Genomic DNA, 57,671 nt, shown 5'->3' with positions numbered 1-57,671 from the left:
GCCTGCCCCATGATCGTGAATAGAAACTATAGGATTATGTTCTGCCTCTACCAAGCCACGGATGGCATTGGCGGCTCTTTTTTGCATTTCTGGATTGGAACGTTGTATGGCATTGAGCTCTATAGTGGAACCAAACTCCCCGGTATCTGCACTGGAAACTGCAGCGCCACCCATTCCAATTCGGTAATTATCACCACCAAGGATTACTATTTTGTCCCCTGTTTTTGGTACATCTTTTATTGCTTGCTCAGCCTTACCGTATCCAATACCTCCGGCTTGCATAATTACTTTATCATATCCTAATTTACGATCATTTTCCTCATGCTCAAAGGTGAGTACTGAACCTGCGATTAACGGTTGACCAAATTTATTTCCAAAATCAGAAGCTCCGTTGGAGGCCTTAATTAGAATGTCCATAGGGGTTTGGTACAGCCAATCTCTTTCCTTCATAGATTTTTCCCATGGTCTATTTTCTTCCAAACGGGAATACGAGGTCATATAAACGGCAGTACCTGCCAATGGAAGTGAACCTTTACCACCTGCCAAACGGTCCCGGATTTCTCCACCAGCACCGGTTGCTGCCCCATTAAAGGGTTCTACCGTAGTTGGGAAGTTGTGGGTTTCCGCTTTTATGGAAATAACAGATTCAAAATCGCTTTCTTGATAAAAATCGGGTTTATCCGCAGTTTTAGGTGCAAACTGTACCACATTTGGTCCTTTAATAAAGGCAACATTATCCTTATAGGCAGAAACAATATCCCCAGGATTCTCATGAGAGGTCTTTTTGATCAATTTGAAAAGGGATGATGGCTTTTCCTCCCCATCAATGATAAAGGTACCGTTGAATATCTTATGGCGGCAATGTTCGGAATTGACTTGACTAAATCCAAAAACTTCCGAATCCGTCAGCTTACGCCCAATTTTCTTGGCCATCCCCTCCAAGTATTCCACTTCTTCCTCATTTAAGGCCAGGCCTTCCTTATCGTTATAAGCGGCAATGTTATCGATATTTTGGATAGGTGCAGGCTGCACATCAACCTTAAAAATATCTTGGTGTAGGGAACTGTATTTTTGGGATAGCATGGGATCATACTGATCAGAATCCTTGGTTGAGGCTATAAATTCCTCAATCCTTATTATCCCAGATATACCCATGTTTTGGGTGATTTCTGTAGCGTTGGTACTCCAAGGAGTAATCATAGCTGCCCTAGGGCCAACAAAAAAGGCGTCTAAGGACGCCGCTATAATCTTAGGTTGATTGCCAAACAACCAGCTAAGTTTTACAATGTCTTCCTGTAACAAATCTTGTTTGGTTTGTACCGCAAATACTTTGGTGTCGAGGGCTCCGAAGAAATGAATCATCTAGTTTGTAAATTGTATGATTAAGAAAGGCACAAATTTACGGTTTTAAAGTGTAATTTTTAAAGAGAATAGTTAACAGTTTTAAGGTGTAATTGTTAATTTTTAATCAACGCCCTTTGGTCTCATGGTTTTTGTTGATTTTACAGGTCTGTATTTCCTATATATAAAACCCATAATTCATAATAAAATTGGAAATATCATCTTTGTTTTAAGACAAAGTTGCATGTTTTGGTGACAGTATGTATTTAAATTATCTTGGTTCAATATGAATCAATACGTGTTCCAAATTAGGTATTTCCATGATCAAGGTATCCTTTAACTGGTGAGATATAGCGTGCCCTTCAAATACTGATATTTCCCCCTTTACTATAGCATGAAGATCCACATGATACTTGGTCCCTGCCTTCCTGACAAAGCATTTTTCGGTGCCTAATACTCCGTCAACCGTCAGCGAAACCTCCCTTATCTCTTCAATAAGATCATCGTAAAGATGTTCGTCCATAATTTCACCAAAGGCTGGGCGAAAAATCAAATAGCTATTGTAGATAATAAATCCAGCTGCAAATAACGCTGCCCAATCGTCCGCAGTTTCAAATCCCTCCCCAAATAATAGGGCGATGGAAATACCTATAAATGCCATCACAGAGGTAATAGCATCACTTCTATGGTGCCAAGCATCTGCTTTTAAAGAGGAGCTATTGGTTTCTATACTTTTTTTCAATACTAAACGAAAGGAAATTTCCTTCCATATGATGATGCCCCCAAGGACAAATAATGTCCATGGTTTAGGTGGTAAATGTGTGGTCTGTATGTTGCGGATACTCTCATAGGCGATAAGAACAGCGGATAACAATAAAAAACCTACTACTAAAAAAGTGATGAGGGGTTCTATTCTTCCATGTCCGTATGGGTGGTTGTCATCGGCTGGTCTTTTGGCATACTTCAAGCCGAAGAGCACTAGTAGGGAAGAGAAAATATCAGTAGTAGATTCTATGGCGTCGGCAATTAAAGCGTAAGAATTCCCAAAGACACCTGCCAAACCCTTTATTATTGCCAAAAGTGTACTTCCTACAATACTATAATATATGGTCCGAATGGCGGTTTTGGCGTTTGTCAATTTTAGGAAGGCTTTTTTTTGCTGGACAAAGATAGCGGACTTGCTGTTAAATCCATATTTAATTAATACCAATTCGAAGTGATGAATAGGAGAAATCCTTGATTTAGACGGATTATGTTTTTATCTTAGGAATAATTTAAACAACACAAATTGTAGCTATGGCACAAAAGTATATCGACTTAACTACCCTCAAATATTTATTAAACAATGTTCATGGACTATCCCAATTGGTTCAGTTAGAGCGCTATAAGGAACACGATCCCGAATCCATGGGCATGTTCCTAGATTCGGTAAAGGAGTTTGCTGATCGCGAATTGTTTCCTTTTTTTAAGGAAATGGACGATTCCCCAGCGGCGTTTAAGAATGGAGAGGTTATTGTTCATGAGCAGGTAGGAGTAATAATGAAGAAAGGAGGGGAAATGGGCCTTATTTGTGGTCCGTTCGATTATGAAATTGGCGGCCTACAACTCCCTTTCATTGTTCATACTGCAGCCACCTATATTTTGGATACAGCCAATAATCATTTACCCGGATATCTAACCTTAACTCTGGGAGCAGCCGAGCTTATTACCCATTTTGGCAATAGCGCATTAAAGGATGCTTATATTCCGAAAATGCTGTCGGGAGAATGGGGTGGGACCATGTGTCTTACCGAACCCGATGCCGGTAGTTCACTTTCCGATATCACCACCAAGGCCACCCCCACGAAGGATGGTCATTATCATATAAAAGGTCAAAAAATATTTATTTCTGGGGGCGATTATCCATATGTCGAAAACATTGTTCATTTGGTATTGGCCCGTATAGAGGGGGCACCAGCAGGAACCAAGGGAATTTCATTGTTTGTGGTGCCTAAACTTAGGACTGAAAATGGGAATTCGATAAAAAACGACGTGACAACCCTGTCAGATTTTCAAAAGATGGGCCAACGTGGCTTTGCGACTACCCATTTGGGGTTTGGGGATCAAAATGATTGCAGAGGATGGTTGTTAGGTGAGGCTCATCAAGGATTAAAATACATGTTTCAGATGATGAACGATGCCCGAATAGGTGTAGGTAGGGGAGCGGCGGCAATATCCATGGCAGCATACCAGGCCTCCTTGCAATATGCTAAAGAACGTACCCAGGGTAGAAAACTAAGAAGCTCGGGGAAAAAAGATCCAAATGAAAGCCCCTGTCCCATTATAGAGCATCCAGATGTAAGGCGAATGCTGTTTCTTCAGAAAGCCATTGCCGAAGGTTCCTTAAGTTTAATATTACTTGCAGCAAAATATCACGATCTACAACTTGCCGAGAAAGACCAAGCTACAAAAGAAAAATACGGAATGTTGTTGGAAATTATAACTCCCATCGTAAAAACATATCCTGCAGAGGCCGGAGCAGTGGCTGTAAATAATGGCCTGCAAGTTTTAGGCGGTTATGGATTTTGTACCGATTTTATCTTGCAGCAATATTATCGCGATATACGGATTTTTAGTATTTATGAAGGAACAACTGGGATTCAGTCCCAAGATCTTCTGGGACGGAAGGTGCTCATGGACAATGGAAGGGCGCTAGAGCTACTGCTTAATGAAATATTGGAGACCATTACAGAGGCCCTTACCATGGAAAATTTAAAACCCTATGCTACTATTTTGGGGGATAAGATAAAATTGACCCAAGAAGTAACGGCTCATTTGATGCCAATTGCCACAGAGGGCGATTTCGAACGTTATCTCTCCGATGCTAATTTGTTTATGGAATTCCTAAGTCATTTAGTGTTAGGTTGGATATGGTTAGATATCGCAGCTACAGCAGAAAAGGATATTTTAAAAAAGGATAATACGTACCCCTTAGATTTTTATCAAGGCAAAATCCATACTATGAAGTTTTACTTTAAGTACGAATTGATAAAAACTAGTGGATTAGCAAAATCCATAATGCATGAGGATGTTCTAACCTTAAATAGTGAGAAGGATTATTTTTAAAAAACCGAAATTTATTCCAAGTTAAAAGTAGGGTAAAACTAAAGTAAGTTGTTTTATAACCGAACCATATCATCGGGTCAGAATGATCAAATAAAACAACGAAATTATGAAGAGAATACATTTTTCAACATTGGTAAGCCTATTATTTATATCTGTTGGAGCAATTGCCCAAGCGGAAAAAGCCAATAAAATCGAAAACCGATCCTATTACGAACAGCGCGCTATTGAGGATGCGAAATATGAACAAACCCAACAGCTGGATAAAGATGCTGAGGAGGATTTTTGGGAAGATCAAAAGGAATATGACCGGAAGCTGAAAAAACGAGATAAAAAAGCGTACAAAGCCTATTTAAAGGGCAAGAGGGATGCCTACTCCGAACATAGACAACATTGTGATTCCCACTGTCACCACAGTCAGCATTATCACAGTTACGCTTCTTTTTACTATTACAATAACGCTCATTACGGTAATCACAGACCACATAACAGAACTACTATCCGTACTGGAGTTGGAGTAAGAATGCCCAGTGTGAGAATTGGACTTTAGGAATAGCAAAACTTCTTTTTCCTTCCACCAAAGTGAAAATTTAGGCATAAAAAAATCCCCGATGCGTACATCGGGGATTTTTTAGTTGTAATTGTAATAATTGACTAAGCCGGATTTTTCTCCAATTGAGCCATATAAAATCCATCAAAACCTGTTTTTGAAGCATAGATCTTGGATTCTTTAACCAAATTAAAATCCTTTCCAGCTTCCGAACTTAAAAATTTCTTTACCTGTAAGTTGTTTTCTTGGGGCAAGATAGAGCAGGTAGCATATACCATTTTACCTCCTGGCTTAAGAATTCGACTATAATCTTGTAGAATCTCTTGTTGGGTAACCATAATTTTATCAAGAAATTCAGGTTGCAATTTCCATTTTGCATCCGGATTCCTTTTTAGTACTCCCAATCCGGTACAAGGTGCATCTATAAGTACGCGATCTGCTGTGCCGTATAATTTCTTGATAACCTTGGTAGTTTCAATATGTCTTGTTTCAACATTATGCGCACCATCTCTTTTGGCCCTTCTTTTTAGTTCCTTTAGTTTGTTGCCATAAATATCCAAGGCAATCAATTGCCCTTTGTTTTCCATTAACGAAGCCAAATGCAATGACTTACCTCCTGCACCCGCACAGGTGTCTACTACACGCTGACCGGGTTTAACATCTAAAAATGGGGCTACCAATTGTGAAGAGGCATCCTGTACTTCAAACCAACCATTTTGGAAGGCTTCTGTGATAAACACATTACTGCGTTCCACCAGCTTTAAGGCGTCTGGATATCCCCTAATATACTCCGTTTCTATCCCCGCCTCACTAAGTGCACTCCTTAAACTATCCTTGGTGGTTTTTAAGGTATTCACTCTAAGAATAACATCTGCCTGCTGATTTAATGCAGCGATTTCTTTGGTCCATAAGGCTTCGCCTAAAGCTTTTACGGCTAATTCATCAATCCAATCCGGAACAGATTCCCTGTATTTTCTTATTTGGGAAAGTTCGTCAAACCTACCTTTGATCCTTCTTTCTGGAGTAGGTTCAATTTGTTTCCAATCTGGAAGTTTAATTCCTTTTAAAACTGCCCATACGGCAAACATCCTAAAAAGATTTTGTCTACTATAAGGAGCCTTCACCTCTGCAATCTCTGCATACAGTCTTTTCCAACGTACCATATCATAGGTGGTTTCCGCAATAAATCCTCTATCCCTTGCACCCCAACGCTTATCGTACTTTAATACTTTTTGTACTACTTTATCGGCATATTCACCTTCATTAAATATATAATTTAATGCATCAACAACCCCAAACACTAGATTTCTATGTAATCGCATTTTTAAAAATTAAGATTGCAAAGGTATTGTATTAGAACCTATTCCTATTATTTTTGTTGAAAATTATGAACATGACCAGATTTATCCCTGTTTTACTACTAATATTGATCGTTTCTTGTTCCAATAAGGAGACTTCAAAAGTTTTTACTGCCGTAGATATAAAAACAGTTCTTTCCGATTCTTTAAGCATAAGAGCCATAGAAATTATGGATGGGGGAAGCTTGGCTTTTGCCGCCAATAAGGGAGCTTTTGGATTATTGGATTTAAACACTGAAATAGCAAGGGTAAATACCCAACAACACGACTCTCTAGTACCCGAATTTAGGGCGGTAGCACATACCAATACCGATTTTTTTATGCTTTCTGCAGGTAATCCTGCCCTGCTGTATAAAACAGGAGATTCCGGTTCTATGGAATTGGTATATAAGGAAGAAAACGAAAAGGTATTTTATGATGCCTTGACTTTTTGGAACAATATGGAGGGAATTGCTGTAGGGGACAGTATGGAAGGCTGTTTGTCTATTATTATTACTAGGGACGGCGGCGAGAGTTGGGAAAAATTGCCTTGTTCCTCTCTACCGAAATCTGAGGAAGGAGAGGGCGCATTTGCTGCAAGTAACACCAACATCAAGACGGTAGGGGATAAGGCCTGGATTGCTACCACAAAAGGAAATGTTTATTACACAGAAGACAAGGGTGCCTCTTGGGAAATTATAACGACACCTATTAGGAGTGAAAAGTCGACCCAAGGAATTTATTCCATCGACTTTTACGACGAAAATGTTGGATTTGTTTTTGGAGGAGACTATACCGATCCAGAAGGTAATCTTGACAACAAGGCGATCACCACTGATGGGGGAAAAACCTGGAATTTAGTTGCCAGCGGGAAACTGCCAGATTATAGGAGCTGCGTGCAATTTGTTCCCAATTCGGATGGCAATTCGTTGATTGCCTTGGGGTTTAAGGGAATAGCCTACTCCTATGATAGTGGGCAAAGCTGGCAACAGCTCTCCAACGAATCTTTCTTTACATTACGATTTCTAAATGATTCTGTGGCCTATGCGGCCGGAACAAATAGGATAGCAAAACTTACTTTTAAATAGGCGGGGGGTGTCAATTATCTAAGGTTAATTGCAAGGTTGGTGGGACTGTTCATTAGAACTGACTATCGGAATATTCATTACTGATTTTAATAGTGCTCCTTCGGCTTAGTTACCAGCTATCGGGTTAGCTAAAGTTCATGTTCTCGGGCATGTCCGAGTAACTCAATACTCATATCTCAACACTAGTTACTTTTCCCCTCTTTTTTGTCGGTATTGCTTAATTAACTGTCGTTTAAAATCTTCCTCTGAACGAAGCAAAACAATTGCTTTTTTAGCAGAAATAGTGTTGGATACCTTTTCTATATACGCCTTTTCCGCCCGGTATTTATCCTCTTCCAATTTCCCCATTTGTTTTAATAGGTCGCTTGCCTCAGCAGCGGAAAGCGCATCTAGATTTTTAATTTTCTCCTTAATTTTACTGTGTTCCCTACGGTGTAATGCTATCTTTTGGGCCTCATACTCATTATACAGAGGCCAAAAATCTTGTGCTTCTTTTGGAGTTAGGTTCAAACGTTCAGTGATAAAGGCAATTTTATAGGATTTAATTTTGTCCCAATCGGGTTTGCCTTGAGCGCTGACAGACAAGGTGGCCATCAACCAAAAAACAGCTAGGATAATATAATTTTTTCTAATCATCATTGTTCAAATTTAATTCTTCAAAATCTTCTATATTGGTATTCAAATAGTCAATAAAATTTTCATTATCAAGCTGGAAATCCAATATCTCATTGATATCCATATCGCTTACGGGTAACATTTCTGCCAATTCATAGGAGGAGACTCCCAAGCCATTAAATTCGAAATAATCCTCTATGTCAGAATTAGCCAAAACAGTATCACTGTTGCTAATGTCCTTCCATTGTAGGCCGACAATTATCAGCAATACAGCAGCAACTGAGGCGGCTATATAATAATACCTTTTTAGCGATCTAACAGGGACAGTTTTATTCTCTTCCGTTTCCAGTTTGGCAAGAACCCTATCCGTGAACGAATCAAAATACCCTTCCGGCACCCTAAAATCATCATGTTCCGTAGATTCCATTTTTTCCGATTCCATTTTGGTGAAAACATTGTCGGAAAGGGAGTCAAAATACCCCTCGGGGACTCGGAAACTGTTGTCTTTATTTATTTTTTTCATTTTTGCAATTTGACCATTGTCTTGGAGAAAATTTAATTGTCCCTTAAAAATGCTTCAACCTTTTTGGTTGCTAAATGGTAGGAGGCCTTTAATCCCCCAACAGATGTTTCTAATATCTCGGATATCTCCGAATATTTCATTTCCTGGAAATATTTCATATTAAAAATCAATTTTTGTTTTTCGGGCAATACAGCTATCGCCTGTTGTAACTTCAACTGTATATCATCGCCTTCAAAATAAACATCTGCTTTTAAGTTGGCCAGCTTGTCGCTCATTAATTGTTCATCGTTGATCTTTAATTTTTGAGATTTCAATTTTAGAAAACTCAAAGCCTCGTTGGTAGCGATTCTGTACATCCATGAGTACAGTTTGCTTTCACCCTTAAATCCATCAATGTTCCTAAATACTTTGATAAAGGTATTCTGCAGAACATCGTCCGTGTCATCATGGTCCAGCACAATCCGTCTAATATGCCAATACAAACGCACTTTATAGGCGTCAACAAGAATTTCAAAGGCCTTTGCCTGACTATTCTTTTGTTTTAATTGCAATACCAAAACTTCTTCCGCAATCACCATGAATTAACTTAAGTTCTCTAATAGGACTCCAAATATTGGAAAAGGTTTATTCCTAGGCCATTATTTATAAATCCACCTGTATCCACCAAGATAAGGAAGTTTCACTAAGTTTTCTCATCTAATAGAGCAAACCAAATAAACATTGTAGCAATTTTAGTTAGTTTTGAATCCATTAAATAGGAAGGGAAGTTAACTTCTGAAAAATTTATTAAATTTTACCACAACTTGTTTTATGAATAGCAAAATACATCAAAGCTGGCAGCAAATATTGGATAGTGAGTTTAGCGCTGCTTATTTTAAGGCCCTACAATCATTTGTTGATCAAGAATATGAGGAGCATCAGTGCTTTCCGCCAGAAGCGCAAATTTTTTCTGCGTTTGATCATTGCCATTGGGAAGACACTAAGGTAGTGGTGATAGGGCAAGATCCATACCACGGTGCAGGGCAAGCCAATGGACTTTGTTTTTCCGTAAATGACGGAGTGACACACCCGCCATCTTTAGTGAATATTTTCAAGGAATTACAATTGGATCTGCACAAGCAATATCCCATAAGTGGTGATTTGGAGAAATGGGCAGACCAAGGCGTTTTGTTGCTAAATGCCACGCTTACTGTAAGGGCGCACCATGCAGGGAGTCATCAAGGTAAGGGATGGGAGACCTTTACCAATGCAGTCATAACCAAACTATCTCAGGAAAAAAACGGCTTGGTATTTATGCTGTGGGGCGGGTATGCCAAGAAAAAAGTAAAATTGATCGATACCGAAAAGCACCATATCTTAACTTCGGGACACCCTTCCCCATTAAGCGCCAATAGAGGATATTGGTTTGGGAATAGACACTTTGGAAAAACGAATGAAATTTTACTGAGACAAAGTTTAACACCAATAGACTGGTAATTGTATGGTAGAAACTACTAAAGTTCCAAATATTTAGGACAATAAACCAACTTAAATTACCGTTAGATTTAATTTTTAATCTTAATCCATTTTGCTCACCGCCTAAATATGAATTATACCAAACTAAAATCGGTTTTACTAGTAGATGATGACGGGATCACCAACATGTTGAATCAACTTTTTTTGAAAAAGCTAATCCCTAACCTTGACATAAATACTGTGATTGATGGGCATAGGGCATTGGATTTTATTGAGGCCCAGATAAATGAAATAGAAAGTGGTTCTTTTTTATTGATATTAGATGTTGAAATGCCCATGATGAATGGATGGCAGTTTTTACAGGCATTTGATATACTTTTTAGGCAAGAGGAAAAGGAAAAAATTATAATTGCCATACTTACGGCAAATGGCACTGAAGAGCTTACCTATAAGGCATTGTCGTATCCCCAAGTTAAGGGGTGCCTCCACAAACCGTCATCGGATATCAACTTTAGAAAAGTGATCAAAACTTTTTTTAACCAATAATCAAAATACCAAAAACAGTTTGTAGCAGCCTATTTCTTAGCGTAAAGTATTTGGTCGGAAGGCAATCTCTTATCTATCAGCTTAAGATCCAATAAGGTATTTTGCACCGAGTTTAATGTAGTTTCCTTAAGATTTTTGTCGCTCCACCTAGTCAGGGAAAGCCAATGCTGTATATCTTCTAATTGTTGTCCATAAGTGTTTGCAATTGTTTTGTCGATACTCGGGATTCCTTTAAAATCTTCGGTGTATACATTAATGACCTCTAGTATGTGGGCCAAGGTGCCTGGATGCTCGGCAATAAATTTGTCCGTTGCTGCCACTACAAAACAGGGCCATGGAGTAGGGCAGTCGGTTAACCTTCTAAACACCTGCTGATCTACCAAGGGTTTTGTGGTAAAACGTTCCCACATAAAGTAATCAGCTGTGCCATTGCTAAGAGCATCAACTGCACCTTCCAAATTATCTACTACCTGAAATTTTAATTCCTCGGTATTCCAATTGTTGTTTTTTCCGTTTACATAGGCCATTAAATGACTGCCACTGCCAAACCTACTAATCGCTGCGGTTTTACCTTCTAGGTCTTCTAAACGGACGTAATCGCTGGTATGTGCAACATGAATTCCCCATAGTAATGGACTGGCTATAAATTCTTGAACAATTTTAACAGGATTGCCCTCGGAAATACTCTTTACAACACCTTCGGTTAAAATAATGGCCAAATCTGCCTCACCATCTTTTAACATCTGTGCCATTTTCCCTGTTCCTTCAGGAATATCCGTCCATTCCAACTTAATTCCTCTAGACTTAAAGGCGCCTTCCTCAATAGCTAATTGCCATGGGAAATTAAAATGTTCAGGGACACCTATTATACTTACTTTTTTCAATTCAAAAATCTATTTAATCGTTAATATTTAAATTATAGTTTGGCGTAATGTCTAAACCTATGCTATAATTAGAATGCAGTAATGTGTTTACAATCAGATTTAAACATATATTAATTATCAGTGATTCGTTCTAATGCATAGGCTATCAATCCTTGGGTAGCCTTTTCTGGATTGGTTGAAAATTCCCCGTTACACCTATTGGCTAATATACAATTTAGGGACAATGCTCGGTGCCCTAATAGTTTGGCGAGGCCGTAAATGCCTGCGGTCTCCATCTCCAAATTAGTTATTTGCATTCCCTGATAATTAAAGCTAGCCAATTTATCGTTGATAGCTTTATCTTGAAGTGGCAATCTAAGGACTCTGCCTTGCGGGCCGTAAAACCCAACATTGGTAGCTGTAAAACCAGGTAACAATTGTTTTGAAGCAAATTTTTGAGCCAATTCCCTGTCACATTCCACAACATAGGGAGTAGATTTGTCTTTTAGCCAATTGGTATGGGATAAAAATGCCTGTTGAATTTCAGGATGCTGAACATGTTGACTATCATAAAAATGAAGCAAGCTATCCAATCCGATAGCATATTCGCTCATCAGATAGGAGTGTATGGGGATATGTGGTTGAATAGCGCCTGAAGTACCTATGCGTATGATATCTAATACTATTTTAGTTGTCTTGACGGACCTACTGTCAAAGTCGATATTCACCAGTGCATCAAGTTCATTTAGTACAATATCGATATTATCGGTCCCAATCCCCGTAGATAAAACCGTAATTCGTTTTTGACCAATTCGCCCGGTGTGGGAGTGGAATTCCCGTTTGTTTTTTTTTACTTCTATGGAGTCAAAATACTGAGAAACTAGGGGGACCCTATCGGGATCACCCACCGTAATAACGGTTTCGGCTAGTTCTTCGGGCAATAAATTTAGGTGATATACACTTTTGTCAGGATTAAGGACAAGTTCAGACGCACTTAGGTTCATTTTATAATTTAAGTATTCGGTCGGTATCCGTATTGTATAAGAAGCTATATTTTAAAGCGCCTCCCAAGAAAACATCATTTTCTTGAATACAGGAATAATAACTCGTTTTACCTACCAAAATATCATTCCCTGTTTTGGAAAGTTTAACTGGTTTAAATGATTTAAACATGGGCTTCAATTTAACAAAAAGTCGGTCATACTGCGTGTCCCCAAATCCATAACGCCCTTGGTTCTTTAAGACCGTGGCCATTAATTCCGATTTAGACTTGGGATTGGCGCTATTTGCCAATCGCAATATATTGTTCTCCACTTCGTTCAATCCATTTTTTATGCTCGGGAAACGCATCAAATGTGCTCTAATTGCCGATTCTAAGTAGGTGAATTGAAAACTACTGAAATCCTTTAAATTTTCTAGACGTATAGGATTGTCGCTACAGTATAACTGCCATACATAATCTGCATATTCCACATCGTCTTGGTTTAAATAGGTGCGGTGGTTATATAAGTTTAGGATTTGCTCATCACTAAGGTCGTTCAGGCCATATAGCGTATCCGAATCATCTTCCTCGCCACAGCAAACCATTGAGATCTCGGCAAAGGGTCTGTTGCTTTTTAGCCAAGAGATTACTGCCAACATATTAATTTGACAAAACAGATCGTATTCAAACCAAAGCACTATATGATCTTCTTGCTTGTGGTTACATAACGATCGGTATTCCTTGAGGGTTTTTTCTATAAACCAAGATTTGGTAACCTTGTAATTCTTGTTGAGAAATTCGAATCTAGTTTTCCAAAAGGATTCGCTTCCCACATTCGTTTCGGTTTTACCTTCGCATAACATTTCGCGCCAAGTAATAATTTCCCCTCCTAAATTTAGGTTACGTAATTTCGTGGTGAAACTGTCGCCATTGGTGATGTGTAACTGAGAACTCATTTTTTTTTGGTGGTTTAGGTTGTGACCAATAAATGTAGCATTTTATCTTAAGTTCAAGAAATAATTAACAAAAATCTAACCTCCTACACGTTTCACTTTAAATCCTTTATCCTTTAGAATTTCCATTATCCTATCACGGTAATCCCCCTGTAAAATTATAGTCTCACCTTTAATAGACCCACCTACGCTCAGTTTGGTCTTTAATTCCTTTGCTAGTTTTTTAAAATCACTTTCCGCTCCATTATACCCTTCCAAGATAGTAATCGGTTTTCCCTTTCTCTTTTCATACTTACAGATAATAGGGTCATCTTGTAGCCAAATTCCCTCTTCCTTTATAGCGCCATCCTCATTATCAATGTTTTGATGATCGGGGAATAAATTTTTAAGCTGCTCTTTTAAGTCCATCTTTATAGGGTAAAATTAAGTGATGAATAATAGTTGGTTAGAAACCTTCAATAGCGATAATCTACCTTGTATTTTGGGAGGTTCTAAAAACAACTAATTTAAAATAAATACTTGTAATTAATGGATGATCTATCCTTTAATAAGCCCTAGTTCCACTAAGCGTTCATGTAAAAATTCGCCCGCTGAAATATCGTTATACAATTTAGGGTTAGAGGCATCTATGCAATTTTCAAGACAATTTAAGGGCATTTCACTGATCGGGTGCATAAAGAACGGAACAGAATATCTGGAAGTTCCCCATAATTCTCTGGGTGGATTTACAACTTGGTGTATGGTAGATTTTAGTTTATTATTACTGAGTCGCGAAAGCATATCACCAACGTTGATCATTAATTGATCAGGGCTTGCAATGGCATCTATCCATTCTCCCTTCTTATTTTTCACCTGTAGCCCCTTCCCATGCGCCCCCATTAAAAGCGTAATTAAATTAATATCACCATGTGCTGCTGCCCTTACGGCATTCTTAGGTTCTTGTTCTATAGGGGGGTAATGGATGGGCCTTAAAATAGAATTTCCATTTTTAATATAATTATCAAAGTAAGTTTCCTCCAAATCTAAATGAAGTGCCAAAGCCCTTAAAACATATTTCGCCGTTTTTTCGAGCATTTTATAGGTCTCCTTTCCCACTTCATTAAACCTATCCAATTCCTTAACCACAACGTTCTTTGGGTAATCTTTTTCCAATATTGGATCGTTTTCTACGTATTGTCCAAAATGCCAAAATTCTTTAAGATCCCCTTCCTTTCTGCCTTTTGCATGTTCCTTTCCAAAGGAGGTATACCCCCTTTGACCTCCAATGCCTTCAATTTCATATTTATCCTTAACTTCTTGTGGCAGGTTGAAAAACTCCTTGATTTCGGTATAGAGGTCTTCAACTAATTTGTCGGATAAAAAATGCCCGCTTAGAGCTACAAAGCCTATATCTTCAAAGGCATTTCCAATTTCCTTTATAAATTTCTCTTTTCGTGCCTGATCGCCTGAAATAAAATCCGCTAAGTTTACACTTGGTATTGCACTCATTTCTTTTTCTTTTAGATAACCCAAAGTTAATAAATTATAAGGCAATCTTCTTTAAATAATTATCGCCTTTGTTTTTGGGTTTCGTTACATTTATAAAATATTAGTAAATAAAAAGAAGTACTATACAGGATGAACTTTAATGGGAATGGTTTGGATAAGGCTACGCAACTAAAACTGTATCAACGCATGTTAAAGCCGCGATTGATCGAAGAAAGAATGTTGCTTTTATTACGCCAAGGTAAAATTTCAAAATGGTTTAGTGGTATTGGCCAGGAAGCCATTTCTATAGGCGTGACCAGTGCGTTGACCGAGGATGAATATATTCTGCCTATGCACCGCAACTTAGGGGTCTTTACTACTAGGAATATTCCCTTACACCGACTTTTTTCGCAATGGCAGGGAAAGGCGGACGGTTTTACAAAAGGGAGGGACAGAAGTTTTCATTTTGGATCCCAAGAGTTTAAGATTGTAGGGATGATCTCGCATTTGGGCCCCCAATTGGGTGTAGCTACTGGAATAGCCTTGGCGGATTTAATACAGAAAAAAAACAAAGTAACCGCAGTTTTTACCGGAGAAGGAGGAACCAGCGAAGGGGATTTCCATGAGGCTTTAAACTTAGCATCGGTATGGAATTTACCTGTTTTGTTCTGTATAGAAAATAATGGATATGGCCTATCTACCCCAACCCTTGAACAATACAGGTGTAAGGATTTGGCCGATAAGGGAATAGGCTACGGAATGGAGTCGCATATTTTGGATGGCAATAATGTTATAGAGGTTTTTTGTAAAATAGATGCGCTATGCAAGAGTATTAGAAAAAACCCAAGACCTGTCCTTATAGAATTTAAAACTTTTAGGATGCGAGGTCATGAAGAAGCCAGTGGCACCAAATATGTACCCCAGGAAGTATTGGATGCTTGGGAAAAGAAAGACCCCCTTATAAATTTTGAAAATCATCTTTTGGATGAAAAAATATTGAACCCCGATGTTATTGAAACCTTAAAAAACAACATTTATAGTGAAATAGACCAACATCTAAAAAAAGCATTTAATGGAAAGGCAATACAATCTGACGCAGTTACGGAACTGAATGATGTGTTTAGGGACTTTGATTATAAGGAAATCAAATCGAATTCCGAAAAAGCAAATATAAGGCTTGTAGATGCTGTTTCTGAAGGACTAAAACAATCCATGCAAAAACATGAAAATTTGGTAATCATGGGGCAGGATATTGCAGCATATGGGGGCGTATTTAAGGTTACCGAAGGATTTTTGGAGGAATTTGGCAGTGATAGGGTGAGAAATACACCGATCTGTGAATCAGTAATAATTTCTGCAGCAATGGGATTGTCTATAAGGGGATTTAAATCAGTGGTAGAAATGCAATTTGCCGATTTTGTAAGTTCTGGCTTCAATCCGATCGTAAATTACCTGGCAAAGTCGCACTACCGTTGGGGCGCAAATGCCGATGTTGTGATTAGAATGCCTTGCGGGGCAGGAGTAGGGGCTGGTCCTTTTCACTCCCAAACAAACGAAGCCTGGTTTACCAAAACTCCAGGATTAAAAGTCGTTTATCCCGCCTTCCCATATGATGCCAAAGGGTTATTGGCCACAGCGATAAATGACCCCAATCCGGTACTATTTTTCGAGCATAAGGCCTTATATAGAAGCATGTACCAAGATGTCCCTACAGCATATTACACCCTTCCATTGGGCCAAGCGGCACTTCTAAGGCAGGGAACTGACGTTACTGTAGTCACCTATGGGATGGGCGTGCATTGGGCCTTGGAAACCTTGGACAATAATCCCGATATAAAGGCGGATCTAATCGATTTGCGTAGCTTGCAACCAATGGACACGGAAGCTATTTACCGCTCAGTAAAAAAAACGGGGAAATTAATTATCCTACAGGAAGACAGCCTCTTTGGGGGTGTGGCAAGCGATATCTCTGCCCTCGTGATGGAGCATTGTTTTCAGTACTTGGACGCCCCCGTTAAAAGAGTCGCCAGTTTGGAGACACCAATTCCGTTTGCTAAAAATTTGGAGAATACTTACCTCCCCAAAACACGATTTGAAGCAGAACTGCTAACTTTGCTGGAATATTAATTCTATTGGAAAATGCCCCATAAAATATATGATACCTACAGAAGAAAGACTTAAGGAACGCATTAAGGAGCTTACCTGTTTATACGAGGTTACCTCTATCATCGTTAATTGTGATTACGATCAAATAGAAGATGCATTAAAGGGGATTATGCATTGCCTGCAAAAGGCATGGCGCTTTAGCGCAGAAACACACGTAGCCTTGGTTACTGATCAATATTCCATAAAAACCTTAAATTTTCCAGATCAATCGGTCTCCTTAAAATCCAGTATTTCAGTATTTAACAAAAAAACAGGATATATCCAAGTCGTATATCCCTTACCTAATTACGGATCTTCCGACTTTTTACTGGAAGAAAAAAAACTTTTAAAGAACATCTGCCTAGAGGTAGGTAACCTTTTGGAAAGAAAGCAAATCAAGGATAATGAGGACCTGATTAGGCGAAAAATGGAGCATGCAGACCGACTTAGTATTCTGGGAGAGATTACTGCTGGAATGGCACATGAACTTAATACACCACTCGCCAATATACTAGGTTTTTCAGAGTTGCTAAAAACAAGAATAAAGAATGATCCCCAGGCAAATAGAGATCTGGATAAGATTATTAACAGCGCCATCTTTTCAAGAGAGGTCGTTAAGAAATTGATGTTCTTTGCCTGCGAAATGCCACAACAAATGGACTTGGTAGATATTGTACCGATCGTATCCGATGCGTTGAACCTTATGCAACCTAGCCTGAAAAGTAAAAAAATTGTAGACGAACTTAAATTTAGCACCCAGTCTATTTTCTTAAGAGTCGATGCCATACAATTGACCCAAGTTATTTTCAACCTTATGCTCAATGCAATTTACTTTGCCCCGCCAAAGAGTATTATCAATTTTTTAATCACGGATAAGGAAAAGAGTGTAGAGATCATCATAAAGGATGAAGGTCCTGGAATAGACCCCAAGATTAGAAATAAGATTTTTGAGCCTTTTTATAGCACCAAACCCATAGGAGAGGGCTCAGGCCTTGGATTAAGTGTTGTTCATGGTATCGTGAAAAGCCATAAAGGGACCATAAAATACCTTCCCAACAAACCTAAAGGAACTATATTTGTTATCGAATTTCCAAAAAAATAGGCTATGGGTTTCAAAAATGAAAATGTATTGATCGTTGATGATGATATAAACATCTTGGAACTTATACATAGGCACTTACAATCTTTCAATTACCATACCTATAAGGCCGTTTCCGTTAAGGAGGCCCTAGCCATTTTAAAGGACTCTAAAATAGATTTACTAATAACAGACCTTAGAATGCCGGAGGTGGATGGCATGCAGTTAATAAAATATGTTTCCGAACATTACCCTAAGCTACCAAAATTGGTTGTTACCGGATATCCTTCCGTTGACGATGCGCTAAACGTTTTAAAATCAGGATCCATAGATTATTTAGTAAAACCATTTACCAAAGAAGAATTAAAACTGGCTGTATTAAAGTGCTTCACGGAAAATAAACGAGTATTAGATACACCCATGCCAAATACTGATACAGGCAAGGGAGATCATCAAAATTACGGGGAACTAATTGGTCGATCCAAAGCAATTAGAACCGTAACAGCTATTATAGATCGGGTAAAGGACAATAAGGCAACAGTGCTGATCAAAGGGGAAAGCGGAACAGGCAAAGAGCTGGTGGCGCGTTCCGTTCACTATATGGGGAAATTCTCAAGAGCCCCATTTATTGCCGTAAACTGCGGGGCAATTCCAGAAAGCTTGCTAGAAGCGGAATTGTTTGGTTATGCCAAAGGAGCCTTTACAGGCGCTCAGGAGCAACGGAACGGATTTTTTCAGGCTGCTGATAAAGGAACCTTATTCCTAGATGAGATTGGGAATGCTTCCCAAGCTGTTCAATCCAAATTGTTACGGGTACTTCAAGAAAAAGAAGTAATAAAGGTGGGCTCGCAAAAAACAGAAAAGATAGATTTGCGAGTTATTGCTGCTACCAATAGCAATCTACAATCCATGGTCCAGAAAGGACTGTTCAGGGAAGACCTGTATTATAGATTGACGGTGGTAGAAATAGATGTTCCGCCCTTACGGGATCGCAAGGAAGATATAGCATTACTGGTTGATAAATTCTTATTTAAATACGGGGTAGAATATAAGGAGCGAATAATTACCATATCTCCCGATGCGTTAAACCTCCTAATACGATACAACTGGCCCGGAAATATTAGGGAATTGGAAAACGTAATTCAAAGAGCAGTAATTATGTGCAATAAAAGAATTGAATTGGAGGATCTGCCTGATAACTTGAAGTTTAAGATCCATTTTCCGGATGACCGATTAGTGCCTTTAAGAGAAATGGAAAAAAAATACATCTTAAAAGTTTTGGAGGCAACAGGAAACAATAAGTCGCAGGCAGCTGAAATATTACAGATAGACCGTAAAACCTTGCGTCAAAAAATACAATAATACCACACTTCATAACTGGGTAATTATTCCTCACTGGGGAAATACTCCTATATAGTTCTCTTTCCGTAGCTACTTAATTAACACTACAATAATCTAAACATCAGCATGTTAGGTGTTTAATTTTGTTTCCATGCTTATAATGGCATCAAACTTGCCAGTAACATTATTCTAAATAAAGGATATATGGAAACCAGTAATGGTTTATGCCTAAGTTGTAGGTATTGAGCAACTAGCATACTTAGTAAAATATAGGAACCACAGTTGGAATTGGCATGAATTTTAATTTTTAGATTCATGGTTTCACCCATTACAGCCGCTTTATTTTCAGAAAAGATATAAGTACTTACTAAAAATATTTTATGATAACAAAACCAAAAAAACAACCAAAGCATGGTATGTTGGAAAACGTAATGCGTCAATTTAACCATGCCGCGGATATTATTAATCTGAATAGTAATATTAGGAAGATTTTAACTATAACGAACAATGAGCTAATAATTCATTTTCCCGTCAAAATGGACAATGGGGAAATTGAAGTATTTACTGGCTATAGGGTGCAACATAATAATGCCTTAGGGCCGTATAAGGGCGGATTGAGATATCATCCTACCGTGGATATAGATGCCGCCAAGGCACTTGCCATGTGGATGACATGGAAAACCTCTCTCGCTGGCTTGCCCTACGGTGGTGCCAAAGGAGGGATACAAATAGATCCCTTCAAGTATTCAATAACCGAATTGGAGAGAATTACCAGACGGTTTACGTATGCTTTGGGAGATAATATAGGTCCTGAACACGATATTCCTGCTCCTGACGTCAACACCAACGCACAGACCATGGCTTGGATATTGGATACTTATATGTCAACCAAACCACCTACGGAAAGATCTAAGAATCAACATGTAGTCACTGGAAAACCAATAGGATCTGGAGGTTCCGAAGGTAGGGATAGGGCTACCGGTTACGGGGTATTCCTCAATATTAAATTTTGGTCAGAACGGAAAAAGGTAAGCCTTAAAAGAAAGAAATTCATCGTTCAAGGTTTTGGAAATGTTGGTTATTGGGCTGCTCATTTCTTGGAAAATGAAGGCGCCCTATTAGTAGGAGTACAGGATGCTTATGGTAGTATTGCCAATAGCGATGGCATTATGGTTGCTGAATTGTTCAACTATTCACAACAAAATAAAGGCAGTATCTTGAATTTCCCTAACGCATCAGCATTTGAAAACAGTGACTTTTTTGGACTCGAATGCGACATTTGTATTCCAGCAGCCTTGGGAAATCAGATTACCACCAACAATGCTGATAGAATAAAAGCTTTTCTAATTGCAGAAGGAGCCAATGGACCAACGGATGTGGAAGGTGAAGAAATCCTATTAAAAAAAGGAATCGGCGTTATTCCGGATATATTATGCAACTCGGGTGGCGTAATAGGTAGTTATTTTGAATGGCTTCAGAATAGAAATGGAGAGATATGGCAGATGGATGAGGTGATGGCCAAGTTGGATAAGAAGATGAAGGAGGTTTTTGACAAGGTATACGATAAGGCTGAAAAGACAAATGGCGATATGCGTACAGCGGCCTTTGTAATTGCAATTGAAAGAATAGAAAAAGCATACGTGCAAAGAGGGATATTTCCATAAATAATTAAAAATAAATGTGTTATGAAGTACGGAAATCTAGTTTTGGAAAAAAAAGAATTTGTTTTATTGAAGCGTTTGGTAAATGTATCAGGGTTTTATACCGATAATACTTATAAAAATTCCATTCAAAAACTGACCGATGAATTAAAATCTGCCATCGTTTACAGTGAAGAGGAAATGCCAGATGATGTTATTCGCTTTAATTCCTTGGTAACAATCGAGGGGAAAAACGGATTTACCAATAAATTTCAGTTGGTGATTCCTTCGGAAGGCGATTTTAAAAATAGTAAGATTTCGATCCTTACCCCTATGGGTGCAGCAGTTATCGGATACGCCAAAGGCGATGATATTGAATGGGAATTCAGGAATGGGTTGCAAACCCTTAAGGTTACGGAAGTTAAGCAGCATCCTAGCGCTATAAATTCCGATATCCTACTCTAGAACTCCACAGTATTTTTATGATGGTGATTCCAATCAGAACCTAATTGTCAAAAAGACACAAAAGTTCCATCATCAATATTCACGAAGGTGAAGTTAGGGAAGGTGATAAATAGCACCTCAACTATCATGAGAAATACCGCACATTGTACCGAAAATGTGTAAGGAAATTCAATACTGTTTAAAAAAGAGGAGTATCTGCCGTATTAATGGCACAAACGTAAAATAAATATAACAGTCTGTTTGTTTTAATAGTAGAATTTTTAACTGTTATCATCTTAGGGGGAGCATTGCTCCCCCTAAGATTTATTACATTTTATCCCACCGGTATTCACCGACCAGATTTTATGCTTCAGGGTCAATAATATTCCTATTGCAGCATGCCATTCTTTCCCATATAAATTAATTTTGAAAAAAAATGATTTTGTAATGTTTTCCAATAGAAGTGGTTGGCAAATAACGATCATAATTTTACATATTAGGCATACTTTTTGTCTAGCAATTACGTATATAAGTTAAAATAATAAACACTAAAAATTATGCATGTAAAAAAGTCTTTCTTTTTGCTATTAATGGCTGTAGGTATGTTGTCTTCCTGTTCCGTCTCCAAATCTGCTAAGCAGGATAGGAACACCATTGATGGTTATTGGATGTTGAACTCTGTTTCCTATACTGGTAGCGAGGGCAAATTTAAATCGGAACTGTTCAATGATGCGACGGCCGCTTGTTTTGAGGGCAGTAATTGGTTCTTTAGGAAGAACAACAGTACTGGAAGTTATGTTTTGGCCAACAGCAGCGACTGTAGTCAACAGGAACGTTTTATCCGATGGTCCGTTGTAAATCGTGAAGGGATGACCGACCAGCTCCAATTTAAATTTATCGATGATAAATACAAGGATATTTCCGGAGGGGTAGGCTATAGGTTAGACATTTCTTCCTTAACAGAAACTCAAATGAGACTTCAGTCAAAAGTAACGGTCGATGGTTCTCCAGTAACCGTAGTTTATGAATTTATAAAAAATGAATAAGATGAAAAAAATAATTGTAAGTAGTTTGTCCGTATTAATGTTAATGGCAACCATTAGTAGTTGTAAAGCAATTAAGAACACCAATCACAAACAAAGAGGTGCTGCTACCGGTGCTGCTGGTGGAGCTGTAATTGGAGGCGTCTTAGGCAATAATGTAGGCAAGGGTAACAATACCGCCTTGGGTGCCATTATAGGTGCAGTCGTTGGAGGCGTAGCCGGTGGATACATTGGTGACAAAATGGACCGTCAAGCAGAACGTATTGAGGAAGAAATTCCAGGTGCAGAAGTTACCCGGGTCGGTGAAGGTATAAACGTAACTTTTAACGAGGATGCTGGGGTATATTTTGATACCAACAAATCGGGAGTTAAAGGTACTTCGGCAACCACCCTAGATAGGTTAGTTGGTATATTAAAGGAATATCCAGATAGTAACATTCTAGTTGAGGGTCATACAGATAGCGCTGGTGCAGCTGATTATAACTTAAACTTGTCTAGACAGCGCGCAGAGTCAGTTACCAATTATTTGGTTACTAAAGGTATTTCTAGAGGTAGACTTACCACCCAATGGTACGGAGAATCTCAGCCAAAAGCAGATAATACAACATCTGCTGGGAAAGCCAAAAATCGAAGGGTAGAGTTGGCAATCATAGCCAATGAGGCTTTAAAAGAAGAAGCACGTAGAAATGCAAACTAGCAATAATTAGATTTGTTATTATGGACCCGATGATTTTCGTCGGGTTTTTTGTTTTTATTCTGTATCTTTTTAGGATGGATAGATTTGACGTTATTATCGTTGGTGGTGGTCTGGCCGGATTAACCGCTGCCCTTCATTTAAAAAAAAAACATTACAACATCGCTGTTTTTGAAAAGATCCAATATCCACATCACAAAGTTTGTGGGGAATATGTTTCCAATGAAATTGTACCATATCTTGATAGTTTGGGTGTATTTCTACCCAAAAACACCCAAATTAGCCAAATCCTTTTAAGCACGGAAAACGGCAAATCCATAAAAGCTAAACTGCCCTTGGGCGGACTAGGCATCAGTAGATATGCCTTGGATTATGCCCTTTATAAACAGGCAATTGCCATGGGGGTTACCATAATTCAAAAAAATGTAAACTCCATTTGTTTTAAAGACGACATTTTTTACATCGAGGATATGGATGGAAAACAGTACAGCTCTAAGTTTGTTGTTGGTGCTTATGGAAAACGGGACGCTCTGGACAAGCAACTGGGTCGCAAGTTTATCCAAAGAAAGTCGCCTTGGCTTGGAGTGAAAGCGCATTATAAACTAGATTCCTTTCCCAATGATCTAGTAGCACTCCACAATTTTAGGGGAGGCTATGGCGGACTATCCAAAACTGAGAATGGGACGGTCAATTTTTGTTATTTGGTTTCTTATGAAAGTTTCAAAAAGGAGAAAAATGTGGAATGTTTTAATCAAAACGTAGTGGCCAAAAACCCATTTCTAAAGACATTTTTGAAATCTTCGGAAATGCTCTTTAATAAACCTCTGACCATAGGACAGATTTCTTTTAGCAATAAGAATGCAGTAGAGCAACATGTACTGATGTGCGGAGACACTGCCGGTCTCATTCATCCATTTTGCGGTAACGGGATGGCAATGGCTGTACATAGTGCTAAAATGGCAGCGGAACTAATTCATCATTATTTTTCGAAGGCAGAATATGATCGGCATCAACTTGAAAAAGAGTATGAACTCCAATGGTATTCCACATTTGGTAAACGTATATGGATCGGGAGTCAATTGCAAACAGTATTATTAAATCCATCATTATCCAATATAGGAATGCAGCTTATTAACTATTCTCCTTATCTTGTTCGTAAGTTGATCAAGACCACCCATGGAAAACCACTCAATAGGGTATGAATTTTATACATCGCTGTACGGAACGGGAAATAATGGACGATCCAAATTTGGAGGTAACATTATTAAAGAAGGTATTTATAGACATCAATAAGGTCAACGCAATGTTAAATGGATTTTCCATCACCATTAAAGCGATTAAAAAATTAATACAGGATACTCCCAAAAGCAGCTATACCATAATGGATCTGGGTTGCGGGGACGGACATATGTTGAGATTGGTAGCAAACCACTTTAAAAAAAGCGGGGTACAGCTTCATTTAGTGGGTTTGGACCTCAGCAGTAAAGCTTTAGGAATAGCAAGAGAAAAATCTGCCAACTACCCAAACATTTCGTATTTGGAACAAAACATATTAACTATGGATGCCAAAGAGACACAATGTGATATTTTGTTATGCTCTCTAACTATGCATCATTTTAAAACGGCGGACATACCTGAATTTCTGAGGCAGATCTTTCCTATTGCGCGCATGGGAATCGTAATTAATGACCTGCAAAGGAGTAGGGTTTCCTACTATCTCTTTAAGATGTATAGTATTTTTTTTATAAAGACCTGCATTGCAAAACACGACGGCCTTGTTTCTATAAAAAGCGCTTTTACAAAGTCGGACCTTAGGGCGTTTTCCCAAGAATTCCCACAACTAAGTCACGATCTTAGTTGGAAATGGGCCTTTAGATATCTTTGGGTAATACGATTAAAATAAGAACAACCAACCTATGAATGAAACCAGGATAGTAGCAGTTACCAAAGAATTACCCCATTATAGTCGGGATACCAAGGATATTTTGCCATTAGTTGAAAGGTGGTTAGAGGGTAAGGACTTACGTTTTAAGCGAAAAATAATCAAAATATTCGAAGGTGCAGCCGTAGACCGGCGGTATAGTATAATGAGCCCGGAAGAGGTGTTTACAGCGACCACTTTTGAAGACAAGAACAAAATATATGTTCGGGAAGTAAAAAGCTTAGGAAGTAAGGTGTTGCAAAAAGCCTTGGAAAAGAGTAATTGGGCGGCCAATAGTATAGATTTTATTATTACGGTAAGTTGTACCGGTATTATGATTCCTTCTTTGGATGCCTACCTTATAAATGCTCTTTCTCTTAGGAAAGATGTGGTTCGGCTACCGGTGACGGAAATGGGTTGCGCTGCCGGAATATCCGGTTTGATCTACGCTCGTAATTTTCTAAAATCAAACCCTGGAAAAAGAGCCGCCATAGTAGCAGTAGAAAGTCCAACCGCTACATTTCAGCTTACTGATTATTCCATGGCAAATATGGTAAGTGCCGCAATTTTTGGGGATGGTGCCGCCTGCGTACTGCTATCTTCCGAGGAAAATGCGGTAGGGCCACGCATCATAGGCGAGGAGATGTACCATTTTACCGATGCCACCCATTTGATGGGATTTGACCTAACCAACTCTGGTTTAAAAATGATATTGGACCCTGCAGTCCCAGAAACCATTGCAGCCCATTTTCCAGATATTATCCATCCTTTCCTAAAAGGACTAGGAAGCAGTATAGAAAGGGTAGACCATTTAATTTTTCATCCGGGAGGTAGAAAAATTGTGGAGACCGTGGAGCAGTTATTTGGTAAAATGGGGAAAAATATTGATGATACCCGAGAAACACTGCGCCTTTACGGAAATATGAGCAGCGCCACGGTCCTTTATGTTTTAGAACGATTTATGGATAAGGATATTCCCGCTGGCAATCAGGGGCTAATGTTGAGTTTTGGGCCTGGGTTTTCGGCACAGCGGATACTTTTGGAATGGTAATGCCCATAGAACCCATTCTCTAATTAGGAGGTTTAAAACATCTTTTTTTTTAGTTTAATGGCTAGAGCAACATATAAATATGTTATAGAAAATGGAATTAAAAAGAATTTTGGCTAGGCTCCCTTATAGCGCCCCATTTTTGTTTGTGGATTCGCTTCTAGCGGTCGATGAAAAAATGGCGGAAGGAACCTATAGGTTTAAGGAAACCGAATTTTTTTATCAAGGCCATTTTACGGACCATCCGGTTACTCCAGGGGTAATACTAACGGAGTGTTGCGCACAGATTGGATTGGTAGCCATGGGCATCTTTTTGTTGGAGAAAGGGGGAGCAAGTTTAGAAAATGTACAAATAGCGATGAGTAGTTCCCAAATGGATTTTTATTTACCGGTATATCCGTTGGAAACGGTGACAGTAAAATCGGACAAAATCTATTTCCGGTTTCAAAAATTAAAATGTGAAGTGAAAATGTATAATTCCCAAGGAAAACTGGTTTGCAAGGGAACCTTGTCCGGAATGCTAAAAATGGAGATAAATGAGTGATAGGGTTGTTGTAACTGGACTAGGTGTTTGTGCCCCCAATGGGGTTGGACTATCCAATTTCACGCATAGCCTACAGCAAGGTGAATGCGGTATTCGTTTTCATCAAGAACTATCTGATCTTGGCTTCGGGTGTCAAGTTGCTGGAAAACCGGAAGTCACGAACCTTCATATGTCCCGTTATTTTACTCCCTTGCAGCGCAAGGGTCTAAATAGCAGCGGTTTGGTATATGGTGTACTGGCAGGGACTGATGCTTGGGCAGATGCCGGATTAAAACCTATGGGTACCGAACATCCGGATTGGGAAAGTGGGATTGTCTTTGGCACGGGTATTTTAGGAGTCGATAAATTTAGGGAGTCCATTTACTTAATAGATAATAAAAATACCCGTAGACTGGGGAGTAATTCCGTTATGCAGACGATGGCAAGTGGGATAAGTGCCTATCTAAGTGGGATATTGGGATTGGGAAACCAAATCACCACAAATTCATCGGCCTGTGCTACGGGAACGGAGGCCATAATTATGGGAATGGAGCGCATCCGGTCCGGAAAGGCAAAACGAATGTTGGTAGGCAGTTGTAATGATAGTGGTCCTTATATCTGGGGTGGTTTTGACGCTATGCGAATACTTCCCAGTCAATACAATAAAAATCCTGAACATGCCAGTAGGCCAATGAGCGCCACCGCAGCGGGTTTTGTGCCTGGGAGCGGGGCAGGAGCTGTAGTGCTGGAATCTATGGACAGTGCTTTGGCTAGAGGCGCCAGTATTTATGCCGAAGTAATGGGCGGGGCCGTAAACAGTGGCGGACAACGAGGCACAGGAAGTATGACCGCACCCAATGGCGAAGCAGTACAACGCTGTATCGTTGACGCCCTTGCCGATGCGGGGATAGCTAAAAAGGAGGTGGATGTGATAAACGGCCATCTTACGGCAACCTCCAAAGACGCGGAAGAAATTAAAAACTGGAGTCGCGCTCTTGAACGATCAGGTAAAGATTTTCCCTATATAAATACCACAAAGAGTTTAACTGGTCATTGTTTGGCTGCTGCGGGAAGTGTGGAGGCAGTGGCGAGCATTTTGCAATTTAGGTGTAAGGAAGTTTTTGGCAACATAAATTGCAAGGACCTCCATCCAGATATATTGGAAATAGTTGATGAAACCAAAATTCCGTTAAAAACTTTTTCCTATTCCCCAAATATTATTGCAAAAGCCAGCTTTGGTTTTGGTGATGTAAATGCCTGTGTTATATTTAAGGCTTATAAAGCAAATTGAAAATGATTAATAAATCACATTTTGACACCTTAAGGGACATCGTTAAATTATACTTACCCGAGGATGTATCTATATCGGATATTACCGAGGAAAGTAATTTCATATCAGAGCTCAACATTAATTCTGCCAATTTGGTGGATATTATTTTGGATGTTGAGGATGCCTATGATATTAAATTGGAAAACGAGGATATGGACCAGATGCAAACAGTAAGGGATGCTTTAAGAATCGTAGCCCAAAAACTAGCGGAAAAACAATAATTAAAGTTTCTCCTCCTCTTTGGCCTCTGGAATTAAAAGAGAAGCAGCTATTCCCCCTCCCAAAGATACGGATATCACTGTAAGTGAAACCCATTCAGCAATTTCTATATGATGGGAGAATAACATCTTTAAACCTACAAATGCCAAGATTACCACTAAACTATAATTGATAAACCTAAATTTCTGTAACATTCTAGAAATAAGGAAATACATAGATCGCAGTCCTAAAATGGCCAAGATATTTGAACTGAAGACAATAAATGGATCTGCAGTAATAGCCAATATAGCTGGAATACTATCCAAAGCAAAAAGGATATCGGTTAATTCAATAATGACCAAGGCAACAAATAAGGGTGTGGCCGCGGTAACTCCCATACGCTTAATAAAAAAATCGTGCCCATTAATTTTGGAGGTAATAGGATAGATTTTTTTTATCTGCTTAAAAATAAAGGACGATTTTGGGTCAAATTCACTATCGTGGGACCGAAGCATTTTAAATGCGGTATATAAAAGGAAAACCCCAAATACATAGATTATCCAATCAAATTTTGTGATTAGGGCCACACCAAAAATAATCATCAGTGCCCGGAAAACAATTGCACCCAATATACCCCAAAACAATACCCGATGCTGGTAGATAGCCGGAATTTTAAAGGCAGAAAATATTACGGCGATTACAAAAACATTGTCTATGCTAAGGGATAGCTCAATTAAGTAACCTGTAATATATTTTAATACGGCATTATTGGGCGTTAAACCTGTAGGGTTTGCTATAATTTCAGCATCGAACAGCCAGTATATTACCCCACTAAAACTAAGTGCCACCGTTATCCATATGGCGGTCCAAATTCCTGCTTCCTTAGATTTTATAACATGATCGTTTTTATGGAACACCCCTAAATCTAGGGCTAAAAAAATAATAATAATTCCAATAAATGAACCCCAAACCAACATAGCTTTTCTTTTTATCAAACACAAATGTAAGTATCATTTTCAAATACAAATTAAAGATTTAGGTATATTATTTTAACCGTTTATAGTTTCCGTAAATTGAAATTTCATATTGGAGAAATCCGTAGACTATAAGGCAACCAACCGTTTTTTAGAAATATGTAACATTTTGATAACGAATGATAAAAATGGCAAATATTTATTATAACTTAGAGGAAGAACGTTCCAAGTAAAATGAAAAAAAGGGTTTACTGCACTCTTTGTGTGCTTTGTATTGTTTCATTTTTCCATGAATGCTACGCTCAGACTAGTGCAAAGGATTCTATAGGGGAGAAACCGCTTATGCCCAAAGCCACATTGTTGGAAATTTATGAACCCAATATGGTGATATCTGAAAGGGAAAGAAATCGATTGAAAAATGAACGGATAACAGAAGAAAAAAGGAGAAGAAGTATTTTGGATACTTTGGATATTGGTGAGGGTAAGAGAAAAAGGTTGATCAGGGACATTTATAAGGACCCATTTTCAGAACGTCTATTGAAAGCGCTTGCTACCGCGAAATTGAAAGCTATAAAGGATTAGATCGAATATGGTCCGAGAACAAATACCAATTGTTGGGTCAATTTAGCTTGGGGTTGAGGATAAATTTATTCTTATCAGTAATAAGGCGGCGAAATTTATGAGGCAAAAAATACCCCGAAAGATCAACTTGTTCTTTCGGGGTATTTAATCAATTTAAATTCGTTTCCCAGTTAGTGGGTTTTCATTTTACCTTTTCGTTTTTCCAATTGCCTTTCCAAGTCTTCGATGGATGCCGCGATCGACATCTCAAACTTAGCGTTGTTAGATTCAGAAAATAAACGCGGTCCAGGGGCGCTTAATCTAATACTACAGATTAATCCCGAATTAGTACTGGAGGTATTTTCCTTTTTAAAGAAAACATCTGCACGAACTATAAAATCATATTTATCTTCTAATTTCTCTAATTTTTTTGTCACCATTTCCTCCAAACGGGCACTGGCTTTTACGTCGTCATATTCAAAATGAATGTTCATATATACCTGGTTTTATAATTAAACTATTCTAATCTACGATACTTCAATTTTCAGAAATTAAGGTAGGCTTTATTTTCATCAAACCAAAGAAAAAAGATTGGTAAATTCTTACATTCCGCCCTTTCTATTGGGAGCTCGCTGTACTGGCCAGGACTTCTGTATTCCTGTTTTTACATCTGTTGGTAATACTATTTTCTCTTTGGAACTGGGAGTAGTATCTTCGCTTGCCATATAGGCCAATACGGCAGTTAATATTACGTTGTTCCTAACATCGTCGAACACAATTTTATCATAGGTATCCACATTGGTATGCCAGGTATAATTCCAATAGGACCAATTTAAGGCGCTCAGATTAAAGGCCGGAGCTCCTGCAGCAACAAAAGAGGCATTGTCCGATCCACCACTAGCTGGGGATCCTGGAAAATTGGTCTCTATATGGTCGGTAATATCTTTGGGTACAGCTGCCAACCATTTGGATAAATAATCGTAGGAATGTAGAAATCCAGCCCCCGACATATTCACTACCCGGCCAGTGCCGTTGTCCTGATTAAAAACCGCTTGGATGTTGTTCACAATTTCTGGATGATCTTGCACAAAGGCCCTAGATCCATTAAGTCCTTGCTCTTCGCTTCCCCAATGCCCTACTAGAATGGTCCGCTTTGGGTTGGGATATAGTTTCTTAAGAATTCTCATCGCTTCCATCATCACTATAGTTCCGGTTCCGTTATCCGTTGCTCCGGTACCACCATCCCAAGAATCGAAATGCGCCGATAGGATTACATATTCCTCTGGTTTTTCGGTTCCTTTAAGGCTTGCTATGGTATTAAATGTAGGGACGGCACCCAATTCCTTGGACTCTGCAACAATTTTTATTTTTGGCTTATTGCCATATTCTACCAGCCTGTATAACATGGTATAATCTTCCAAAGCCAAGTCTACTGTAGGTATTTTTTTTGTTGAAGCACTAAAAATTTTATTAGCCCCAAAACCTTTGGACCAATAGGAGGTTACAATCCCAAGGGCACCTGCCTCTTCCAAAGCTTCGGGTAGTGTTCTTCTATTGTGGCCAATCCGCTTCAAATTCTCAGACCATGTTTCCTCCTGCAGATCGCGCTCATTTTTCATTTTTTCGAAAGAGGCTTCGGTTGCAAATTCCTCCCAGTTATAATCAGGTCTGCCAGTAAGTTCCTTCATATCTATCATAACTAACTTTCCCTTTACATTGGAAAGCCATTGTATAAACTCAGCCGAATCTTGGACCATTGGCAAGACCACTAATTCACCAGTTACTCCTTTCTTTCCTGTACTAGGGCTCCAAGCGAGCTGCATGCCCTTAAGGCTTTGTACTCGTGGATATACCATATCTATGTGGGTTATTCCCCTGTCCCATCCACGCCATTCTCCCCATACCTCATTTTTGGCAGGAATTCCCCATTGTTCGTATTTGGCAACTGCCCAATCTCCAGCTTGCTTCATCTGCGGGGTCCCAACCAGTCTTGGGCCAATCACATCCAATAATTCGTGCGCCAAAGGTTCCAATTGGGAATTTTCGTTGGCTTCCTTCACCATACTTTGAATCAATTGTTCGTTGATCTGGGCGTGTGCAATCTGACCTATAGAAAGGCCGATAAAGATCAGTACTAGTAAAATTCTCTTCATTTTCAATGATTTTAATTGATTTTTGGGTTAATAAATGTAATAATGTCCAGTTAAAAACAACCAGCATCCACAAAAATACGGTTCATAAATAACCAATAGAATCTTTTTATGTCTTTCTTAATAAGGTAATCCTCATAAAGCAGATATTGTTTAAGGAAGGATTTAATGCTCTATTTAGTTTTTATGACCGAATCGATAAACATACGAACTTCTTTAGGAATATTAAACTCATCAAATTCAAAATTATAGTCAATGTCGTTGTCTGTGAGCTTAAGCTTGTAGCTAAAGGCATCCCTCGCCTTTTTGTTTTTATCCAGAATAGGTTTTTGAAGGCTATGTAGTAATTTAGTTTTTTCCTCCTTTTCAAGTGACCGCTCCCCCTTATACGTTCTGGGAATCCCAGCAAAACCCCCTTCAATGTCAATTTCATACTTCATACGAAAAGGTTTTTTATACCAACAGCGGAAAAACTTTCCTCAATAGCGATATCTGCGGTTGAGGATACTTTGTTCTCCTTTATAAGTTCTTTTGTAACTCTTGTAATTACCTCCAACATATCATTGAAATTTGCAGTCCGCCAAAGTTGGGTAAGGGTATGGAACCAGATAAGGGCACAGTCCTCAATACCTATGGCCATACAGCTTAAATAAAATACTTTATTCGGGATTCCAGAGTTGATATGAACACCATAGTTATCTGAAGCTCCAGAATAATATTGATCCATATGATCTGGCTGGCTGTCAAATTCGTTGGCGCTACCAGGAGCTTTCATAGAACGAATGGCCTTTCCGGGAAATTCCTTACCTACAATGGTGTCCCCAATAAGCCAATCGGCCTCCCCAATATCCTGAACCAAATACTTCTGTTTTATGATGGTAGCAAAAACATCAGAAAAATGTTCGTTCAATGCTCCTGACTGACCTTTGTACTCCAAATTCCCCAAGAATTGGGTAATACCATGGGTAAGTTCATGGGCAACAACATCTATGGCTGCGGAAAAGTTTGAAAATTGTCCGCCATCCCCATCTCCGTAAGTTATCTCATCCCCATCCCAAAAGGCATTGTTATACCCAATGCCATAATGTACGTTAGATACTATGGGCATGCCCTTTCCGTCCAAGGAGTTCAATTGAAAGGTATCTATAAAATATTCTCTAACAAAGCCGGAATGATCATAGGCTTGGTTGGTTGCCATATCCTTTACCTTGTCCTGGCCCTCACTTCGGGCAACTTGTACTTTTTGTCTGTATTCGTTTAAACAATCATATACAATCCGTTCACCATTACCTTCCTTGTCATTGCGTTGAAGTAAATTATGAATAGCAATATTCCTGCTTTGCGCTATGCGTTGGGTCTCCAACAGCGTACGCTTACAACTATTACTGCCCTGTTTGGCCAGTTGCTCCAAGATATAGGGAGGAACAATATGACATTGATATTTATGGCACATATCATTCTGTGTTTTAGGATTCTTACTACAATTTAGCTAACTTTTCTCTAATATTTCAATTATTCCAGTCCTTTCCCTTTTTAACCTGAGTTTTGGAGTAATCCTAGGGGTTGAAATTTGGAATATTGACAAAAAAAATACTTCATCCCTACAGATTATTGATCTCAGAAGAATAATGTGGGTAAATTTAGGGTTACCTTTGGCCAAAATTATAAGAATGAGCACTTTTGAGGATTTAAATCTATCAAAACAATTAATTTACGGAATTCAGGATCTAGGCTTTACCCTCCCAACCCCGATTCAGGAAAAATCTTTTTCGGTAATCATGTCTGGGAAGGATATGGTGGGAATAGCACAGACGGGTACCGGAAAGACCCTGGCATATACTTTGCCAGTGTTACAGCAACTAAAATTTTCCAAACAAGTAAGTCCGCGTGTATTAATTTTAGTTCCCACTAGGGAGCTAGTGGTACAGGTGGCAGAAAATATAGAAGCATTCTCAAAATATACAAGTGTTAGGGTATGTGGAATTTACGGTGGGGCAAATATTAACACCCAACGACAAGCAGTTGCACAAGGCTGTGATATTTTGGTAGCCACTCCCGGCAGGTTGTATGATCTTTGTTTAGACCGAACGGTTAAGCTTAAGGATATTAAAAAACTGATTATAGATGAGGTAGACGTGATGTTAGATCTTGGTTTCCGGTTTCAGATTACCAATATTCTGGAATTGATTCCCCCTAAAAGACAACATATTATGTTCTCTGCCACTATGACGGAGGAGGTTGCTAAACTGATAGAGGATTTCTTTATATCGCCCGTAAAGGTATCTATCGCGGTAAGTGGTACTCCATTGTCTAATATTGAACAAACTTGTTATTCGGTAGAAAATTTTTATACCAAGGTAAACTTATTACTCTATATCTTAAAGGATAAGACGCTCTATAGCAAGGTGTTGATTTTTGTTTCCAACAAAAAAAGTGCAGACAGATTGTTTGAAGCTATGAAAACGGTATATGGACCAGAAATTGCCGTTATCCATTCCAATAAGACTCAAAATTATAGATTGCGCTCCATAAACCAGTTTGATGCCGGGAAAAATAGAATTCTTATTTCAACGGATATCATGGCCAGAGGTTTGGATTTGGAAAAAATCACCCATGTCATCAATTTTGACACACCCGCTTATCCTGAAAATTATATTCACCGAATCGGAAGAACGGGAAGGGCAAAACAAAAGGGAAATTCTATTTTGTTATTTACCGAAAAGGAAGAGGAATTTAAGTCAACTATTGAAGCGTTGATGGATTATTCCATCCCACTGATCGATTTCCCTAAGGAAGTTGAAATATCTGAAGAGCTTGCACCCGAAGAACGCCCAAAAAACACCGAGCTCAACAACTTGAATAGAGCTATAAACGCGGATGAAGGAGGGAGTGCTTTCCATGAAAAATCGGAAAAAAATAAAAAGGAAAACCAAGGTGGATCTTACAAACGTATTATAGCCAAAAAATATAAAAAACCAATAACTAGGGGAGATAAGAACTTCTTGAAGAAGAATAATAAAAGAAAATAGTCATTTTTTCTTTTAAGAATCAACCCAATATAACAGTATATTTAAAATGAGCGGCGATAAGGATCCATTACACGGAATAACATTGGCCAATATCCTAGAATATCTGGTAGATGTCTATGGTTGGGAAGAGATGGGAATCAAAATAAATATTCGGTGTTTTAATCACGATCCATCCATCAAATCCAGTCTTGCTTTTTTAAGGCGGACACCGTGGGCAAGGGAAAAAGTTGAGAAACTGTACGTGAAGTCCATTAGGAAACTTAATAAGTAGCAGCACATTTTCACCTGTAGGTAAAAAAATGGGAGGTAACAAAATATCTCCTCATCACTATTTATTATTGATTGAAGTTAAATTGAATATATTTTCATTTTCACACTCCTTTCTCTTCCAGCTTAAATTTTTTATATTTCTGTACAATAAATTGCCGTATTTCACATTTAGATATTAAGGTATTAATATTTAGTACTATATTTAAAAAATTCATATTGAGTAACAGTCAATATTCGATAACATTTTAATCCATGAAAACATATAGTGTAGAAGAAATCTGCCAAATTTTGGGAGGGGAGCTTCAAGGGGAGTATACAAAGCCAATAATAGGAGCCGAGCAATTGGAACGTGCCCAAAGTCAACAGATCACCTTTATTAGCAGTTCAAAGTACGTGCGGTTATGGGATACTTCTAAAGCCAGTGTAGCTATAGTGAACTATAATATTCCTATTTCGCCTGGGGCGGACCGCGCGTTTATAAAGGTGGGAAACCCAGACCTAGCCATGGCAAAATTATTAGAAGCCTTTGAACCCGATGGTCCATATATGGAAGAGGAAATCCATCCTAATGCCACTGTACACCATACTGTAGTAATGGGCAAGGGATGTAAAATTGGGGCAGGATGCTATGTGGGTAAAAATGTAGTATTGGGGGATGGAGTAATTCTATACCCCAATGTTTCCGTTTTTGATGATACAACCATAGGGAACCATACTATAGTTTGGTCAGGAACCGTTATTCGCGAACGAAGTGTTATTGGGGCACATTGTATTTTTCATATCAACGTAAGTATTGGAGCAGATGGTTTTGGTTATAGGCCAAGTGAGGATGGTAGGGGATTGGTAAAAATACCACAGATCGGGAATGTAATCATTGGGAATTATGTAGAGATTGGAGCTAACTCCTGTGTAGACAGAGGAAAATTTAGCTCCACCATATTGGGAGACGGATGTAAAATAGACAATTTAGTGCAAATTGCGCACAATTGTATTTTAGGTAGATCCTGTATTATGGCAGGACATAGTGGACTTGCTGGTTCGGTAACCTTGGGAGATGGAGTAATAATTGGGGGCAGTGCTTCCATAAAAGATCACACCACTATTAATTCAGGTGCAATTGTGGGTGCTGGATCAGGGGTTATGAGCGACGTATTGCCAGGCAAAACCGTTCTGGGTTATCCCGCAACAGATTCTAGGGACATGTTAAAACAATGGGCCACCCTTAGAAAACTGGCCAGAAACTAGGGATTGTAGCTGGTTTTTGGATTTTTTAAGAGGGTCAGGTTATAATTTTTTGGATAATATTCGTTAAACACCCATGAAAGGGTGTAATTTTGCAGTCCTAAATTTAGATAAGGATATTATGTCGGAGACCTTGATTGCAAATGCCATTGTGGACAAAAAAACGGATAAAGAGCTTTACAGTTATCAAAAAGGGGCGATAGATAAAATTTTTGATAAATTTGAAACTGCTCCTGACGATTACCATCTTTTATACCAATTACCGACTGGAGGAGGAAAAACGGTTATTTTTTCTGAAATTGTTAGGCAATATCTAAAACACCATCAAAAGAAGGTGTTAATAATGACACACCGGGTAGAACTATGTAGGCAAACCTCAAATATGCTTGATAGTTTTGGGGTCACCAATAAGATTGTAGATAGTAAGGCTAATCTGGACGACCAAGAACAATATAGTTGTTTTGTCGCCATGGTAGAGACCCTAAACAATAGACTGCAAGACGATAAGTTAGATATCTCAGACGTTGGACTTGTTATTATTGATGAAGCCCACTACAACTCCTTTACCAAGCTGTTTAAATTTTTTGAGAATTCCTTTATTTTAGGAGTAACGGCAACTCCCTTGAGCTCTAACAAGGATTTGCCGATGAAGGACAATTATGACGAATTGATTGTTGGGGAAACCATAGAATCCCTAATAGAAAATGAGTTCTTGGCCAAAGCGGAATTCTTTTCCTATAACATGGGGCTAACCTCCTTGGAAGTTGGTTCTAACGGAGATTATACGGTAAAATCATCCGAAGACCTTTACAACAATAGTCAAATGCTTGGGAAGCTCCTCGAAGCTTATGAAAGGCATTCCAAAGGAAAGAAAACCCTGATCTTCAACAACGGTATCAATACCTCCCTACACGTTTATGAAACTTTTAGAGCGGGCGGGTACCCAATAGCACATTTAGATAATACCGCTACTAAAAAACAGCGGAAGGTGATTTTAAAGTGGTTTAAAATGACTCCCAATGCTATATTGACTTCCGTTAGTATACTAACCACTGGTTTTGATGAACCTACGATAGACACCATTATATTAAACCGCGCTACCAAATCGCTAACCCTGTATTATCAGATGATAGGTCGTGGTTCTAGGATATTAAACAATAAACCCACTTTTTCTGTTATCGACCTAGGTAATAACTATCACCGTTTTGGACCTTGGGGAGCGGATCTGGATTGGCAGACCATCTTTAAATCCCCTAATTTTTACGCCGATAGGATTATTAATGACGAAGATTTAGAGAGTACCTTTAAGTGGGAAATGCCAGAGTTACTGCGGGCAGAATTTTCCAAAACTGAAGATGTATATTTTGATATTAAGGAAACCTATGTAAATTCTGTTAATAGCGGAGAGAGTTCCAAAGTAGTTTTGGAACGATCTATTGAACAACATGCAAGGATTTGCGTAGAAAACAGTGAGGACGTCTATGATGCACTTGCTTTATCTAAATTATTGGGCCCAGATATAGACGATAGAATCCAACGATACGCCAAATGTATAAGCAAGAGTACTTTTAATTTTTTAAAGTGGTTAAATGACGATTACCACAAAAAATTAAATACCTATATACGCCAAAATTTTGATGCTATTTTCGAAGATATACACGGATACCCACCTGAAGATTAGCTAACTGGCTCGTAAAATAAAAATTAGAGGCACTGATTGTCTCCAAAGGAATCAAAACCCTTACCTCTACGGTAGGGGTTTTTATTTACAACCTAAATCCTTTGTTTCCAGTGGATTTTAAGTCGTTTTAATAATGAATTCCAAACCATACTGATTTAATGCCTGCAAATCATTTCCAAGCTTCACTGTTACACCTTGCTTCTGGGTAATAACTTAGGCATATGAGAAATGACGGCCTCATTTTTTTCTATGGGGCATTTCCTGTATCTTTAAAGTACTCCCCCTAAAACATTATCAACAAAATTAAACAGTTGTGATGTTCTATTTTTAATTTACAAATGGAAGGGGATAATAGGTCCTCCCAGTAAAAACTCTGGTACTTATGCTAAATAATTATATTGATTTTCATTGTCATCCTGCCATAAAGCCATTTGGCAAAAGCTTCAATAGAAACCCCAAGGGAGAGAATACTGCAAATAGGAACCGGGTTAGAAGTATTTGGCGATACAATCCTCCGACCTTGGTCGATAAATTGTTGAATTATTTAATAGGGGTCACCAAATTTTCCCAATCCAATTTCTCCAGTTTATCCTATGGTGGGGTAAGTGTAGTTTGCGTATCGCTATATCCTATCGAAAAATACTTCTTCCGCAATAAAATGACCAATGAATTAATCTTGGATATAGCAGCCAATTTTGCCACTGGGGTGGGGAAGAAGCGAGTGGATTACATTCAAGGAATTACAGATTATTTTAAGGATCTGGAAATGGAATTAGCGTATTATAAGGAGCTGGATGGAACTATAATTCAGTTACCGGAAGGAAAATTTAGATACAAAATAGTAAACTCTTATAGCGATATAGAAGCGATAAGACTCGTTGAGGAAGAAGTGGATAGGGACATAAAGACTATCTGTGTTATTATAAGTATTGAAGGGATGCATGTGCTGTTATCCAATGTAGACAAGGTTCCTACAGAAAATGATCTGCTTCAGAATCTAATGAAAATAAAGGCATGGAAAACTCCACCTTTATATGTTGGTTTGGCCCATCATTTCTGGAACCATTTATGCGGACATGCCGAGAGCCTCACTGGAATCATTAAACAAAAAACAGACCAGTCTATAGGAATTAATAAGGGAATTAGCAAACTGGGGAGAACGATTATTACAAATTTGTTGGATACAACTAATGGTAAGCGCATTCTAATCGATATAAAGCATATGAGCCCCGCTTCAAGAAATGAATACTTTGATATGTTGGATACCCTTCCCGAATATAGCAATATCCCAATTATTGTAAGTCACGGTGCCGCCAACGGGCTTATATCATCTGCCAACAGGAGTCAAGGGAGGCCTAGGACTGCAAATAAGCTCAATCCAGCGGATATCAACTTTTTTGATGATGAAATCATTAGAATTGCCAAAAGTAAGGGGATTTTTGGACTGCAATTGGATGAACGGAGGGTTGCTAGCAAAAACACCCTTAAGAATATTAAAAAATCTGTCCATCGGAATAAAATAATGCATTACCGTTCCGAGCTCATCTGGAACCAGGTACAACATATAGTAGAACTCTTGGATTCCGAAGGTATTTTTGCATGGGACTGCATAGTTATTGGGTCGGACTTTGATGGTATTACAAATCCATTGAATAGTTTTTGGACCTCAGAGGAATTGCCTTATTTCGCAGATTTTATGGAACGACATGCATTTAATTATATTCAAAACAATACTTTTAGGATGCCGGAAAACAACATTAATGCTGACGATATTATTGTCAGAATTATGGGGCATAACGGGAACAAGTTTTTAAAAACAAATTTTATATAAGCTCCTAAGAATAGGTTCCATATAAAAGATGAAAACTTCTATCCTTCCCTTTCAGCTCCAATGATATTACAATTAATTGGACATAGGCACTTCTGTTAAAAGCAATTAACTCTTATCAATTGCTGAAAGGTGAATTTCTTCCACATCTCAAAAACCAAATCAGTCTCTTTTTATAAGTGTTAATTTTTAACTACGATATTTATTATAACACCAACAAATACAATTCATTACCTTTAACAACTTAAAGTATATATTGCATTATTTTTCGCCTCAAAATCTCCAAGGAAACCCACGATTAAAACCAATTATTGGCCTTGATCAAGATAAGTAGTGATTCTGTTTTGCTTTATAAGGATCCAAACGACTATGAAATATCTAGGGGGCTGAAATAAAAATTACTCAATCAAAATCATCGCTATACTTCATCAATTTTATAAAAGTAAAAAAGGGTTGGAATCTGTCCGAAAAAATAGGTAACTTAGTACTTCACTAACCAGTCTAAATACCAAACCATGGCTACTTTATTTGTTTTTTTAATTATTGTTGCCCTACTAGCGTTTTTCTTAATTCACGTTTTCAATAACTTCGTTAAACTGAGGAACTTAGTGAAGGATGCTTGGAGCAATATAGACGTTGCCCTGAAGCGCAGGTATGACCTGATTCCCAATTTAGTGGAAACCGTTAAGGGATATGCTACACATGAAAAGTCGGCCTTGGAAGCTGTTATTAATGCTCGAAATGCAGCATTGGCGGTACCGTCTGGAGATATCAACTCCCAAATAAAGGCTGAGCAACAATTACAAAAAAGTTTGGGCGGAATTTTTGCCTTAGGGGAGGCTTATCCCGAACTAAAGGCCAATGTTAATTTTTTAGACCTACAACAGAAATTAAACCATATAGAAGAGAATTTGGAACGTGCCCGTAGATATTATAACGGTACCGTACGGGAAAACAATACCTATGGGGAAAGTATGCCGGGAATTTTAGTTGCCAGTTTATTCAAATACCAGAAATACGATTATTATGAGGTAGAGGAGGAAAGCAGGGCTAACGTAAAAGTAGACTTTAAATAATGGTAAATAAGATTTCTTTTCTTCTTTTAATGCTGTGCCTGTCTATAGGCAATGCCCAAGACTTTACGGTAAACAACTACACGGTAGATATTACCATTCACAAAGAAGGATATTTTGATGTGGTTGAAAATTATGACCTAAACTTTGATGTTCCCAAACACGGCATCTATAGGACCATACAGACCAAGTATGAGTTAGAAGATTCCACTGGAACTACCTCCTCAAGAAAAATAAAAATAGCGAATATTAAGGTCCCAAATCATAAGTTTGATAAACCCTTCGATTTTGTACAAAAATTACAGGACCAAATGGAAATCAAGATAGGGGATAAGGACATTAACGTTATTGGGCCGCAACATTACAAAATTAGTTATCGCGTATACAATGCATTTATCTTTACGGATTCTCAAATCAAGTTCTATTGGAATATTAAGCCAGAAGGGTGGTCCGCCAATTTTCAACAGATAAATTTTACGATACATGTTCCCCAAGATGTTTATTTAAGCAGGGAAAATAGCTTTGTGTATTCAGGTGATACAGGAACCACTGGGCAAAGTAAGACTATACAGACCTATTTTGCTAACGGCGAATTTTCAGGCGCTAGTAAGTCGGACTTTATTTCCTATCCTGGTCAAAGTGTAACCGTTTTGATCAACTTGCCCCTTGGGGCCGTTGCGGAATACAAACCCTTCTGGCCTTTTTGGACCGACTATGGTTTTGTGTTTTTAATAGGTATTTTAATCGCAGCCTTTATATGGGTTTGGTGGATTTTCGGCAAAGACGAACGTGTGATAGCGACCACCACTTATTACCCTCCAGATCATATTGATCCCGCCTTGGCAGGATTCCTTATAAATGATAGGGAAGATAATTCCGATTTAGTATCACTTTTTCCATATTGGGGTGAAAAGGGACTGATTAGATTGGAGGAAATTCCAAAAAAAGGCTTATTTGGATCCAAGGATACTAAAATTATAAAATTAAATCCCTTACCAATGGAGGCCACCGTGTATGAAAGGGAAATATTCTCCGGATTGTTCAATGATAGTACTTCAACAGAAACGGAGGAAGTCTTGGTCAGTAGCCTTAAAAATACCTTCTATACCAATATGGATACGGCAAGGGAATTGCTCAAAGAAAATGCACAACCATATTATGAGGGAGAATCCAAAAAGGTTCAGGGCATTTTATATGTGATTTTAATACTTTTAGCCATAGGGCTTACCGCCATCGGATTGTTTATGTGGGGCCCTATTGGAGCCATTACAATGATTATCAGTTGCGTAGTATTGATTTACGTGAATAAGTTTATGGTAAAGAAAAATGAGAAAGGGAATCGACTTTTTTCTGAATTGAAGGGGTTTAAGCGATTTATAAAAGTTGCTGAAGAACATAAATTAGAAATGTTGCTCAAAGAAGACCCTCATTATTTTGAAAGCACCATGGGGTACGCCTTGGCATTTGGAATGTTCAATAAATGGTCTAAAAAATTTGATGGCCTAGATATCCCCCCACCTACCTGGTATACAGGACATAGTGGGGCAAATGTAAAGAGTTTTTCTAGATCCTTTTCCAGCTCTATGGATAAGGCGAAATCTAATATGGTGAGTTCCCCTTCAAATAGTGGCAGCTCTGGAGGCGGTTCTTCCGGTGGCGGATTTGGTGGTGGGGGTGGTGGCAGTTGGTAGCCACTTGTAAAAACCTCCAATTTTGTAAAGGTTCATTGGTACGACCTTGTCCTTACTTTCGCCTCTCATTTTTTAAAATTGTTACTATTAATGACAAAACCCAAAAACACCCTTTTGCTTGTATTGGCATTTTTCGCCATCTATGTTATCTGGGGTTCCACCTATCTATTAAATAAAATTGCAGTTCAGGAATTGCCACCGTTTATGCTGGCCTCCATTCGATTTACGGTAGCGGGGCTATTGATATTTATATTATGCAAAATGCTGCGAATCCCCCTGAACATAACCAAGAAGCAATTAAAAAACTGTATCCTAGCCGGATTTTTATTTCTGTCATTGGGAAATGGATTTGTGGTATGGGCATTACAGTATGTAGATAGTGGACTTGCGGCTCTTGAAATTGCGGCACAACCACTAGTAATACTTTTATTAATGCGAATTTTGGATGGTAAAAAAATCCAACCTATGTCGATATTGGGAGTTATTATTGGTATCATGGGTATTTTTCTTCTTGTAAGTCAGAACCAAATTATAAGCAACGAGAATACCTTGCTAGGGATGGTAATGATCTTTATGTGTATGCTTAGTTGGGCATATGCCAGTTTATTCGTGGCGAAAGCCGATTTACCTTCCAATTATTTTGTGAATACTGGGTTTCAAATGTTTGCGGCAGGGATAATTCTAATGATTGGGAGCCTTGCTATTGGCGAGGAATGGATCTTACCCACCCAATGGAGCAGCCCTGTGCAATATTCCTTACTATTATTGATCTTGTTTGGAAGTATTGTGGCATTTACATCTTTTAACTACCTTTTAAAAATAGTTTCCCCAGAAAAAGTGGCCACCTCTACTTATGTGAATCCGATCATTGCGCTCCTTTTGGGCTGGTGGTATCTAGAGGAGCAGATCACAACACAATCTGCCATAGCCGCCGTTGTACTACTAACGGGGGTCTATTTTATAAACACCAAAAAGAAACTAGTGCTATTTAGTAGGTTTTCCTCTAAAAACCACTAAAAAGTGGGGGTAACCATCAGGGAATATCTAGTGGTCCTAGTGAGGTTAGGTAATATGCTGAACCTTAATTAAATACATAAAACCTATCTAATCCCGAATTTCGCACCATAGGGCAGTGAAAATAATTGAGTTATTTAGCGTTAATTTCAAAAACCTCGTAACAATTCTCTTAAAAAGTTGCTGGTTTCTAAATTCTCGGAAGTTTTATTGTTACTTTTTGCCCAAGGAATTTTAGAACCTATAAGTTTGTACTTTATTAATTGAATTATAATTATATATTTTGGTTTATGGATAAAGTAAAAGAAAACGATACAGTAAAAGTACATTACACAGGAAAGTTGAGCAACGGTACCATATTTGACAGTTCTTTAGAAAGGGAACCTATCAGTGTTACCTTAGGTCAGGGAAGTCTTATTCCAGGTTTTGAAAACGGCTTGATCGATATGCAACCCGAGGAAAAGAAAACTGTAACAATCCCAAAAGAAGAAGCTTATGGGGAGATACAGAAAGAAATGTTCCATTCCGTTAAGAAAGAAGAATTACCAGAAGATATGAAGCCAGAGGTTGGTATGGGCTTAGTTGCCACCAGTCCTGACGGGGTTGAAAACGAATTAAGGGTTGCCGAGGTTCATGAAGACCATATTATCTTAGATGCTAATCATCCATTAGCTGGTCAAGATCTTACATTTGAACTAGAGCTTGTTAGTATAGGGGAGTAGATCCTATATTTTTTGGATAGTGTATATAAAAAAAGTAGGCTACTATTTTAAGTAGCCTACTTTTTTGCGTAATAAGCTCAAGCTAAATTATTTAAGGGTAAAGCTCAACCTAGCAAAAAGAAATCTTCCGGCAATACCAAATTGTTGTGCCCTTCGAGACCAATCAAATCGGCCATCGCTACGGTTGCCGTATTGCTCTTCAGCTCTATCTGGATAGATATCGAACAAGTTATTAGCCCCTAGGGTAAATGTAAGCGACTCTGTTGCCTTATATCCAAGCGAAAGGTCTGTGACGACCTTGCTACCAAAAATTTGCTGATTGGCTGCGGTAGTGGTAGCTTCGGTTACTTCCCCAAAATATACATTTCTTAGGAAAACGATGAATTTATCGGAAGTTAGACTATTGGAAAGGTTAATTTTAGTCCTAGGAACCGCTTCCTCCAAATAGACCCTACTATCTTCAGGAAAGTAAGTGCCTACCAATCCCGCATCACTCAGGATTTTGGATGCATTAATATTTCCTACCTGCTTGGTTTTGGAGAAAGTTCCTGCCAGATCAGATTTTAATTTCCAATTAGCCCCCAAGTCAATATCATGGGTCACCACTACATCCAATCCCTTGGATTCGGTATCAATAGCGTTTGCAAAGAAAGAAGCTGCCGTTGCATTGGCCTGTCGCAACAGGTTGAACAATTCCAATTGTGCACCGGAATAGACTGCTGGAATTCCACCAGTACCCGTACCGGCATCAGCAGTAGGGGCAAATTGACCAGTATATACCACTCGGTCATCAATAGCCACAAAATATCCATCTACGGTTAACGTAATTCTGGCATCTGGAAATTTGGCGGTAAGCCCCAAGCTAATACTTTGGGAAGTCTCTTCCTTAAGTTGAGGGATTCCCAAAAGTTTGGCGGCCCTACTATCGTTGGCAAACGTTCCTACTTCTTGGGGATTACCTTCATTGTCAAATATAGTGGAGGTAGAATTAAAATTGATCTGGTGCAGGGAAGGTGCTCTAAAACCAGTATTTAACGCCCCCCGAATATTCAAGTTATCGGTAGCCTTAAATCTCCCCGCCAACTTAAAATTGATGGTAGAGCCAAAATCGCTATAATTCTCATATCGCGTAGCAAAACTTGCCAAGAAAGCTTCTGAGAAATCAGCTTCCACGTCAAAATAGCCAGCGACACTACTACGTCCCCTAGACAATTCATTGGCGGGAGAAAATCCAGGAAAAACCTGAGATCCACCAGGTCTGGCACTGCCAAAGAAATCTTGTGAAGGCTGTTGGGAAGCCAAGGTTATTCGTTGTCCGGCAGCGGTATACTGTGCATAAGATGCTTCTTCGCCCGCTATAATGTCGTAGTTTTCTAACCTATACTCCGCACCAAATGCGATGTTTAGCCCGGACATAACATCATCAAAAAATTGAGTAATATCCAGATTGGAAGTATTCTGCAAAAAAGAAAAGCCACCAGCATCAAATAAAGTAGGCGAAGCATTTTGCATGGAGGCATTAAAGGTGTTCCCGATGGTATACAGAAAGGAGTTTTTACCGTAAGTATTACTTATATCTACACTCCAATCTCCTATCATCCCTTTAATTCCCATTGAGAAGGATTGATCTTTTAAATGGGAGTTAATTTCTGGCAAAAATCCGTTGCTATAGGCAGGGGTAAAAGTTCTGCTCTGATTGGGCAACCTATAAAATCCACCAGAATTTCCTGTTCTGGAACTTATCCCAGCAAAGGAATACAGCTCGGTTCCCAGATTGTCTAAGGGCAGCGAGAAGTTTGCAAATAATCTACCACCTCTGAGCGAGGATTGTCCAACACGCATATTAAAATCACTTCTTTGTAATCCCCTAGCCGAAAGTTCTGCCGCGGTGGCATCTGCACTCAGAATGGTTCTAAGTTGAGTTTTTGTTGTTGCACCGTTTCGATTAATACCTGCCTGATCGGCATACAGGATTACATCGTTCACATCATCGTCCAATAACTTAAAAACATCATAACCATCTGCACTGGCCACGCGTTCCACTGTATTGTACAAATTAAAAATTTCGCCCTCCCATTCGTTCATTCTACTGTATTCTTTCCGCACGTCAAAATCTCCGGAGAGGTTTATATACCCACCATTATCACCTAGTGGAACACCATAACTGGCCGCTACATTGGTAGTTTCCCCATCTACACCACCTGTTTGATCATTGGCGTTTTTGGAGAAATGAGCGCCTGTGGTAACTGTTGTTGTTAATTCATTAACATTTTTGTTAAGTATAATGTTGATTACCCCGGCTATTGCATCGGAACCATATTGGGCTGCTGCACCATCTCGCATCACTTCTATACGCTGTATAGCGGCAGCAGGAATCGCATTTAAGTCGGTCCCTACACTACCACGACCAAAGGTGCCGTTTACATTGATTAGGGAAGATGTATGCCTTCTTTTACCATTGATAAGCACTAAAACCTGGTCAGGACCCAAGCCCCTAAGGGAGGCGGGATCTATATGATCTGTACCATCGGCAATGGTTTGGGTATTTGAGGTAAAAGAGGGGGCTACATAATTCAAAATCTGATTTAGGTTGACTTGTGGTGCCACGTTGTTCAATTCCTTCATGTCTATGACGTCTACCGGGACAGTACTTTCCGTGGCGGTTCTGTTGGGATTTCTAGACCCTACAATTACAACTTCCGATAATGCTAGTCCGGAGGTGAGGCTAATATTCATTACCACTTGGTCTACCGTAACCTGCCGCGTTTCATAACCAATGTAGGATATCCTAAGTACGTCCCCAATATTGGCCTCTAGGGTGAAATTGCCATCAAAATCTGAGGTGGCACCAGTCGTGGTGCCAACAATTAAGATGGATGCACCGGGCAATGGGCCTCCATCTTCATCCGTTACTGTTCCTGTAATCTGGGCATTGGTAAGACCAATTGCTCCAATTAATAATGCTAAAACCATAAAATACTGCTTTCTCATCTTTGGTTTATTTTAGTTATTATGCATAGAAGTTAAGAATTTTTCTATTACCATATACAAAATTCACCAAAACATAATCCTAAGCCTATCGTCTAAATCATTAAAAAAATTTAGTTCTAAAAGATTGAAAATGAATGTTTTCAAGAAAACAAAGTTGATTGGATTCTGGTATTACTATGTTAATTAAACGAAAACCATCCTCTTAGGGACAAAAATATATAGACTAAACCTGTTTTTTCACAGGTCAAATAAAAAATACATTTATACTACTTCTTTAATTGGAATACATAGCTTATCTTTGCTACGGTAACATGAGCCGCGTATGGTCTAAAAAGCCTACTAAATATTAGGGTATCCTATAAAAAGCTCACCCTTATTTCAACACAATATTAGTATCTCAAGGACTTCCCTCATGGAATATTCAAAATAATAATTAAAACAACGAATGGCAAAATCGCAACAAACGTATAATAAAAGCGAAAAGGAAAAAAAGCGTTTAAAAAAGAGAGAGGAAAAAAATAAGAAGAAAATAGCCCGTAAAGCTGAATCCAAGGAAAACGGACCGGGTATACAATTTGCTTATGTGGACCACGATGGCAATTTAACAGATACTCCACCAGATCCATCATTGAAAGTAGAAATTGATGCTTCTACTATAGAAATAGGAATTCCTAAAAAAGATGATAGCGATGTAGAGGAATTTGATCCTGTTAGAAACGGAAAGGTCTCCTTTTTCGACAATTCTAAGGGTTTTGGTTTTATTATCGATACCGAAAATAATGAAAAGTACTTTACTCACGTAAGCGGATTGATCGATGAGATAGAGGAAAACGACAAGGTATCCTTTGAACTTGAAAAGGGTATGAAAGGGATGAATGCTGTCCGGGTCAAGAAAATTTAACTTATATAGTTTCCTTTCCATAAAATAAATATTCGGAATAACATAGGAACCAATCTTGCGTTCAGAATGTTATTCCGATAATTACTCGTGGGGTCAACCCAAAATATTTTCCTAACCTCCAATTTGCTTTTATGCATTCCGCATTTTAAAGCTAGTAATTTGTCATTTTCCAAATTCAACCAAAATACCGCCAAACCTTCCACTTAACAAGGAACGGCTCAGTGGCTGTACTTCTAAAAATTAATTTTTAACCATTTTATAGTATAAGCATCTTAAAAATCTTTTATCTTTTGTCCCTTTATTAGTAAAAGTAATTTTTTAAACTAATTAATTTGGATGTTATGACTAAAGTATTGAGATCAAGTATACTTTTTGTATGCCTTTTATGGTTTTCCCTTGGGAATTCGCAAAACTTGGAAACCGCTTTACCAGAAGAGGTAGGTATGTCTTCAGCAAGATTAGACCGACTCTCATCGGTGCTGCGACAGTACGTGGAAAATGGGGAAATGGCAGGAAATGTTACCCTGATAGCCAGAAAAGGAAAGATTGTATATCACTCAGCTTTTGGGTCAAGCGACATAGAATCCAATAAGGAAATGGATACCGATGCCATCTTTAGGATCGCCTCCCAATCCAAGGCTATAATAAGTGTGGCCGTCATGATCCTTCAAGAGGAAGGTAAACTGTTGATTGCTGAACCAATTGGTAAATATTTACCGGAATGGAAGGGGACTACGGTCGCAAATAAAAATGAAAATGGCGGTTATGATGTGGTTCCCGCCCAAAGGGCAATTACCATAAGAGATTTATTGACACATACCGCAGGAATTGGTTATGGGAATGGCCTAGCCAAGGACGAATGGAAAGCAGCTGGTATTCAGAATTGGTATTTTGCGGATAGGAATGAGCCTATTGCAGAAACCATTGCACGTATGGCCAAATTGCCCATGGACGCGCAACCTGGCGAACGATTTGTTTATGGGTACAATACCGATATTCTGGGCGTGGTGGTTGAAAAAGTTTCTGGAAAGCCACTGGACCTATTTATTAAGGAGAGAATATTAGACCCATTGGGAATGGTGGATACTTATTTTTATTTACCTAAAAATAAAATTGATCGATTGACAACTTCCTATATGGCACACAAAGGAAAATCCTTGGAAAGGGCTCCAGAACCAGGATTGGGTATTGGTCAAGGACACTATGTTAAAGGACCACGAAAAAGCTTTTCAGGAGGCGCAGGACTACTCTCTACTTCTATGGATTATGCCAGATTTTTGCAAATGATGCTGAACGGAGGAGCACTTAATGGGCATAGGATCCTATCCCCAAAAACAGTAGAACTCATGATTTCCGATCATGTCGTGTCAAGGGAAATTCCTTACACTGGACGAGATGGTTCCGGATTTGGCCTGGGCTTTTCTATAACAAAAGATTTAGGGCAACGTGGGGAACCTGGTTCTGTGGGAACTTTTGAATGGGGCGGTGCCTATGGCTCCACGTATTGGGTAGACCCTGTAGAAGAATTGATCTTAGTCTATTTTAAACAACTTATCCCGACCAATGGTGTGGATGATCGTGGCAAATTACGAAGTTTAATATACCAAGCAATTATTGAATAACTCCATCTGATGTTAAGATTATCTAAATTTTTGAAAGATTTAAGACACTATATTCTTTTAGAAAATCAATATCACATAATTTTGAATTTAAATACAATTATTGAAAATTAAGAGACTTTAAATTTATGAGTAGAGTAAAGGCAGATGACACTGTAAAAGTTCATTATACAGGGAAATTAAAAAATGGAATAGTGTTCGACAGCTCTTTGGAAAGAGATCCACTAGAAATTACTTTAGGCAAGGGTATGCTGATTCCAGGGTTTGAGAAAGGTTTGTTGAATATGGAGGTTTTGGAAAAGAAAACTATTTATGTGCCAAAGGAAGAGGCTTATGGGGATATCATAAACGAATTATTCCATGAGATCGACCTCAATCAACTACCACCAGATATTCAACCTGAAATTGGAATGTCACTAATCGCAGAAAGTGATGATGGCACCAAAAATCAATTGCGAATTACAGACGTTAAGGAGAATACCGTGGTATTGGATGCTAATCATATTTTAGCGGGACAAGACCTCACGTTCGATTTAGAGCTTATAGATATTATATAAAGAGGTAGTAAAACCAATTTATTAGTCAATTACCTCAGGACAAGCCCATAAGGCTTCAGACAAAACTACCGATAACATTTCGACGTCGGCCTGAACGAAACAGACAGGTAAGCGTCGGAGTATTCAAAGCTCACTTAGTGGGTAAAAAAGACCGTCAAACTAAATTGACGGTCTTTTTTATTCTGACTCAATTAAATTTCAAATCATAGACCGCAAAAATATTGATATATTTCGTCACTTTTAATTGCAATCTGTCGCCTTAAGAAAATCCTAATTCTTTTATAATAGTCAATTATCTCACACCCTTTAAAATTTCGAGGACCAAGGTTTTGGTAAGCGGTTTTCCATTGGCTTTGATCTTAATTTCCTCAAAAGAAAATTTAAAATCGCATCCCTTGTTAAAATCGCTACAACCATAGGCAGATTTACCTTTAAGAATTTTACCTGTTTTGCATTTAGGACAACTTGGAGTATCGGTAATTGGTGCTGCTATTTTTTTTGGTTCCAGGAAAAGCTTAAACTGTTCATCAAACCGCACCAAACCTTCAATTTCTTCACTTCCATTTGGTTTAAACCCCTTAAGATTTACCGTACATCCTTTTTTTAACAATCTAAGGAACTGATTTTCAGATATGGTCTTTTCATGAAAATCAAATGGGAGTATAAAGTCACAACCTTCCTTATAAGCACTACATCCATAGGCAGATTTACCTTTTAGTAACTTGGCTTTTTTGCATTTAGGACAAGTTTCATTTTGCATACCCGTTTTCTTGGGGTCAGATTTTTTACTTTCTAACTTTTGAATGGCAGCAGTATGGGAGATATTAGCGCGTTTGGTCTCACTTCGCACTTCGTATACCAATTGATCTACCATCCGCTTCATATTATTTATGAAGGTTGTAGCACTAAACGTACCTTTCTCTATATCTTTTAATTGTTTTTCCCATAATCCGGTGAGTTCGGCCGACTTCAATAATTCGTTTTGAATAGTATCAATTAATTGAATTCCTGTGGGAGTGGGCAGCACTTGCTTTTTGTTCCGTTTTATGTACTTACGCCTAAAAAGGGTCTCTATAATATTTGCGCGTGTAGAAGGTCTTCCAATACCGTTTTCCTTCATCAGTTCGCGCATTTCATCATCATCTACCTGTTTTCCAGCAGTTTCCATGGCCCGCAAGAGCGTAGCTTCCGTAAACTGTTTGGGCGGTTTGGTCTGTTTTTCCATAAATGAGGGTTCATGCGGACCTTTTTCCCCTTTTACAAAGCTCGGTAAGATTCCAATTTCCTTCTTTTCCTTAGAATCTGGGACCTCAAATACGATCCGCCATCCCTTTTTTAGGATTTCCCTTCCGGTGGTCTTAAAATTGATGGTGGTTACCTTCCCGATTACTGTGGTATTGGAAACCTCGCAATCCTCATAAAAAACCGCGATAAAACGTCTTACTATACTATCGTAAACCTGCTTTTGGGCAGGATTTAAGTTAATTTCGATGCCGGTAGGTATAATGGCATGGTGATCCGTAACTTTTTTATCGTTGAACACCTTGGGAGATTTCTTAATTTTCTTGTCCAGTAGGGGAGTACACAGATTAGTATACTGGGTTAGGTTACGCAATATCCCACCAATTTTAGGATAGACATCATTGGGTAGAAAAGTAGTGTCTACTCTAGGGTAGGTCACCGTTTTTTGCTCGTACAATTTTTGTACGATTTTTAAGGTTTCATCGGCCGAAAATCCAAATTTGGTATTACAATATACTTGTAAACCCGTAAGATCGAATAATTTGGGGGCATATTCCTTACCCTTTTTTTTGGTGGTGGAGACAATCTCAAATTCGTGCTCCTTCACAATCGCTGCCACTGCCTCGCCCTCTTCCATTTTCAGAAAACGGCCTTCTTCATAACTAAATACCGTTTCCCTATACAAGGTTTGTAATTCCCAATATGGTTGAGGCTTAAAATCCTCTATTTCTTTATATCTGTTTACCACCATGGCTAGGGTAGGAGTCTGTACCCGACCTACAGATAACATTTGTTTATACCCCCCGTGTTTTACGGTATAAAGTCGAGTCGCATTCATTCCCAATAACCAATCTCCAATAGCACGGGAAAATCCGGCATAATAGAGATTGTCATAATCCTCTGACGGTTTAAGTTTGGTAAAACCCTCTTTTATAGCTTCGGTAGTTAGGGAGGATATCCACAATCGCTTTACTTCCCCAGTATAATTAGCCTGATGCATTACCCAACGTTGGATTAATTCCCCTTCTTGTCCAGCATCTCCACAATTGATTACAAGTTTTGCCTTATCAAATAATCCCTTTACAATGTTGAACTGTTTTTGTATGCCTGCATTGTCTACAACCTTGGTCTTAAATTTTTCGGGGAGCATCGGTAAATTATTCAAATCCCAACTTTTCCAATACGGTTTATAATCATTGGGTTCAAATAAGGTACATAAATGACCAAAGGTAAAGGTTACCACATAGCCATTCCCTTCAAAATAACCATCATGCTTGGTGTTAGCACCTAAGACTTGCGCTATTTCTTTTGCTACACTGGGTTTTTCCGCTATACAGACCTTCACTTTTAATTGAATTTTTAAAGACATGCAAAGTACTCAATTTTACGCGAACCTAGTGTACTTCATTAGGTAACAAATACAATTAAAATTGAGGTTTTTATAGAAGACTTAAACTAAAGTTCCATTGCAGAAGAAAGGAAATCAACAGTGCAGTTCTATTTTAATCGGAACCTAATATAGGCAAGAAACTACTTTTATTTAATAAAATTTTTCATTTATATAAGTACCCTCTAGAATAAGTTATAGATTTTACTTCCTTCAAATCAAAGTTTATATTTACCTTATATCTTCTAGATGAATATTAAGCGTATTTTAAATTGTACCTATGAGGAGTTTATTGTTTGGTTTTTTACTTATTGCCGCAATGGGGTTGTGTAAGGCTCAAGAATCCATTGATCTTTTTAATGGTGTGGATCTTACTGGCTGGCATATAGATGTGCCAGAAATGGATCGCGATCCAAAGGCCATAATTCCATTTATAGTTCGCGACAAGCAATTGGTTAGCCTAGGAATACCACAAGGCCACCTAGTTACAGATGCCAACTATTCCAATTTTAGACTGGAGGTTGACTATAGATTTCCTGGTAAGCCAGGAAATTGTGGAGTATTGGTATTTGCCTCAACACCAAGATCGCTTTATGATATGTTCCCTAAATCTATTGAAATACAAATGATGCATGAAAATGCAGGTGACTTTTGGTGTATTGTTGAAGATATTACAACAGACAATATGGAGGAGAGAAGAGGCCCAAAAGAGAAATGGGGTGTTATAGAAGGGAAATTAAGGAGGATCAAAAACCTAACTGATGGATCGGAAAATGCGTTAGGGGAATGGAATTATATGACTATTGAATGTCTTAATAATGAAATTAAGGTCTGGTTGAATGGAGATTTGGTAAATCACGGCTATAATGCAACGGCCAATAGGGGTCAGATAGCGGTACAGGCGGAGGGAGCAGAAGTAGAGTTCAGAAAAATAGTGCTCACACCTATTAGCGAATTGAGCGAAAAGGGATCAGAGTAAATACTATAAATGTACTACATATAAAAAGGGACCGGTCTAAAATTAAATCGGTCCCTTTGTGTTTAAACTTGGCGTTTTCAATTGCCGTAGGAATAGTATGCTCTATTAACGATTAAAGTTTCTGTACTGTGCCCATTGTACTCTTTTACAGCCCCTAAACGTGGAAAAATAGTTGAAGGTTTTGGACTCTGTTGCTGTTTGTGTGTTGGATGCTCTCATGATGATTAAATTTTTATAAGATTAGTAATTCTTTTAGTTTCATTTCTCTGGTCGTACCATCTGTCTGTGGTCCAACCAAATTCACTTTTGAAATATATTTTAGGACGTTTTAGATGTTGATGTAATGCTTGCATGATGTTTGTTTTTTGATGGTTTACACTAAGAAGACGAAGGGAGTTTAATTTTGTTACAGTACTATGTATAAAAAGGTACTGTTTTATAGATAATTTAACATTTTCGATTTATGAAACAGGTCAATATAAAACGTAATATCTTGATTAATAATTATTTATGAAAATTATTTAATTTTATATTAAAACTAATGGTTCTCTAACAAAGGTTGGAGCACTGTTAAGAACCTCTAAAATGGGTGGCGAAATAATTGAATTGGGCGCTATTTTCTTTTAGGTCTACCAACTTTTTAGATTGAAAACAATATCGTATCTTAAAGGAATGAAATAGCCCCTTTTCTAAATTTGAATTAGATGCGCATATCTTATATCTTACTATTGGGATTTGCTTTTTTCATTAAAACTGTTGCGATGGCACAAGAAAACAGGGCGATAGAAAGAGGAAATATGGTACATACACAACTTCTTGCCAGAGGAATAAAGGACCCCTCCACAATAGAGGCCATGCAACAAGTCCCAAGGCATAAATTTGTCCCGAAAAAAAACATGCGACAGGCGTATAACGATAGTGCCTTGCCCATAGGAAATGGACAGACCATATCCCAACCCTATATCGTAGCCTTTATGACCGAAACCTTAAACTTAAGTCCAGCCGATAATGTTTTGGAGATTGGTACGGGATCTGGATATCAAGCTGCCGTTCTGGCCAAAATTGTGGATTCAGTTTATACCATTGAAATAATTAAGGAATTGGCTTATTCTGCAAAAAATAGATTGGATACTTTGGGGTATGACAATGTAACCGTTAAGTGGGGAGACGGGTATCACGGGTGGCCAGAGAAGGCCCCATTTGATGCTATAATGGTTACTGCTGGTGCAGAAGAAGTTCCGGAACCCCTGATTCGTCAATTAAAAAATGGCGGTAGAATGGTTATTCCAGTAGATGACAGCCATGGAGGAACTTATTTGATTAAGTTTACCAAAACTGACGGAAAACTTAAGAAAGATATTTTGGAACCCGTCCGGTTTGTTCCCTTTACTAGAGATAAGCGGAGCCATTAGATTCTTTGATCTATAGTGTATGTTTTTAAGGTATAAGTTATGATCGTTACCCTAAAAACGCAATGCCAAACCTCTACGCAATCACTAGTTATTCTAACTAATTAACTTCCTTATTAGGTGTAGCTTTAAGTTTCTGCTTTACACTAGATAACATAAAATCAGGGACTAGTACTCATCAGTAAATCAATTGATTATGTAACAAATCAGTTTGATTCTCGTCCTAATATATATGAAAGCAGTCATCACCACCAAGTATGGACCACCTGAAGTCCTTAAAATTCACAAAGTTAATAAACCTGCTCCCAAAGATCATGAGATCCTCTTAAGGGTATACGCTACTGCGGTTACCTCAGGGGATGCTCGGATTAGGGGTATGAACATTCCTTTTGGCTTTGAATTTATCAGTCGACTAATGTTCGGATTTAACAAACCTAGAAATCCAATTTTAGGGGGAATCTTCGCTGGGGAAATAGAAGCTATAGGCGCTAAGGTAAAAATGTTTAACAAAGGAGATATGGTTTTTGGGGCAACTGAATCATTTGGATGCTATGCAGATTATGTTGTGGTTCCAGAAAGGGGAGCTATCGTAAAAAAACCCGCCAATATTAGTTTTGACGAGGCGGCAGCCATACCCTTTGGCGCTTTGACCTCCCTAAAATTCTTACGCGATTTTGGAAAAATTAAGGCAGATCAGAAAGTTCTTGTAAATGGGGCATCTGGGGATTTGGGAACATTTGCCATACAGCTGGCAAAATATTACGGGGCCAAGGTAACTGGAATATGTAGCACTAAAAATAGAGATCTAGTAACCTCTTTGGGGGCTGATGACGTAATTGATTATACTAAGTCCAATTTCACCAAAAGCAACACTCAATACGATCTAATCTTCGATACTTTGGGGAATCTTTCCTTTTCATCTTGTAGGTCGAGTCTAACCCCTAAAGGCACATTTTTGACCGCAGTAGCAAAACTGCATTATTTTTTTATTATGCCTTTGACTGCCTTAAAAGGCAATAAAAAATTGAAAACGGGAGTGGCCTTATTTAATAAACAAGACCTACAATTTATAGTGGATTTATTAGAACAAGGGAAAATTATACCCGTAATTGACAGAAAATATAGGGTGACCGAAATTACGGCTGCACATAGATACGTAGATGAAGGACATAAGGTTGGCAGTGTGGTTATTACCCTAAAACATGATTATAAGCTCTCTATGGAATAGGGTTAATTTAGATTGTTATAAGAAAATTTCCTTTAGTGGAACCACAGCACCTGGTGCCAAATTCCCCAGGTTCACGTTTCCAATCCTTACCCTGATCAATCTCAGGGTCGGGAAACCCACTGCTGCAGTCATTTTGCGTACTTGTCTAAATTTCCCCTCCGTAATCGTAATACTTATCCATGAAGTTGGCCTATGTCTCCCGATTCTAAGTTTGGGATTTGGTTCAAAAAGGGTAGGGGACACCTTCAGATATTGGGGTTTTGATGGTTTGGTGATATATTTTTTTCCATGAAATCCAATTTCAACTCCATTTTTTAAGTTTTCCATTGCGTCTTGCGTAATCTCCCCGTCCAATTGCACATAATATTCCTTTTCTATTCCCATCCGATTAATATTGTCGCTGAGCTTGCCATCGGTAGTTAGCAATAATAGCCCCTCGGATTTTTCGTCCAACCTCCCCACTGGCATTATATCTTCCGGAAAGGAATGTAATTCTCCCAAAAACCTCTTGTTCCTTGCTTCCTTGGCATCGTTGGAAATCAATTGGCTCAAGATTCCAAAAGGCTTGTAAATTTTATAATGAAAATGAGGGGTAAGAGCCATGGAAAATATATAATGTGTGGTTTACAATGATGGAATTCTGTTTGATGACAAATTTAAAATAAAGATGACGTTATTAAAGATGATTAGGAATATTAGTTTGAACGTCAATTTCATACTAGCCTACCATGGTAGGAGATAAATTATGATTTTTGCTACAGAAGGAAGAATAAGCAATTATAGGACTATTCACCTTTAGTTGTGGTGGAAGGATAGATATATTAGTTTTGCTTTAAGATTTTAAGCAGGTATTATGAATTTGGATTTTCCTATTAAATAGGTCTACAGGGCTTTAG

The 57,671-nt window shown here is 38.5% G+C and carries 53 protein-coding genes (1 of these 53 only partly in view); 34 read left to right on the top strand and 19 right to left on the bottom strand.

Annotated elements, in window-relative coordinates:
• Together purL and KCTC52924_RS16280 are read right to left on the bottom strand one after the other, a co-directional pair.
• Positions 1-1,362, bottom strand: partial view of a phosphoribosylformylglycinamidine synthase gene (gene purL, locus KCTC52924_RS16285; protein ID WP_251805818.1) — the 5' end (the start) only. 2,307 nt of this gene lie to the left of the window's left edge; only the first 1,362 of its 3,669 coding nucleotides appear in the window; it begins with the start codon at positions 1,360-1,362; its stop codon lies beyond the left edge, outside the window.
• Positions 1,363-1,612: 250 nt separating this feature from the next.
• Positions 1,613-2,479: a cation diffusion facilitator family transporter gene (locus KCTC52924_RS16280; RefSeq protein WP_251805817.1), complete on the bottom strand. Its 867-nt coding sequence runs from the start codon at positions 2,477-2,479 to the stop codon at positions 1,613-1,615.
• Between the two features lie 158 nt (positions 2,480-2,637).
• On the opposite strand from KCTC52924_RS16280, the gene KCTC52924_RS16275 reads away from it, so the two are divergent.
• Both KCTC52924_RS16275 and KCTC52924_RS16270 read left to right on the top strand, forming a co-directional pair.
• A complete protein-coding gene (locus KCTC52924_RS16275; protein ID WP_251805816.1) occupies positions 2,638-4,446 on the top strand; it encodes an acyl-CoA dehydrogenase in 1,809 nt (602 codons plus the stop codon).
• Between the two features lie 106 nt (positions 4,447-4,552).
• Positions 4,553-4,993 (top strand): hypothetical protein, encoded by a 441-nt coding sequence (locus KCTC52924_RS16270; protein WP_251805815.1) that lies wholly within the window; start codon positions 4,553-4,555, stop codon positions 4,991-4,993.
• A gap of 104 nt (positions 4,994-5,097) precedes the next feature.
• Here the strand turns inward: KCTC52924_RS16270 and KCTC52924_RS16265 are convergent, their stop codons facing one another.
• Positions 5,098-6,315, bottom strand: coding sequence for an RsmB/NOP family class I SAM-dependent RNA methyltransferase (locus KCTC52924_RS16265; RefSeq protein ID WP_251805814.1), 1,218 nt, complete (start codon positions 6,313-6,315; stop codon positions 5,098-5,100).
• A gap of 71 nt (positions 6,316-6,386) precedes the next feature.
• Here KCTC52924_RS16265 and KCTC52924_RS16260 point away from each other — a divergent pair, with 71 nt between their 5' ends.
• A complete protein-coding gene (locus tag KCTC52924_RS16260) occupies positions 6,387-7,418 on the top strand; it encodes a VPS10 domain-containing protein (protein WP_251805813.1) in 1,032 nt (343 codons plus the stop codon).
• Between the two features lie 186 nt (positions 7,419-7,604).
• Here the strand turns inward: KCTC52924_RS16260 and KCTC52924_RS16255 are convergent, their stop codons facing one another.
• The 3 genes from KCTC52924_RS16255 to KCTC52924_RS16245 are packed head-to-tail and all read right to left on the bottom strand — an operon-like array spanning position 7,605 to position 9,131.
• Positions 7,605-8,057, bottom strand: coding sequence for a hypothetical protein (locus tag KCTC52924_RS16255; protein WP_251805812.1), 453 nt, complete (start codon positions 8,055-8,057; stop codon positions 7,605-7,607).
• Positions 8,047-8,556 carry a hypothetical protein gene (locus KCTC52924_RS16250; protein ID WP_251805811.1) on the bottom strand — a complete coding sequence of 170 codons (510 nt, stop codon included), beginning with the start codon at positions 8,554-8,556 and terminating at the stop codon, positions 8,047-8,049. The genes KCTC52924_RS16255 and KCTC52924_RS16250 overlap by 11 nt, the downstream gene beginning before the upstream one ends.
• A 32-nt stretch (positions 8,557-8,588) precedes the next feature.
• Positions 8,589-9,131, bottom strand: a complete 543-nt coding sequence (locus KCTC52924_RS16245; protein WP_370671549.1) for an RNA polymerase sigma factor — start codon at positions 9,129-9,131, stop codon at positions 8,589-8,591.
• A 235-nt stretch (positions 9,132-9,366) separates the two neighbouring features.
• On the opposite strand from KCTC52924_RS16245, the gene KCTC52924_RS16240 reads away from it, so the two are divergent.
• Entirely contained in the window at positions 9,367-10,032 is a 666-nt protein-coding gene (locus KCTC52924_RS16240; RefSeq protein WP_251805809.1) for a uracil-DNA glycosylase, read from the top strand.
• A gap of 108 nt (positions 10,033-10,140) precedes the next feature.
• Complete coding sequence (locus tag KCTC52924_RS16235; RefSeq protein WP_251805808.1) at positions 10,141-10,557, top strand: response regulator; 417 nt, start codon at positions 10,141-10,143, stop codon at positions 10,555-10,557.
• Positions 10,558-10,586: 29 nt separating this feature from the next.
• On the opposite strand, the gene KCTC52924_RS16230 is transcribed toward KCTC52924_RS16235, so the two are convergent.
• The 5 genes from KCTC52924_RS16230 to KCTC52924_RS16210 all read right to left on the bottom strand — a co-directional run bounded on the left by KCTC52924_RS16230 (position 10,587) and on the right by KCTC52924_RS16210 (position 14,843).
• Positions 10,587-11,441 (bottom strand): substrate-binding domain-containing protein, encoded by an 855-nt coding sequence (locus KCTC52924_RS16230; protein ID WP_251805807.1) that lies wholly within the window; start codon positions 11,439-11,441, stop codon positions 10,587-10,589.
• A 110-nt stretch (positions 11,442-11,551) separates the two neighbouring features.
• Positions 11,552-12,424: a nucleoside phosphorylase gene (locus KCTC52924_RS16225; protein WP_251805806.1), complete on the bottom strand. Its 873-nt coding sequence runs from the start codon at positions 12,422-12,424 to the stop codon at positions 11,552-11,554.
• A gap of 1 nt (position 12,425) precedes the next feature.
• The gene (locus KCTC52924_RS16220; RefSeq protein WP_251805805.1) at positions 12,426-13,358 is read right to left on the bottom strand and encodes a DUF1835 domain-containing protein; all 933 of its coding nucleotides are present in this window, start codon (positions 13,356-13,358) and stop codon (positions 12,426-12,428) included.
• 75 nt (positions 13,359-13,433) lie between these two features.
• Positions 13,434-13,763 (bottom strand): translation initiation factor, encoded by a 330-nt coding sequence (locus KCTC52924_RS16215; protein WP_251805804.1) that lies wholly within the window; start codon positions 13,761-13,763, stop codon positions 13,434-13,436.
• A gap of 129 nt (positions 13,764-13,892) precedes the next feature.
• Positions 13,893-14,843: an isopenicillin N synthase family oxygenase gene (locus KCTC52924_RS16210; RefSeq protein WP_251805803.1), complete on the bottom strand. Its 951-nt coding sequence runs from the start codon at positions 14,841-14,843 to the stop codon at positions 13,893-13,895.
• Positions 14,844-14,972: 129 nt separating this feature from the next.
• Between KCTC52924_RS16210 and KCTC52924_RS16205 the strand changes: the two genes are divergently transcribed.
• From KCTC52924_RS16205 to KCTC52924_RS16145, 13 genes are all read left to right on the top strand, one after another.
• Positions 14,973-16,949, top strand: coding sequence for a thiamine pyrophosphate-dependent enzyme (locus KCTC52924_RS16205; protein WP_251805802.1), 1,977 nt, complete (start codon positions 14,973-14,975; stop codon positions 16,947-16,949).
• Between the two features lie 28 nt (positions 16,950-16,977).
• Entirely contained in the window at positions 16,978-18,069 is a 1,092-nt protein-coding gene (locus KCTC52924_RS16200; protein ID WP_251805801.1) for a sensor histidine kinase, read from the top strand.
• A gap of 3 nt (positions 18,070-18,072) precedes the next feature.
• The gene (locus KCTC52924_RS16195; protein ID WP_251805800.1) at positions 18,073-19,407 is read left to right on the top strand and encodes a sigma-54 dependent transcriptional regulator; all 1,335 of its coding nucleotides are present in this window, start codon (positions 18,073-18,075) and stop codon (positions 19,405-19,407) included.
• Positions 19,408-19,766: 359 nt separating this feature from the next.
• On the top strand, positions 19,767-21,050 hold the full coding sequence (locus KCTC52924_RS16190) for a Glu/Leu/Phe/Val dehydrogenase (RefSeq protein WP_251805799.1): 1,284 nt from the start codon (positions 19,767-19,769) through the stop codon (positions 21,048-21,050).
• 21 nt (positions 21,051-21,071) lie between these two features.
• The gene (locus KCTC52924_RS16185) at positions 21,072-21,491 is read left to right on the top strand and encodes a GreA/GreB family elongation factor (protein WP_251805798.1); all 420 of its coding nucleotides are present in this window, start codon (positions 21,072-21,074) and stop codon (positions 21,489-21,491) included.
• A gap of 536 nt (positions 21,492-22,027) precedes the next feature.
• Positions 22,028-22,516, top strand: a complete 489-nt coding sequence (locus KCTC52924_RS16180; protein ID WP_251805797.1) for a lipocalin family protein — start codon at positions 22,028-22,030, stop codon at positions 22,514-22,516.
• Position 22,517: 1 nt separating this feature from the next.
• Positions 22,518-23,210 carry an OmpA family protein gene (locus KCTC52924_RS16175; protein WP_251805796.1) on the top strand — a complete coding sequence of 231 codons (693 nt, stop codon included), beginning with the start codon at positions 22,518-22,520 and terminating at the stop codon, positions 23,208-23,210.
• Between the two features lie 74 nt (positions 23,211-23,284).
• Positions 23,285-24,409 carry an NAD(P)/FAD-dependent oxidoreductase gene (locus KCTC52924_RS16170; protein ID WP_251805795.1) on the top strand — a complete coding sequence of 375 codons (1,125 nt, stop codon included), beginning with the start codon at positions 23,285-23,287 and terminating at the stop codon, positions 24,407-24,409.
• Complete coding sequence (locus KCTC52924_RS16165; RefSeq protein ID WP_251805794.1) at positions 24,406-25,110, top strand: methyltransferase domain-containing protein; 705 nt, start codon at positions 24,406-24,408, stop codon at positions 25,108-25,110. Before KCTC52924_RS16170 ends, KCTC52924_RS16165 begins: the two co-directional genes overlap by 4 nt.
• Before the next feature lie 13 nt (positions 25,111-25,123).
• Entirely contained in the window at positions 25,124-26,179 is a 1,056-nt protein-coding gene (locus KCTC52924_RS16160) for a type III polyketide synthase (RefSeq protein ID WP_251805793.1), read from the top strand.
• Positions 26,180-26,270: 91 nt separating this feature from the next.
• On the top strand, positions 26,271-26,720 hold the full coding sequence (locus KCTC52924_RS16155; protein ID WP_251805792.1) for a 3-hydroxyacyl-ACP dehydratase FabZ family protein: 450 nt from the start codon (positions 26,271-26,273) through the stop codon (positions 26,718-26,720).
• The gene (locus tag KCTC52924_RS16150) at positions 26,713-27,990 is read left to right on the top strand and encodes a beta-ketoacyl synthase (RefSeq protein WP_251805791.1); all 1,278 of its coding nucleotides are present in this window, start codon (positions 26,713-26,715) and stop codon (positions 27,988-27,990) included. The genes KCTC52924_RS16155 and KCTC52924_RS16150 overlap by 8 nt, the downstream gene beginning before the upstream one ends.
• Before the next feature lie 2 nt (positions 27,991-27,992).
• Complete coding sequence (locus tag KCTC52924_RS16145) at positions 27,993-28,250, top strand: phosphopantetheine-binding protein (protein ID WP_251805790.1); 258 nt, start codon at positions 27,993-27,995, stop codon at positions 28,248-28,250.
• Here the strand turns inward: KCTC52924_RS16145 and KCTC52924_RS16140 are convergent, their stop codons facing one another.
• Positions 28,251-29,204, bottom strand: a complete 954-nt coding sequence (locus KCTC52924_RS16140; protein ID WP_251806031.1) for a TerC family protein — start codon at positions 29,202-29,204, stop codon at positions 28,251-28,253.
• Positions 29,205-29,435: 231 nt separating this feature from the next.
• On the opposite strand from KCTC52924_RS16140, the gene KCTC52924_RS16135 reads away from it, so the two are divergent.
• On the top strand, positions 29,436-29,783 hold the full coding sequence (locus KCTC52924_RS16135; RefSeq protein WP_251805789.1) for a hypothetical protein: 348 nt from the start codon (positions 29,436-29,438) through the stop codon (positions 29,781-29,783).
• Between the two features lie 170 nt (positions 29,784-29,953).
• Here the strand turns inward: KCTC52924_RS16135 and KCTC52924_RS16130 are convergent, their stop codons facing one another.
• The 4 genes from KCTC52924_RS16130 to KCTC52924_RS16115 all read right to left on the bottom strand — a co-directional run bounded on the left by KCTC52924_RS16130 (position 29,954) and on the right by KCTC52924_RS16115 (position 33,365).
• Positions 29,954-30,256 (bottom strand): HPF/RaiA family ribosome-associated protein, encoded by a 303-nt coding sequence (locus KCTC52924_RS16130; RefSeq protein ID WP_251805788.1) that lies wholly within the window; start codon positions 30,254-30,256, stop codon positions 29,954-29,956.
• Between the two features lie 108 nt (positions 30,257-30,364).
• On the bottom strand, positions 30,365-31,915 hold the full coding sequence (locus KCTC52924_RS16125) for a M20/M25/M40 family metallo-hydrolase (RefSeq protein WP_251805787.1): 1,551 nt from the start codon (positions 31,913-31,915) through the stop codon (positions 30,365-30,367).
• Positions 31,916-32,085: 170 nt separating this feature from the next.
• A complete protein-coding gene (locus KCTC52924_RS16120; protein WP_251805786.1) occupies positions 32,086-32,352 on the bottom strand; it encodes a protealysin inhibitor emfourin in 267 nt (88 codons plus the stop codon).
• Complete coding sequence (locus KCTC52924_RS16115) at positions 32,349-33,365, bottom strand: M4 family metallopeptidase (protein ID WP_251805785.1); 1,017 nt, start codon at positions 33,363-33,365, stop codon at positions 32,349-32,351. The genes KCTC52924_RS16120 and KCTC52924_RS16115 overlap by 4 nt, the downstream gene beginning before the upstream one ends.
• 217 nt (positions 33,366-33,582) lie before the next feature.
• Between KCTC52924_RS16115 and KCTC52924_RS16110 the strand changes: the two genes are divergently transcribed.
• The 9 genes from KCTC52924_RS16110 to KCTC52924_RS16070 all read left to right on the top strand — a co-directional run bounded on the left by KCTC52924_RS16110 (position 33,583) and on the right by KCTC52924_RS16070 (position 44,462).
• Complete coding sequence (locus KCTC52924_RS16110; protein WP_251805784.1) at positions 33,583-34,941, top strand: DEAD/DEAH box helicase; 1,359 nt, start codon at positions 33,583-33,585, stop codon at positions 34,939-34,941.
• 46 nt (positions 34,942-34,987) lie between these two features.
• Positions 34,988-35,212 (top strand): VF530 family DNA-binding protein, encoded by a 225-nt coding sequence (locus tag KCTC52924_RS16105; RefSeq protein ID WP_251805783.1) that lies wholly within the window; start codon positions 34,988-34,990, stop codon positions 35,210-35,212.
• 251 nt (positions 35,213-35,463) lie between these two features.
• Positions 35,464-36,456: a UDP-3-O-(3-hydroxymyristoyl)glucosamine N-acyltransferase gene (gene lpxD / locus KCTC52924_RS16100; protein WP_251805782.1), complete on the top strand. Its 993-nt coding sequence runs from the start codon at positions 35,464-35,466 to the stop codon at positions 36,454-36,456.
• A gap of 118 nt (positions 36,457-36,574) precedes the next feature.
• Positions 36,575-38,134 carry a DEAD/DEAH box helicase gene (locus KCTC52924_RS16095; protein WP_251806030.1) on the top strand — a complete coding sequence of 520 codons (1,560 nt, stop codon included), beginning with the start codon at positions 36,575-36,577 and terminating at the stop codon, positions 38,132-38,134.
• Positions 38,135-38,516: 382 nt separating this feature from the next.
• The gene (locus KCTC52924_RS16090) at positions 38,517-39,965 is read left to right on the top strand and encodes a membrane dipeptidase (RefSeq protein WP_251805781.1); all 1,449 of its coding nucleotides are present in this window, start codon (positions 38,517-38,519) and stop codon (positions 39,963-39,965) included.
• Positions 39,966-40,477: 512 nt separating this feature from the next.
• Complete coding sequence (locus KCTC52924_RS16085) at positions 40,478-41,038, top strand: LemA family protein (RefSeq protein WP_251805780.1); 561 nt, start codon at positions 40,478-40,480, stop codon at positions 41,036-41,038.
• Positions 41,038-42,726, top strand: coding sequence for a DUF2207 domain-containing protein (locus tag KCTC52924_RS16080; protein ID WP_251805779.1), 1,689 nt, complete (start codon positions 41,038-41,040; stop codon positions 42,724-42,726). Before KCTC52924_RS16085 ends, KCTC52924_RS16080 begins: the two co-directional genes overlap by 1 nt.
• A gap of 90 nt (positions 42,727-42,816) precedes the next feature.
• The gene (locus KCTC52924_RS16075; RefSeq protein WP_251805778.1) at positions 42,817-43,743 is read left to right on the top strand and encodes an EamA family transporter; all 927 of its coding nucleotides are present in this window, start codon (positions 42,817-42,819) and stop codon (positions 43,741-43,743) included.
• A gap of 287 nt (positions 43,744-44,030) precedes the next feature.
• On the top strand, positions 44,031-44,462 hold the full coding sequence (locus KCTC52924_RS16070) for a peptidylprolyl isomerase (protein WP_251805777.1): 432 nt from the start codon (positions 44,031-44,033) through the stop codon (positions 44,460-44,462).
• Positions 44,463-44,549: 87 nt separating this feature from the next.
• On the opposite strand, the gene KCTC52924_RS16065 is transcribed toward KCTC52924_RS16070, so the two are convergent.
• Positions 44,550-47,453: a TonB-dependent receptor gene (locus tag KCTC52924_RS16065; RefSeq protein WP_251805776.1), complete on the bottom strand. Its 2,904-nt coding sequence runs from the start codon at positions 47,451-47,453 to the stop codon at positions 44,550-44,552.
• Between the two features lie 445 nt (positions 47,454-47,898).
• Here KCTC52924_RS16065 and KCTC52924_RS16060 point away from each other — a divergent pair, with 445 nt between their 5' ends.
• From KCTC52924_RS16060 to KCTC52924_RS16050, 3 genes are all read left to right on the top strand, one after another.
• Positions 47,899-48,354, top strand: coding sequence for a cold-shock protein (locus KCTC52924_RS16060; RefSeq protein WP_251805775.1), 456 nt, complete (start codon positions 47,899-47,901; stop codon positions 48,352-48,354).
• Between the two features lie 341 nt (positions 48,355-48,695).
• Complete coding sequence (locus KCTC52924_RS16055) at positions 48,696-49,976, top strand: serine hydrolase (protein ID WP_251805774.1); 1,281 nt, start codon at positions 48,696-48,698, stop codon at positions 49,974-49,976.
• Between the two features lie 125 nt (positions 49,977-50,101).
• Positions 50,102-50,530 (top strand): peptidylprolyl isomerase, encoded by a 429-nt coding sequence (locus tag KCTC52924_RS16050; RefSeq protein WP_251805773.1) that lies wholly within the window; start codon positions 50,102-50,104, stop codon positions 50,528-50,530.
• A 292-nt stretch (positions 50,531-50,822) separates the two neighbouring features.
• On the opposite strand, the gene KCTC52924_RS16045 is transcribed toward KCTC52924_RS16050, so the two are convergent.
• Positions 50,823-53,117, bottom strand: a complete 2,295-nt coding sequence (locus KCTC52924_RS16045) for a DNA topoisomerase 3 (protein ID WP_251806029.1) — start codon at positions 53,115-53,117, stop codon at positions 50,823-50,825.
• 322 nt (positions 53,118-53,439) lie between these two features.
• On the opposite strand from KCTC52924_RS16045, the gene KCTC52924_RS16040 reads away from it, so the two are divergent.
• From KCTC52924_RS16040 to KCTC52924_RS16030, 3 genes are all read left to right on the top strand, one after another.
• Positions 53,440-54,138, top strand: a complete 699-nt coding sequence (locus tag KCTC52924_RS16040; RefSeq protein ID WP_251805772.1) for a DUF1080 domain-containing protein — start codon at positions 53,440-53,442, stop codon at positions 54,136-54,138.
• 797 nt (positions 54,139-54,935) lie between these two features.
• Entirely contained in the window at positions 54,936-55,550 is a 615-nt protein-coding gene (locus tag KCTC52924_RS16035; protein ID WP_353057448.1) for a protein-L-isoaspartate(D-aspartate) O-methyltransferase, read from the top strand.
• Between the two features lie 229 nt (positions 55,551-55,779).
• Positions 55,780-56,775, top strand: a complete 996-nt coding sequence (locus KCTC52924_RS16030) for an NAD(P)-dependent alcohol dehydrogenase (protein WP_251805770.1) — start codon at positions 55,780-55,782, stop codon at positions 56,773-56,775.
• 15 nt (positions 56,776-56,790) lie between these two features.
• Here the strand turns inward: KCTC52924_RS16030 and KCTC52924_RS16025 are convergent, their stop codons facing one another.
• Positions 56,791-57,378 (bottom strand): pseudouridine synthase, encoded by a 588-nt coding sequence (locus tag KCTC52924_RS16025; protein ID WP_251805769.1) that lies wholly within the window; start codon positions 57,376-57,378, stop codon positions 56,791-56,793.
• Positions 57,379-57,671: the final 293 nt, after the last annotated feature.

The organism is Arenibacter antarcticus, from assembly GCF_041320605.1.
In the GTDB taxonomy this organism is placed as follows: domain Bacteria; phylum Bacteroidota; class Bacteroidia; order Flavobacteriales; family Flavobacteriaceae; genus Arenibacter; species Arenibacter antarcticus.
This window is presented reverse-complemented; position numbering and strand designations above follow the sequence as displayed.

Coding starts and splice junctions, on each gene's coding strand:
- KCTC52924_RS16095 (WP_251806030.1), top strand. CDS start 36,575: ATGTCGGAGACCTTGATTGCAAATGCCATTGTGGACAAAAAAACGGAT.
- KCTC52924_RS16135 (WP_251805789.1), top strand. CDS start 29,436: ATGAAAAAAAGGGTTTACTGCACTCTTTGTGTGCTTTGTATTGTTTCA.
- KCTC52924_RS16250 (WP_251805811.1), bottom strand. CDS start 8,556: ATGAAAAAAATAAATAAAGACAACAGTTTCCGAGTCCCCGAGGGGTAT.
- KCTC52924_RS16110 (WP_251805784.1), top strand. CDS start 33,583: ATGAGCACTTTTGAGGATTTAAATCTATCAAAACAATTAATTTACGGA.
- KCTC52924_RS16265 (WP_251805814.1), bottom strand. CDS start 6,315: ATGCGATTACATAGAAATCTAGTGTTTGGGGTTGTTGATGCATTAAAT.
- KCTC52924_RS16060 (WP_251805775.1), top strand. CDS start 47,899: ATGGCAAAATCGCAACAAACGTATAATAAAAGCGAAAAGGAAAAAAAG.
- lpxD (WP_251805782.1), top strand. CDS start 35,464: ATGAAAACATATAGTGTAGAAGAAATCTGCCAAATTTTGGGAGGGGAG.
- KCTC52924_RS16025 (WP_251805769.1), bottom strand. CDS start 57,378: ATGGCTCTTACCCCTCATTTTCATTATAAAATTTACAAGCCTTTTGGA.
- KCTC52924_RS16120 (WP_251805786.1), bottom strand. CDS start 32,352: ATGAAGTATGAAATTGACATTGAAGGGGGTTTTGCTGGGATTCCCAGA.
- KCTC52924_RS16190 (WP_251805799.1), top strand. CDS start 19,767: ATGATAACAAAACCAAAAAAACAACCAAAGCATGGTATGTTGGAAAAC.
- KCTC52924_RS16140 (WP_251806031.1), bottom strand. CDS start 29,204: ATGTTGGTTTGGGGTTCATTTATTGGAATTATTATTATTTTTTTAGCC.
- KCTC52924_RS16275 (WP_251805816.1), top strand. CDS start 2,638: ATGGCACAAAAGTATATCGACTTAACTACCCTCAAATATTTATTAAAC.
- KCTC52924_RS16155 (WP_251805792.1), top strand. CDS start 26,271: ATGGAATTAAAAAGAATTTTGGCTAGGCTCCCTTATAGCGCCCCATTT.
- KCTC52924_RS16130 (WP_251805788.1), bottom strand. CDS start 30,256: ATGAACATTCATTTTGAATATGACGACGTAAAAGCCAGTGCCCGTTTG.
- KCTC52924_RS16240 (WP_251805809.1), top strand. CDS start 9,367: ATGAATAGCAAAATACATCAAAGCTGGCAGCAAATATTGGATAGTGAG.
- KCTC52924_RS16260 (WP_251805813.1), top strand. CDS start 6,387: ATGACCAGATTTATCCCTGTTTTACTACTAATATTGATCGTTTCTTGT.
- KCTC52924_RS16065 (WP_251805776.1), bottom strand. CDS start 47,453: ATGAGAAAGCAGTATTTTATGGTTTTAGCATTATTAATTGGAGCAATT.
- KCTC52924_RS16085 (WP_251805780.1), top strand. CDS start 40,478: ATGGCTACTTTATTTGTTTTTTTAATTATTGTTGCCCTACTAGCGTTT.
- KCTC52924_RS16035 (WP_353057448.1), top strand. CDS start 54,936: ATGGTACATACACAACTTCTTGCCAGAGGAATAAAGGACCCCTCCACA.
- KCTC52924_RS16165 (WP_251805794.1), top strand. CDS start 24,406: ATGAATTTTATACATCGCTGTACGGAACGGGAAATAATGGACGATCCA.
- KCTC52924_RS16205 (WP_251805802.1), top strand. CDS start 14,973: ATGAACTTTAATGGGAATGGTTTGGATAAGGCTACGCAACTAAAACTG.
- KCTC52924_RS16050 (WP_251805773.1), top strand. CDS start 50,102: ATGAGTAGAGTAAAGGCAGATGACACTGTAAAAGTTCATTATACAGGG.
- KCTC52924_RS16090 (WP_251805781.1), top strand. CDS start 38,517: ATGCTAAATAATTATATTGATTTTCATTGTCATCCTGCCATAAAGCCA.
- KCTC52924_RS16160 (WP_251805793.1), top strand. CDS start 25,124: ATGAATGAAACCAGGATAGTAGCAGTTACCAAAGAATTACCCCATTAT.
- KCTC52924_RS16255 (WP_251805812.1), bottom strand. CDS start 8,057: ATGATGATTAGAAAAAATTATATTATCCTAGCTGTTTTTTGGTTGATG.
- KCTC52924_RS16080 (WP_251805779.1), top strand. CDS start 41,038: ATGGTAAATAAGATTTCTTTTCTTCTTTTAATGCTGTGCCTGTCTATA.
- KCTC52924_RS16220 (WP_251805805.1), bottom strand. CDS start 13,358: ATGAGTTCTCAGTTACACATCACCAATGGCGACAGTTTCACCACGAAA.
- KCTC52924_RS16270 (WP_251805815.1), top strand. CDS start 4,553: ATGAAGAGAATACATTTTTCAACATTGGTAAGCCTATTATTTATATCT.
- KCTC52924_RS16195 (WP_251805800.1), top strand. CDS start 18,073: ATGGGTTTCAAAAATGAAAATGTATTGATCGTTGATGATGATATAAAC.
- KCTC52924_RS16180 (WP_251805797.1), top strand. CDS start 22,028: ATGCATGTAAAAAAGTCTTTCTTTTTGCTATTAATGGCTGTAGGTATG.
- KCTC52924_RS16235 (WP_251805808.1), top strand. CDS start 10,141: ATGAATTATACCAAACTAAAATCGGTTTTACTAGTAGATGATGACGGG.
- KCTC52924_RS16040 (WP_251805772.1), top strand. CDS start 53,440: ATGAGGAGTTTATTGTTTGGTTTTTTACTTATTGCCGCAATGGGGTTG.
- KCTC52924_RS16125 (WP_251805787.1), bottom strand. CDS start 31,915: ATGAAGAGAATTTTACTAGTACTGATCTTTATCGGCCTTTCTATAGGT.
- KCTC52924_RS16030 (WP_251805770.1), top strand. CDS start 55,780: ATGAAAGCAGTCATCACCACCAAGTATGGACCACCTGAAGTCCTTAAA.
- KCTC52924_RS16070 (WP_251805777.1), top strand. CDS start 44,031: ATGGATAAAGTAAAAGAAAACGATACAGTAAAAGTACATTACACAGGA.
- KCTC52924_RS16175 (WP_251805796.1), top strand. CDS start 22,518: ATGAAAAAAATAATTGTAAGTAGTTTGTCCGTATTAATGTTAATGGCA.
- KCTC52924_RS16225 (WP_251805806.1), bottom strand. CDS start 12,424: ATGAACCTAAGTGCGTCTGAACTTGTCCTTAATCCTGACAAAAGTGTA.
- KCTC52924_RS16170 (WP_251805795.1), top strand. CDS start 23,285: ATGGATAGATTTGACGTTATTATCGTTGGTGGTGGTCTGGCCGGATTA.
- KCTC52924_RS16210 (WP_251805803.1), bottom strand. CDS start 14,843: ATGAGTGCAATACCAAGTGTAAACTTAGCGGATTTTATTTCAGGCGAT.
- KCTC52924_RS16115 (WP_251805785.1), bottom strand. CDS start 33,365: ATGTGCCATAAATATCAATGTCATATTGTTCCTCCCTATATCTTGGAG.
- KCTC52924_RS16105 (WP_251805783.1), top strand. CDS start 34,988: ATGAGCGGCGATAAGGATCCATTACACGGAATAACATTGGCCAATATC.
- KCTC52924_RS16185 (WP_251805798.1), top strand. CDS start 21,072: ATGAAGTACGGAAATCTAGTTTTGGAAAAAAAAGAATTTGTTTTATTG.
- KCTC52924_RS16145 (WP_251805790.1), top strand. CDS start 27,993: ATGATTAATAAATCACATTTTGACACCTTAAGGGACATCGTTAAATTA.
- KCTC52924_RS16150 (WP_251805791.1), top strand. CDS start 26,713: ATGAGTGATAGGGTTGTTGTAACTGGACTAGGTGTTTGTGCCCCCAAT.
- KCTC52924_RS16200 (WP_251805801.1), top strand. CDS start 16,978: ATGATACCTACAGAAGAAAGACTTAAGGAACGCATTAAGGAGCTTACC.
- KCTC52924_RS16075 (WP_251805778.1), top strand. CDS start 42,817: ATGACAAAACCCAAAAACACCCTTTTGCTTGTATTGGCATTTTTCGCC.
- KCTC52924_RS16055 (WP_251805774.1), top strand. CDS start 48,696: ATGACTAAAGTATTGAGATCAAGTATACTTTTTGTATGCCTTTTATGG.
- KCTC52924_RS16215 (WP_251805804.1), bottom strand. CDS start 13,763: ATGGACTTAAAAGAGCAGCTTAAAAATTTATTCCCCGATCATCAAAAC.